The following is a 56,071-nucleotide window of genomic DNA, read 5'->3' on the forward strand; positions in this document are numbered from 1 at the left end:
CGATCCTGGAGCCGGTGCGCGACGACGTCTGAGCCGGGGCTTCGGTTCGGAGCGTTCGGTGGGTTGGCCCGGTCGGTTGTGTCTGTGGGCGCGACCGGGTCGGTGCTTGGGGGGCGTCAGGGGGAGCGGAGTTCGCCCTGGGCGACCTCGATGTTCGTGTGGAGGTCCGTTGCGGCCTCCAGGTCCGATGCCGTCGAGAGGGTCAGGCAGGTCAGGAGGGCTGCCGCGATGGCGATGCCCGGGTTCGGCAGGGTGCGGGGCGTCGGGGTGGCGGGTGCCAGGAGGGCCGCCACGCGGCGGGGGACCGGGCCCGCCGTCGCGGCCAGGGCCAGGTCCGGGCGGCGTGCGGCGCCGCGGGCCGCGAGCGCCGCCCTGCCGATCGCCTGAGCCGTGAGGCGCCGGTCCCCGACGGCGTGCGCCGCGGCCTCGTCGGCGCAGCGCTCCAGCGCGTACGCGAGCGGCTCGCGCAGCGCGCCGAGGGCGGGGTGGCACAGGGCGGACAGCTCCGTCACCGCGGTGAACAGGTGATGGCGGCCCCGCAGATGGGCGCGCTCGTGCGCGAAGAGCGCCTCGCGTTCGGCGGCCGACAGGGCGCGCAGCATGCCCGCCGTCACCACGATCCGGCCCGGCCGGCCGGGCAGTGCGTACGCGTCGGGGAACTCGTCGGCCAGTACGAGGAGTTCGCCGTCGGCGCGGGCCCCCAGCCGCTTCGCCCGTCCCAGCTGGGTCCACCGCCGGCGCAGGCCCCGTACGAACAGGGCGGCGCAGAGCAGCAGGAGGGCCAGGGCGGCGACCGCGACCGCAACGACGGCGTCGGCCGAGCCCGTGGAGAGCGGGGTCAGGAGCCGGCCGAGTGCGGCGACGGCGGGCAGGTGGGTGGCGCCGGGCACGACGAGCAGCGTGAGCGCCGCGGTGCTGCCCGCCGCGAGGCCCGCGGCCGTGACGGCCAGCAGCCAGGCGGCCTGCCGCGGGGGCAGGCAGGAGACGAGGCGCCGGCCCGCGGGCCCGGCCAGGAACGGCACGAGCAGCGGCAGCCACACCATGACGATCACCGGTCGCCGCCTTCGAGGAGGGAGCGCAGGGTCCGCTCGTCCTCGTCGCTGAGCTGCGAGACGAAGCGGGACAGGACGGCGCCGCGGTCCTCGTTGCGCTCGAGCTCCGAGTGCATGCGGCGGGCGGTCAGGCCCGAGGCGTCCTCGGCCGGGAGGTAGGCGTAGCCGCGGCCGGAGCGGGTGCGGGTGACGGTGCCCTTCTCGTACAGGCGGGACAGGATCGTCGTCACGGTCGTCCGGGCGTGCGAGGTGCCCAGGGCCTCCTGCACCTGCCCGGGGGTGAGCGGGCCGCCGGCCGCCCACAGGGCCGCGAGCACGCTCGCCTCCAGCCCGCCGGAGGGGAGCCGTTCGGCGTTCGGGTCACCCATGGGAACGCTCCTCCGCACGTCATCGTCTACAGTGTGTAGACCGTCTACAGGACTGTAGTCGATCGGGTCGTCCCGCCCACTTGCACGATGGGAGCAGTACATGATGGCCCCCTCCGGCCCCGCGGCCGTGACCGCCCTGGACGGGCCGTCCGTCGACGGTCCCCTGTACACCCGCATCACTGCTCTCGCCGGGCGCGCCCCGGGCTGGCTGGACGCGCTGGTGTCGGGCTGGTCCACGTACGGCCTTGCGCTCTTCGGGCTGCTCATGGCGGCGGCCTGGTGGCGGGCGCGGCCCCGCCCCGGCCGGCCCGGGCGGACGGCCATGGCGCTGGCCGCGCCCGCCGTCGTCGTGACGGCCTTCCTCGCGGACACCCTGCTCAAGTCGCTGATCCGGGAACAGCGGCCCTGCCGGACCCTGCACGCCCTCACCCTGGAGGCCTGCCCGCCGCCGGGCGACTGGTCCTTCCCCAGCAACCACGCCGCCATCGCGGCCGCGGCGGCCACGGCGCTGTGGCTCACCGACCGGCGTCTGGGCGCGCTCGCCGGCCCGGCCGCGCTGCTGATGGCGTTCTCCCGGGTGTGGGTCGGTGCCCACTACCCCCACGACGTCGTGCTCGGCGTCCTGGTCGGCGCCGCGGTCGCCTGGCCCCTGACCCTGCTGGCCCGGCGCGGCGCACCCGTCGTGGAGAGGCTGCGCGGTACGCGGCTCGGGCCGCTGGTCGCGCCGCGCTGACGGCGGAGCCGGTGTGCGCCGTCAGCCGTTGGAGTTGAGGAAGCCGATCGCGACGGCGCCCCACCAGCACGCCTGCGACACGGCGGCGGTGGCCCCGCCCCAGGCCAGCATCCCGCGGCCGACCGGCCCCGTGGCGTCCGCGAGCCTGCGGCCCAGCAGCCCGGCCTGGAGGCCGTTGAGGGTCAGCGCGAGGACGAGCGCCAGCTTGGTCAGCGTCAGTTTCGAGCCGAGGTCGGGGTGCAGCATCATCCCGCTCGCGACGAGTCCGCCGAGGCCGGCCCAGATCGGCACGTGCAGCCGGGAGGCGGCGCCGAGCACTTCTTCGAGCGAGCACCGCCGGGTGGCCCACAGGACGCCGTAGTAGTCGGCGGACAGGACGGCGCCGAAGCCCAGGACGAGGGACGCGAGGTGGACGAAGAGCGCCGCCGTGTGCAGCGAGGCGTCCGTGCGGACGTGGGCGGAGAGCCAGAGGGCGGCCGTCAGGGCGAGCGCCGCGAAGAGACCCGCCGCGGCCACGGTCCACCAGGAGTCGTACAGGCGGACGGGCCGCGCGGCCGGGGTGTGGCCGGGCGACGGGGCGGCGACTGGGGCCGGGGCGACGGACGACAGCATGGGAGGGCTCCGGGGACGACGAGGACGGGGCCGCACCTGTGGCCCCAAAAGCAAGGTAAGGCTCACCTAAAAGTCGCCATCGGTCAATGTGCGCCCGGAGCGCGAGACGCGAGCTCAGACGGGCAGGCCCCGCGGTTCCTTGATCCTTTTCATGATGATCTGCGAGTTGACCTCCGTGACCCCGGAGAGCGCGGTCAGCTTCTCGATCCACAGGCGCTCGTACGCGCGCAGGTCCGCGACGGCGATCCGCAGCAGGCAGCCGGGGCTGCCGAAGAGCCGGTACGCCTCGATGACGTCGGGAATGTCGTGCAGGGCCGCCTCGAAGGCCTCTACGGCGTCGCGGTCGCGGCGCACCTCGACCGAGACCAGCACCTCGAAGCCGCGGTCGACCGCCTCGGGTGCGATCACCGCACGGTAGCCCTGGATCACCCCCTCCTCTTCGAGCTGGCGCACCCTGCGCATGCAGGGGGACGGGGTCAAGCCGACACGCTGGGCCAGCTCCTGGTTGCTGAGGCGGCCGTCGGCCTGGAGCTCGCGCAAGATTTCACGGTCAATGGCGTCCATGACGCAATTATCGCGTAGCGATTGTGAACAGGCAGGCTGAAAGTGGCAATCCCATTGCGCGGGGATCTCACTATCATTGCTCGCTACGGCATTTCTGAACGTCTGTACGAGGTATCACCCGTACGTGAGAAGGGGTGGTCATGGGACGGATCGTCGTCATCAGCACGGGCGGCACGATAGCCAGCCGCTGGCAGGGCTCCGGCTTCGCGGCCGACGCCGACGGGCGCGAGGTCATGGCCACCGCGCCGCTGCCCGAGGACATCACCGTCGAGGTGGTGGACCTGTTCAGCGTGAACAGCCCCCGGCTCACCACGGCCCACCAGCTCACCCTGCTGCGGACCGTGCACGAGGTGCTCGCCGATCCGGACGTCGACGGCGTCGTCGTCACGCACGGCACCGACACCCTGGAGGAGTCGGCCTTCCTCGTCGACCTGCACCACCACGACCCGCGCACCGTCGTCTTCACCGGCGCGCAGCGCCCCATGGGCACCGCCGACGGGGACGGCCCGGCCAACCTGTACGACGCCCTCCTCACCGCCGCGAACACCCGCGGGCTCGGCGTGCTGATCTCCTTCGCCGGACGGGTGCACGCGGCCCGCGGCACGGTCAAGACCCAGGCGGTGGCGCTGGACGCGTTCGCCGACCCCTCGAAGGAGCTGCTCGGGAAGATCGGCTTCGGCAAGGTGACCATGCTGCGCACCCCGCTGCGTCCCGAGCCGCTGCCGCTGCCCGCGATGCCCGAACTGCCGCCGCGCGTCGACATGGTGATGCACCACGCCGACGGCGACCCGGTGCTCCTGAACGCCGCGGTCGCCGCCGGGGCGCGGGGCATCGTCCTGATCGGCACCGGGGCGGGCAACGCCACGCCGGAGATCGTGGCCGCGGTCAAGGAGGCCATCGGGCGGGGCGTGCTGGTCGCCCTGACCACGCGGGTCCCGGCCGGCCCGGTCACCGAGATCTACACGCACGGCGGGGCCGTGGACCTGGTCGCAGCGGGCGCCGTCCCGACGGGCACGCTCCGCGCCGGCCAGGCCCGCATCGCGGTCCTCTCGGCCCTGCTGGCCGCCGCGGACCCGGCGGAGCAGGCCCGCGTCCTGGCCCGCGCGCTGGGCACCCAGGACGCGGCTCTGGTCCAGGCCTGACCCAGCGGCGGACCCACCCCCCGGGTCCCGCCCCCGGCGCCGGGACGCGCACGAGGCCGCACCCGTGGGTGCGGCCTCGTGCGTGAGGTCGGTGAGGTCAGTTGGAGAACGCCGCCAGGATGCGGTCCGCCGCCGAGGTGGGGGTGATGGTGCCCGCGCGGACCGCGGACTCCAGGGAGGGGGCCAGGTCCCGGACCGACGGGTCGGCGCGCAGCCGCTCCAGCAGCTCCTCGCGGACCATCGACCACGTCCACTCCACCTGCTGCTCGGCGCGCTTCGCGGCCAGCCGGCCGCCCGCGTCCAGCAGCGTGCGGTGCTGTTCGAGGCGGTTCCACACCTCGTCCAGGCCCGCCGACTCCCGTGCGCTGCAGGTGAGTACGGGCGGCGTCCACGCCGCATCGGCGGGGTGCATCAGCCGCAGCGCCCCCGACAGCTCCCGCGCCGCCGCCCTCGCGTCGCGCTCGTGCGGGCCGTCCGCCTTGTTCACCGCCAGGACGTCCGCCAGCTCCAGGACGCCCTTCTTGATGCCCTGCAGCTGATCCCCCGTACGGGCCAGCGAGAGGAGGAGGAAGGAGTCGACCATGCCGGCCACCGTCGTCTCCGACTGGCCCACGCCGACCGTCTCGACGAGGACCACGTCGTAGCCCGCCGCCTCCATGACGATCATCGACTCCCGGGTGGCCTTGGCGACCCCGCCCAGCGTCCCCGCCGAGGGGGACGGCCGGACGAAGGCCGAGGGATCGACCGCCAGGCGTTCCATCCGGGTCTTGTCACCCAGGATCGAGCCGCCCGTACGCGTCGAGGACGGGTCCACGGCCAGGACCGCGACCCGGTGGCCCAGTCCGGTCAGCATCGTCCCGAACGCGTCGATGAACGTGGACTTCCCCACGCCCGGCACACCGCTGATCCCGATCCGCCGGGCCCGCCCCGCATGCGGCAGCAGCTCCGTCAACAGGCCCTGGGCGAGCGCCCGGTGAGCGGGCAGGGTGGACTCGACGAGCGTGATCGCGCGCGCGATGAACGCGCGCTTCCCGTCGAGCACTCCCTTCGCGTAGGCCTCGATGTCGATCTTCGGAGGCATCGGCCGCGCCTACAGCTCGTGGCCCAGATCCGCGGCCAGCCGCGTCACCAGGTCGTGGGCCGCGTCCGGGATCACCGTGCCGGGCGGGAACACCGCCGCAGCGCCCATCTCCAGCAGCGTCGGCACGTCGGCCGGCGGGATCACCCCGCCCACCACGATCATGATGTCCTCGCGCCCCTCCTCCGCCAGCTGCTCGCGCAGCGCCGGTACGAGGGTCAGGTGGCCGGCCGCCAGCGACGACACGCCCACCACGTGGACGTCCGCCTCGACGGCCTGGCGGGCCACCTCCGCCGGGGTCTGGAACAGCGGGCCGACGTCCACGTCGAAGCCCAGGTCTGCGAAGGCGGTCGCGATCACCTTCTGGCCGCGGTCGTGGCCGTCCTGGCCCATCTTGGCGACCAGAACGCGCGGACGGCGGCCCTCCGCCTCCTCGAACCGGTCGACCAGCGCACGGGTGCGCTCCACGTTCGGGGACTCGCCTGCCTCGGTGCGGTACACACCCGAGATCGTACGGATCTGGCTCGCGTGCCGCCCGTACACCTTCTCCAGTGCGTCCGAGATCTCACCCACGGTCGCCTTGGCCCGCGCCGCGTCCACCGCCAGCGCGAGGAGGTTGCCCTCCAGGCCCTGGCCCGCGCCGCGCTCCGCCGCGTTCGTCAGCGCCCGCAGCGCGTCCTGCGTGAGCGCCTCGTCGCGCTCCTCGCGCAGTCGCCGCAGCTTCTCGATCTGCTGGGCGCGCACCGAGGAGTTGTCGACCTTGAGGACGTCGATCTGCTCGTCGTTCTCCACGCGGTACTTGTTCACGCCGATCACCGGCTGGCGCCCCGAGTCGATCCGCGCCTGCGTACGGGCGGCGGCCTCCTCCACGCGCAGCTTCGGAATGCCGGCGTCGATGGCCTGCGCCATGCCGCCGGCCGCCTCGACCTCCTGGATGTGCTGCCAGGCCCGGCGCGCCAGGTCGTACGTCAGCTTCTCGACGTACGCGCTGCCGCCCCACGGGTCGATCGACCGGCAGGTCCCCGACTCCTGCTGGAGCAGCAGCTGGGTGTTGCGGGCGATGCGCGCCGAGAAGTCCGTCGGCAGCGCGAGCGCCTCGTCGAGGGCGTTGGTGTGCAGCGACTGCGTGTGTCCCTGGGTCGCCGCCATCGCCTCGATGCACGTACGCGTCACGTTGTTGAAGACGTCCTGCGCGGTCAGCGACCAGCCGGAGGTCTGCGAATGCGTGCGCAGGGAAAGCGACTTGGCGTTCTGCGGGTCGAACTGCTTGACGAGCCGCGCCCACAGCAGCCGGGCGGCGCGCAGCTTCGCCACCTCCATGAAGAAGTTCATGCCGATGGCCCAGAAGAACGACAGGCGCGGCGCGAACGCGTCCACGTTCAGCCCCACGGCCTGCCCCGCGCGCAGGTACTCCACGCCGTCGGCGAGGGTGTACGCGAGCTCCAGGTCGGCCGTGGCCCCGGCTTCCTGGATGTGGTAGCCCGAGATCGAGATGGAGTTGTACCGCGGCATCTTCTGCGAGGTGAACGAGAAGATGTCCGAGATGATCCGCATCGAGGGCTTCGGCGGATAGATGTAGGTGTTGCGGACCATGAACTCCTTGAGGATGTCGTTCTGGATGGTCCCGGCGAGCTTGTCGGGGGAGACGCCCTGCTCCTCCGCCGCCACGATGTAGAGGGCGAGGACCGGCAGCACCGCGCCGTTCATCGTCATCGACACCGTCATCTTGTCCAGCGGAATGCCGTCGAACAGCTGCCGCATGTCGTAGATCGAGTCGATCGCCACGCCCGCCATGCCGACGTCGCCCGTGACGCGCGGGTGGTCGCTGTCGTAACCGCGGTGCGTGGGCAGGTCGAAGGCGATCGACAGGCCCTTCTGCCCGGCCGCGAGATTGCGGCGGTAGAAGGCGTTCGACTCCTCGGCCGTGGAGAAGCCCGCGTACTGGCGGATCGTCCAGGGCTGGTTGACGTACATCGTCGGGTACGGGCCGCGCAGGTACGGGGCCACGCCCGGGTACGTCCGCAGGAAGTCCAGGCCCTCCAGGTCGCGGCCCGTGTACAGCGGCTTCACGCCGATGCCCTCGGGCGTCTCCCACAGCAGGTCCCCGGCGGCTGTCCCGGTGGACTCCTTCACCGCCGCGCGCCACTGGTCCTCGGACCCGGCCGCGGAGGTGCTGCCGCCCAGCGCGAGGGCGGAGAAATCGGGGATCGCGGTGCCGTCGCTCAAGACGCCACTCCCATCCGGTCGAGTACGGAGGACAGCACGGCGACCGCGTCGCAGCCGGCGAAGACGTACTCGTCCACGGCGCCGGCCGACGTGCCGGGCTTGCCCGCGAGGAACACCGTGGTCGCGCCGGCCGCGCGCAGGGCCGCGGCCACCGCCTCGGCCTGCTCCTCGTACAGCGCGTCGCTGGAGCACAGCACGGCCATGCCGTCCGCGCCGCTCGCGGCGTAGGCCTCGGCGGCCGTCGCCGCATTCACCGACACCGGGTCGTGGACCGGCTCGACGCCGCCCGCCTGGAACAGGTTCGCGGTGAACGTGGCGCGCGCGGTGTGCGCCGCCGCCGGGCCCAGCGCGGCGAGGAAGATCCGCGGTCGGCTGCCGGTCGCGGCCAGGTGCGCGTCGCTGCGGGCGCGCAGCGCCTCGTACGCCTCGTCGCGCCGTACGCGGGGCAGCCCGCCGGAGGGTCCCGCGGGGGCGGGCTCGCGCTCCACGGGCCTCTCCGACAGCAGCGGGAACTCGCTGACGCCCGTGATGGGTTCGCGGCGCCTGGCGAGCTGCTTGGAGCGCTCGGCCCAGGTCGCGGCGAGGCGTTCGGCGACCAGACCGGAGCGCAGGGCGGCGGCGAGGCCGCCCGCCTTCTCGACAGTCTGGAAGAACTCCCAGGCGGCGTGCGCGAGTTCGTCGGTGAGCCGCTCGACGTAGTACGAGCCGCCGGCCGGGTCGATCACGCGGGCCAGGTGCGACTCCTCCAGCAGGATGGTGGAGGTGTTGCGGGCGATGCGGCGGGCGAAGGCGTCGGGCAGCCCCAGCTCGTGGTCGAACGGCAGCACGGTGACCGAGTCGGCGCCGCCGACGCCCGCCGCCATGGAGGCGACGGTGGTGCGGAGCATGTTCACCCACGGGTCGCGGCGGGTCATCATCACCGGCGAGGTGACGGCGTGCTGGCGCTGCGCGCCGGCGTCCGGAGCCCCGCAGGCCTGCGCGATCCGGGCCCACAGACGGCGCGCGGCGCGGAACTTCGCGATGGTGAGGAACTGGTCGGCGGTCGCGGCGTAGCGGAACTCCAGCTGGCCGAGGGCGGCTTCGACGCCGAGGCCACCGTCACCGTCGCCGTTCGCTTCGGTGAGGGCGCGGAGGTAGGCGACGCCCGTGGCCAGCGACAGGCCGAGCTCCTCGGCGGCCGATCCGCCGGCCTCGTGGTACGGCAGCGCGTCGACGGAGAGGGCGCGGACACCGGGCCAGTGCGCGGCCGCCTCGCGGGCGAGCCCGACGGCGTCGGCCAGGTCCAGGACTTCACCCGTACGGGCCTCGTGGCCCAGCGGGTCGGCGCCGAGGCTCGCCCGCGCGGCCTCCGGGGCCACCCCGCGCTCGGCGTACAGGCGCAGCAGGGCACGGGCGGCGTCGGCGTACGCCGCTCCGGCGTCCAGGGAGACGGGTGCCAGGTCGAGGTAGACGCCGTCGAGGGCGCGCGGGAGCGCGTCGACCGGGAGCCCGCCGGGGCCGCCCAGGGACAGCCAGAGGGAGGTGACCCCGTTCTCCAGGTCGGTCAGCACGGCTTCGTTGACCCGTACGGGGTCGCTGCCGAGGTGCCGCTGACGCACGTCCCAGCCGGCGGCCGCACCACCGGCGGCGCTGCCCCCTCGTACGAACGGCGCGAACCCGGGGAACCCGATGTCGTCGGGCGTTTCGGGCGCGGTGTACAGAGGGCGGGTGGTGAGCCCGTCCTGGAGCTTCGTGGACAACGCGTCTTCTGCGGCTTCGCCGGATACGTCCTTGCCGGACTTGCGTAGAACGCCCTCTACCAGGCGCTGCCACTGCTCATGCGTCGCGTCAGGGAACTCGGCGGCCAAGGAGAGCCCGTCATCAGGCAGGACCGTCATGGCTCGAATGCTAGGGGGGTCACCTTGTGAACGACTATAACCACCGGATGTGATCTCCCCCTCTCATGTGAGAGGGGATCCCCCACGAAAGAGCGCATTGCGTACGGCGGCCTCCGGCCCGGGCACATGTCCGGGCGGGGCGACACCCCTGCGCACCCCCTGATCCGGCGGCGGGCGGCACGCGGCGGCACGCGACGGACGGCGGTGTCGACGGGCGCGTGGCGGTCGCATTGCAGAGGTATGAAATCCAGCCACGGTTTTCAGCCGTTCGGAGGCGTCCCGGGGCGCGTGTCGTGGCCGTCGAGTTACCAGGTCAGGGCCGGTGCGGCAGGCCGGACCCGGGCCGCGGGCGGAGCCCCCTCCGGCGCGCCGGGCGGGGCTTGACCCGTGCCGGAGCCGCTGACAGGCTCCGAGCCATGTCCGCGTTCGAGCTTTCCGCCCCGCGGCTCCACACCCCCGGCTCCTGTACCGCGCCGGGTTCGTGTCCGGGCCGCTGTCCGGCCCCGCGCCGCGCCTGACCGCCGCCGCCCCGGCCAGGAACCGCTGACCGTTCGGCCCGCCGCCGAACCGGTCACCGGTCACCCGCCCCGGGACCGCCCCGGCCCTCAGCCGCCCCTGCCCTCTCGCCGTTGACCCCGCCCCACCCGGCCCAGGCCCACCGGCCCGGCCAGGAGCGGCTCACCGGCCCACCGGCCCACCGGCCAGGCCCCGGACCACCGTCCTCCGGCCTGTCCGGCCCGTCCGGCCCCGTTCCCTCCGCCGTCGTCCGGCTCCGTCCCCTCGGCTGCCGTGAGGCCCGTCCGGTGGGCCTGCGGCCTGACTGGCCAGGGCCCACCGGTCCTCGGCCACCCCGCCATCCGGTCAGGGGCCGAGCGGCCGATGCCGCCGCAGCCACCTGCCTCCGGCCGGCCGGTCACCCGTAACCGGCCGATCCGGCCCGGGCCGGATCACCCGTAACCGGCCGGCCCGGGCAGGGCCCCGTACGCCCGTTCCTTCCGCTCCACCCGGCAATCCGAAGGAGTCTTCATGAGCACCGTCGCCCGTACCCAGCAGACCGTCGTCACCCGGATCGGCGGCCGGATCGGCGCCGAGATCGAGGGAGTGCAGCTCGGCGCCGAGCTTCCCGAGGAGGTCGTCGGGGAGATCAGGGCCGCGCTCCTCGCCCACAAGGTCGTCTTCTTCCGCGACCAGGGCCACCTCGACGAGGCCTCCCACGAGGCCTTCGCCCACCTGCTCGGGACGCCCGTCGCCCACCCCACCGTGCCCTCCGCCGACGGCCGTTACGCCCTCGGCATCGACTCCCACCACGGCGCCCGCGCCAACCAGTGGCACACCGACGTCACCTTCGTCCCCGCGTACCCCGCCTTCTCCATCCTCCGCGCCGTCACCATCCCCCCGTACGGCGGCAACACCCTCTGGGCCAACACCGCCACCGCCTACGCCCACCTCCCCGCCCCGCTGCGCGCCCTCGCCGACAGCCTGCGCGCCCTGCACTCCAACGAGTACGACTACGCCGCCCTCAAGCCCGACGCCCTCTCCGAGGCCCTCGCCCAGTACCGCGAGGTGTTCACCTCCACCGCGTTCCTCACCGAGCACCCCGTCGTGCGCGTCCACCCGGAGACCGGCGAACGCACCCTGCTCCTCGGCAACTTCGTCCAGCGGATCAAGGGCCTCACGGGCCGGGACTCGCGCGCCCTCCTCGACCTCTTCCAGGCGCACATCGAGAGCCCCGAGAACACCGTCCGCTGGCAGTGGCGGGCCGGTGACGTCGCGATCTGGGACAACCGGGCCACCCAGCACTACGGCGTCGACGACTCGGACGCGCACGAGCGGACCCTGCGCCGCGTGACGGTGGACGGCGACGTGCCCGTCGGCCCGGACGGCGTCCCGTCCCGGCTGATCACCCCGGAAACCGTCCCCGACCCGTCGTTCGGCATCCCGTCCGGTGCCTCCGCCGGCTCCTGACCACTGACCCCTGATCCCTGTCCCCTGCGACCCCAGCCGCCCCGCCTCACCCGCCCCGTCCGCCACTTTGGCCAAGGAGGCCCCGTGCCCACCCTGCTCGCCCTCTCCGGCAGCCCCTCCCCGCACTCCCGTACCGCCGTCGTCGCCGACCACGTGCTGCGCCGCCTCGCCCACGCCGGGTTCGACACCGCCCACCTCGCCGTCCGTGAGCTGCCCGCCGCCGATCTCCTGTCCGCCCGCCGCGGCGAGCCGGAGATCCGCCGGGCCCTCGAAGCCGTCGCCGCGGCCGACGGGATCATCGTCGCGACCCCGGTCTACAAGGCCGCGTACACCGGGCTGCTCAAGGCGTTCCTCGATCTGCTCCCGCAGGACGGGCTGGCCGGCAAAACGGTCCTGCCGATCGCCACCGGCGGCAGCCTCGCCCACGTCCTGACCCTCGACTACGCCCTGCGCCCGGTGCTCGCCGCCCTCGGCGCCCGGCACGTCACCGCCGGACGGTTCGTCCTGGACTCCTCCGTCGAGCGCGGATCCGGCCCCGACCGGCTGCGGCCCGAGGCGGAACTCGACCTCTTCCAGGCCGTCGACGAGTTCGCCGAGGCCCTGCACCACGGGGCCGTCCCTGCCGCCACCACCTCCGCCACCCCCTCCGCTGCCTCTCCCACCACCTCCTCGCCCGCCCCCTCCTCCGCCCTCGCCACCACCGCCCCGTAACAGCGGCCCCGGCCCACCCACCGCATCCCGGACAAGGAACCCCATGCCCGCAGCCCTCGCCTCCACCTCCACCTCCCGACGCCAGTTCCTGGCCCTGCTCGGCATCTCGGCGGCCGCGGTGAGCTGCGGCACGGCCACCGCCACCGGCGGCTCCGGCGGGTCCGGCAAGCAGGTCACGACCCTGAAGTACCAGGGCGCGGTCGGCGCGGTCACGCTCCCCGAGCTGGCCGCCGACCTCGGATACCTCGGCGGCCTCACCCTCGACTGGGTCGGCAACACCATCAGCGGTCCGCAGGACATCCAGTCCGCCGCCACGGGCCAGACCCACTTCGGCGGCGCCTTCAACGGTGCGATCGTCAAGCTGGCCGCGAGCAAGGCCCAGATCCAGGCCGTCGTCTCCTACTACGGCTCCGACAAGGACACCTACCTCGGCTACTACGTCCTGGAGGACAGCCCGATCCGGTCCGCCCGCGACCTCATCGGCAAGAAGGTCGGCATGAACACCCTGGGCGCCCATGCCCAGGCCCTGCTCGACATCTACCTGGAGCGGGACGGTTTCTCCAAGGCGGACGCGGGCAAGGTCGAGCCCCTCGTCGTCCCGCCCGTCAACACCGAACAGGCCCTGCGGCAGAAGCAGATCGAGGTCGGCGTGCTCAGCGGCGTCCTGCGCGACAAGGCCCTGGCGTCCGGCGGGATACGCCCGCTGTTCAAGGACTTCGAGCTGCTGGGCGCGTTCAGCGCCGGCTCGTACGTGATGACCCGGCGCTTCATCAAGGAGAACCCCGACACCGTCCGGACCTTCACCACCGGCGTGGCCAAGGCCATCGAGTGGTCCCGCACCACCCCGCGCGAGGAGGTCATCGCCCGGATGACGGAGATCATCAAGAAGCGCGGCCGCAACGAGGACACCTCGACCCTCCAGTACTGGCGCTCGTACGGGGTCGCCGAGCCCGGCGGCCGGATCGCCGACAAGGAGTTCCAGCTCTGGCTCGACTGGCTCGGCGGGCGCGGCGAGATCAAGAAGGGGCAGCTGAAGCCCGGCGATCTCTACACCAACGAGTTCAACGGATACGGAAAGGGCTGAGCGGCCGCCATGGCGAAGATCGTGTTCGACTCCGTGACGAAGACCTTCCCGACGAAGGACCGGACCGAGGAGTTCACCGCACTCGACGGCATCGACCTGGAGATCGAGTCGGGCGAGTTCCTGGTGGTCGTCGGCCCCAGCGGCTGCGGCAAGTCCACCCTCCTCGACCTTCTCGGCGGCCTCACCCGGCCCACGTCGGGCCGGATCCTGCTCGACGGCACCCCCGTCACCGGGCCCGGCCTGGACCGCGGCATCGTCTTCCAGCAGTACGCGCTGCTGCCCTGGCGGTCCGCGCTCGGCAACGTCGAGTTCGGGCTGGAGGCGACGGGCGTCCCGCGAAGGGAACGGGCGGACCGGGCGCGGGAGTTCCTGGACCTCGTCGGCCTCTCCGGCTTCGAGGACCGCCACCCGCACGAGCTGTCCGGCGGAATGCGGCAGCGGGTCGCCATCGCCCGCTCGCTGGCGTACGACCCGGACGTGCTGCTGATGGACGAGCCGTTCGCCGCGCTCGACGCCCAGACCCGGGAGTCGCTCCAGGACGAACTGCGCCGGATCTGGCAGCGCACCGGCAAGACCGTCGTGTTCATCACGCACGGCATCGAGGAGGCCGTGTACCTCGGGCAGCGGGTGGCCGTCATCACCTCCCGCCCGGGCCGGGTCAAGGAGGTGGTCCCGGTCTCCCTGGGCGCCCGGGGGACCGGCGCCGGCCTGGGCGCCGGCGCCCAGGGCGAGGACCTGCGCTCCAGCCCGGAGTTCGCCCGCTACCGCCATGAGATCTGGACGCTCCTCCACGACGAGGTGGCGCGCGCCCAGCAGTTGGAGAAGGAGGAGACCCCGGCATGAGCACCCACACCACCCCGGCCCGGGCGGACGCCGCCCCGGTCCAGGCCGCCGCTGCCGCCGCCGATCAGACCGGCGCGGCCACCACACCGGCCGACGCGGTGACCGGGTCCGCCGGCACCGCCCGCGGGGCGGCCACCGCTCCCGCGGCGCCCGTGCGGGCCTCCGCTCCCGCGGCGGAGCCGGCCCTGGAGCCCGCACCGGGTGCGGACGGCGACGAGCCCGCCCGGGCCGCGGACCCCGCCGGGGCCGAGCGGGTCCCCGCCCCGGGAGCCCGGCCGGGGGTCCCCGGACGGCGCCCCGCCAGGGGCGCGGCCCTCGGGCGGTGGCTGCGGGCCGCGGCGCTGCGGTCCGCCGCGCTCCTCGCCCTCATCGCCCTGTGGGAGACCGCGCCCCGGCTCGGCCTCGTCGACGCCACGTTCCTCCCACCGGCCAGCGAGGTCGCCAAGGCCTGGTGGGGACTGCTGCTCGACGGCCAGCTCGGCGAGCACACCCGCGCCAGCCTCGTCCGCTCCTTCGGCGGCTTCGGCATCGCCGTCGTCGTCGCCGTGCCGCTCGGCCTGCTCATCGGCTGGTACCGGCCCGTCGCGGCGCTGCTGGGCCCGCTGCTGGAGGTGTTCCGCAACACGGCGGCCCTCGCGCTGCTGCCGGTCTTCGTGCTGCTGCTCGGGATCGGTGAGACCTCGAAGGTGTCCATCGTCGTCTACGCCTGCGTCTGGCCGATCCTGCTGAACACCATCAGCGCCGTCGGAAACGCCGACCCGACCCTGGTCAAGCTGGCCAGGTCCATGGACCTGTCCACGCCGCGGCTCTTCCAGAAGGTGATCCTGCCCTCGTCCGTACCGGCCATCTTCACCGGCATCCGGCTGGCCGGCGCCGTTTCGATCCTGGTCCTCGTCGCCGCCGAGATGATCGGCGCCAAGGCGGGCCTCGGCTACCTCATCAACGCCTCGCAGTTCAACTTCGCGATCCCCGAGATGTACGCGGGCATCGTCACCATCTCCGCCATCGGGGTGGCCTTCAACCAGCTCCTGGTCACGATCGAACGCCGCCTCAGCGTGTGGCGCGTCCCCGCGTGAGACCCGCGTGACGCCCGCGTCGGCACCCGCCGTGACCCCCGTCTGAAGCCCTGCCCGATCCACGCCCGACGTACCGGGGCCCGCAGCCCCTCCGTCCCTCCGATCCGAGGAACACCGCCATGACCGCACCCCGGACCCTCCACCTCAACGCCTTCCTGATGAACGCCGGCCACCACGACGCCGCCTGGCGCCACCCCGGCAGCAGCCCCGAACGCGTCACCGACCTGCGGTACTTCCAGGAACTGGCCCGCACCGCCGAGCGGGGGCGGCTCGACTCGATCTTCTTCGCCGACGGGCTCGCCCTCTGGGGCAAGGCCCGCTACAACGCCCTCGGCGGGTTCGAGCCGCTCACCCTGCTGTCCGCCATCGCGGCCGTGACCGAGCACATCGGGCTCATCGCCACCGTCTCCACCACCTTCAACGAGCCGTTCCACCTCGCCCGCAAGTTCGCCTCCCTCGACCACATCAGCAACGGCCGCGCCGGCTGGAACATCGTCACCTCCGGCACCGTCGACGAGGCCCGCAACTTCGGCCAGGACGAGCACCTGGAGCACAGCCTCCGCTACGACCGCGCCCGCGAGTTCCTCGACGTCGCCACCAAGCTCTGGGACAGCTGGGAGGACGACGCGATCGTCCTCGACAAGGAGCGCGGCATCTACGCCGACACCGACAAGCTCCACCCCGCCGCCCACCGCGGCGAGTACTTCGGCGTCGCCGGACCGCTGAACGTGCCCCGCTCCCCGCAGGGCCACCCGCTCCTGGTGCAGGCCGGCTCCTCCGAGGACGGCAAGGAGTTCGCCGCCCAGTACGCCGAGGCCGTCTTCACCGCCCAGCAGACCCTCGCCGACGGGCAGACCTTCTACAAGGACCTCAAGGCGCGCCTGGCGAAGTACGGCCGGGCCGAGTCAGACCTGCTCGTCCTGCCGGGCATCGCCCCCGTCATCGGCTCCACCGAGGCCGAGGCGAAGGCCCTGGAGCAGCAGCTCACCGACCTCCAGGTGCCGGAGTACGGCCTCGCCCAGCTCTCCGGCATGCTCGGCACCGACCTCACGGGCCTGCCGCTCGACGGCCCGCTGCCCGAGCTCCCCGAGGAGCGGGACATCAACGGCAACAAGAGCCGCTTCACCCTCGTGGCCGAACTGGCGCGCCGCGACGGTCTCACCCTGCGCGAGCTCATCGCCCGCCTCGGCGCGGGCCGCGGCCACCGCGTGTTCGCCGGTACGCCCGAGCAGATCGCCGACCAGCTGGAGGTGTGGTTCACGCAGGGCGCCGCCGACGGCTTCAACATCATGGCGCCCGTGCTGCCCACCGGGCTCACCGCGTTCGTCGACCACGTCGTGCCGATCCTCCAGCGGCGCGGCCTGTTCCGCACCGAGTACACGGGGGCGACGCTGCGCGAGAACTACGGCCTCCCGCGCCCGGCGAACCGGTACGCCGCCACCGCCAGCGCTGTGTCCGCCGTCGCCGGCTGAGCCCGAGGGCCGCCGGAGTCACACGCTCCGGCGGCCCCGGCGTGCTCAGAGCGTCAGGACGATCTTGCCGCGGGTGCGGCCGGCCGCGCTGAGCTCCCAGGCCTTCGCGGCCTCGGCGAGCGGCAGCGCGTGTTCCACGTTGACGGTGAGGCGGCCCGCGTCGGCGAGTTCGGCGAGGAACGTCAGGTCGGCGGTGTCCGGGCGCACCCACAGCTGGTGCGCGCCCTTGGCGGCGGCCTCGTAGTCCGCGATGGAGACCACCCGGCTGCGCTCCTTGACGAGCGACTGGAGGATCTCGACGGCGCCGTCACCGAAGAAGTCCAGGCCCGCGTCGATGCCTTCGGGGGCGAGCGCGCGGATGCGGTCCGCCATGCCCTCCCCGTAGAGGACGGGCTCGGCGCCGAGCGAGCGCAGGTAGTCATGGTTGTGCGCGCCGGCCGTGCCGATCACGCGCAGGCCGAGGGCGACGGCGATCTGCACGCCGAAGGAGCCGGTGCCGCCGGCCGCGGAGTGGATGACGACGGTCTCGCCGGCCTTGAGGCCGACGCGGGTCAGAGACTGGTACGCGGTGAGGCCGGCCAGCGGGAGGCCGGCGGCCTGCTCGAAGCTGAGCCCGCGAGGCTTGCGGGCCAGGGTCCGCACGGGCGCCGAGACCAGTTCGGCGTACGTGCCGAGCTCGACCCACTCCTTGCGGACGTATCCGTAGACCTCGTCGCCGACGGCGTGGTCGAAGGTGTCGGGGCCGACGGCCTCGACGACTCCGGCGACGTCCCAGCCGGGTATGACGGGGTGGCGGACTTCGAGGATCGGGTCGAGGTATCCGGCGGCGAGCTTCCAGTCCACCGGGTTGACGCCGGCGGCCTTGACCCGGACCAGCACCTCGCCGGGGCCGACCTTGGGCTGCGGTACGTCAACGAGCTGGAGGTCCGCGGGAGTTCCGTATGCGCTGTACGTGATGGCCTTCATGATCGTCCCCAACGGGGACGTGGCCGGGCCTATTCCCTCAGGCCGGCAGGCTGTTGCGGTGCGAGCGCCGCCGGGCCGCGCTGAACAGGGCCTGGATCTGGACCCCGGACTGTTCGACGTCGTCGAGCGGGGAGGGGAAGGGCAGGCGTACGTCGCGGTGGCCGCGCGCCAGTTCCAGGCGCAGGGTGATCCCGTACCGGTCCATGGCCAGCGGCAGGACGCGGACGACGGGCTCGGCGGGCAGGGGCCGCACCAGGCGCAGCAGCAGGGTGACGAGTTCGGCGTGGTCGTCGACGAGGTGCGTGAGCATGCCGGACTCGTACGACGCCAGCGGGTCCGGGCAGGCCGCGTCGAGCTCTTCGAGGCCGATGTGCGAGCGGCCCTCCGCGGTCTCCAGGACGGCCCGGCCGAATTCCATGCAGGTGGAGTCGGCGCCCTCGTCCGAGTAGGGCGTGAGCAGACGGCCCTTGATCGTGACGCGGGCGCGCACGCGGTCCCGTACCGGGGTGGGGGCGATGTCGGTGAACTCCAGCCGGATCGAGGGCCGGGGCTCGCGGTCCCCGCCGGGTCCGGCGGGGTGCAGGTGCAGGCGGCCCATCGGGTCGCCCCCGTCGAGGTGGCGGACCTCGCTGCTCAGCCCGTCGGTGACCACGGTCATCGAGTGCGCGGCGGCCAGGACGGACCGGAGCCGCTCGGCGTCGGTGGGCCGGCCGGCGGCCGGGGTGGCGGGGGCGGCACCGGGCATGCGCATGCGGATCTCTCCATCGTCCTGGGCAAGTGACTTAGGTATGCCTAACCTAACCTACTCTCTTCCGTGGGTGTACCCCCTGTCGCTCGTGTCGTTGTTGGGCTGAACGGGTGAAACGCGAGAGGATGGGGGGATGCACATGAAGCGCACGGCCGAGGCGGCCCGGTGAGCAGGTACGACGTCACGGACGAACAGTGGGAGGGGCTCGCGCAGGTGGTCCCCCTGCGCAGTCGCAACGAGTGGCCCTCCCGGGTGGACCACCGCACGATCCCCACGGCGCCGGGAGCGGTCGCGGCGGAACAGCGGCGCTTCGTCGTGATCCGGGTCCAGGTCTTCGCCGACGCCCGGGAGGTGGCCGAGTACCTGATCGCGCAGATCCCGGTGCTGCTCGACCTCACCGGCGCGGACACCGAAGTGGCCAAGCGGATCCTCGACTTCAGCAGCGGCGTGGTCTTCGGGCTGGGCAGCGGGATGCACCGGGTCGACCGGAACGTCTTCCTGCTGGCGCCCGTCGGGACCGAGGTCGAGGGGATCGCGGCCGCGGCCGTCCCCCGATCGTAGGAAGGTCGCGTCGGCGGAACGGTTCGCCGTGCCCAGCGGGGGTCCGGCGGCCCGTACCGTCCGGCGCATGGACGCCACCCTGAACCCGCCGGGGGCCACGGCCCCCGCGCCCACCGGCTTAGCCGCTCCCGCCGACGCTCCCACCGCCGCAGCCGCAGCCGCAGCCGCCGCCGCTCCCGCCGACGCGGCCGCCCCTGTCGGCCCCGCCCTCGCGCCGTCACCCGCCGGGAGCGCGGTGCAGCACCGGCCCGTCGTGAGCGAGCTGCGGCTCTCCGCCTTCGGGGTGCACCGGGGCGCCGTCTTCGGGTTCGGACCCGTGACGCTCCTCACCGGGCCCAGCGGCAGCGGCAAGTCCCAGGTGCTGGCCGGCTACGAGGCGCTGGCCGGGCTCGGGGGCGGGGCCACCCTGGAGCAGGCGTTCCCCGATCCGCGGGGCCGGATCCCCGACCGGGCCCTGCCCGACGGTCAGGGGCGGCGCGGATTCCGCATCGGCTGCACCGTCGACGGCCCCGCCGGACCCGTCCGCCTCGACCTCGCGGTACAGGCCGAGCCCACGCTGCGCATCGTCGGTGAACGGCTCTCCGTGGACGGGCGGATCCTGCTCGCCACCGCCCTGCGCGACCCGGGCCGACGATCCGTGCAGGCCTCCTGGCTGACCGGCGGCGCCGTCGGCGTCACCCGGGCCCCGCTCCCCGACGACCGGCTCGGCACCGCCCTGCTCCCGCTGCGCGTGGCCGGCTCCACGGCCGGGCAGCGACAGGTCCTGGCGGCAGCCGAACAGGTGGTGGTGGCGCTGCGTTCGGCGTTCCCCTGCGACCCGCACCCCGAGCGGATGCGCGCACCCGTCCCGCCCGGCGAGGGTAGGCTGCTGGGCGACTGCTCCAACCTGGCGGACGTCCTGCGCCGGACCCGTCACGAGTGCGGCACCCGCCACGCGCTGCTGGCCGCGGCGGCGCGGGCCGGCTGCGCGGGCCCGGTGCAGGGGCTGGAGGTACGGGCCCCCGCCCAGGGTCCGGTCACCGCGGTGCTGGACCGCGGCCCCGCCGCGGCCGCCACCGAACTCGGGCGGCTCGGCTCGGGCGAGCTCCGCTTCCTCGCGCTGGCGCTGGTCCTGCTGACCGGCCCGGGGGTGCTCGCCATGGACCCGGCCGCCGAGCTGCTCTCGGCCCGGCAGGCGCTGACCGTCCTCGCCGACGGCTTCGACCGCGGCCTGGACGGCCGGCAGAGCGCCGAACTGCTGCGGCTGGCCCTGCTGTCCTGCGGCCGCGGCCATGTCCGCCTGGCGGCGGCGGTGGGCCGGGAGACGGCGGAGGCCGCCCGTGCGACCCCGGGGGTCACGGTGGTAGACCTGACCGCATGAGCGATACGCGGGACACGGAGCCCTCTCCGGCGGGTCAGGAACGGCTTCACCGACTCCAGCGGCGGCTGGCCGAGTTCGCCGCCGCGCGTGGCTGGGAGCCGTACCACACGCCCAAGAACCTGGCCGTGGCGCTGAGTGTGGAGGCGTCCGAACTGGTCGAAATCTTCCAGTGGCTGACGCCGGAACAGTCGGCGAAGGTCATGGAGGAGCCGGAAACCGCCCACCGCGTGGCCGATGAGGTGGCCGACGTACTGGCGTATCTGCTGCAATTCTGTGAGGTTCTCGGGGTGGATGTGCTGGATGCGCTCGCCGCGAAGATCGAGAGGAACGAGCTCCGCTTCCCGGTGACCGGGCCTCCGGCATCGAATTGTCACTCTTCGGAGTGATGGCGTCGTCCACAACCATGTCTGTGTCCATAGATTTCCGAATACCCCTGGCTTTACTGGCCCATTGCCTTCACTCTGGGTAGTGGGAGAACGGCGGATGTCGTGCGGACGGGGGACGGCATATGGATGCGGTACGGCTCATCGCGGCCGGCCGGCACGCGCTGGCGCAGAGCGGGGCGGCGATGGACATCGTGGGCGAGGCCTGGCAGGCCCAGGCGCTCACACAGGGGATAGGGAGCTGGCTGGCGGTCACCGGGCCGCCGGAGCTCAGATCGGAGGCACGGGGACTGGGTGAAGCGGGGGGCAGAGGCTGCGGGGTGCTCGACACAGCGGCCCTGAGCGGTGAGGGCAGTGCGCCCGACCTCCCGCCGAGAGCCGCACAGCTGACCGGGGTGGCGGATGTCCGCCAGGCCCTGCTCGGACTGCAGGCGCTGCTCGGTGAGGTGGGGATAGCCCTGGTCGGGGTGGCCTGCGCGACGGACGACGAGGGCCTGTACTGGCAGTGCATCGAGTCCATCGACGCGGCCGACGAGTCGAGTGACCGGGTCCGGGGCGTCCTGCGCCGGCTGACGGTCCGCGAGAGGGGGTCCGCCTCCGGCGTGGCCTGAGGGCGTGGCCTGAGGGCGTGACCCGGGGGAGTGGCCCGGGGGAGCGACCCGACGGCGGGCCGGCCGCAAGGGCGGGGCCGCGAAGGCCTGGTCCGAGGGTCCCGTCGCGCGCGGGCGGGGCCCGCACGTTTTCAGGACGACCGGGGGGACGGGCGCTCCTGCCCAGGGGGCAGGCTGCCCGGGTCCAGGGGCGTGCCGGGGGCGCGGTCCGTGGAGGACTGGAGGTCGGCGTCGAGCTGCGACAAGTCGGCGTCCAGTGCCGCCATCAGCTCTTCCATCTGCTGGAGCAGGCCCTTCGGCGCGCCGCCCCGGGCGGCCGCCGCGGGCTCCTGACGTGCTTGGTCGTGTGCTGCCTGTCCGGTCTGTCCGGTGTGCTCGGGCACGGACTCGTGGGACATGGCGGCCTCCTCGGCCCTGGCCCTTCCGAGGCGGAAGGGGGCGGTGGACGCACCTCGGCGAAAGGCCGCCGGCGCGCGGGCCGGGCGGTCCGGCTCCGTCCGGGCCAACGATCCCCATCGGGGCCGGTCACTGGCCGGGCGCGGGCGGCCCGTCCGGTTGACGCGGATTCACCCTGCCGGGGCGGGAGGGGCAGGATGGAGTCATGGATCTCCGTATTTTCACCGAGCCCCAGCAGGGCGCGAGCTACGACACCCTCCTGACCGTCGCCAAGGCCACCGAGGACCTGGGCTTCGACGCGTTCTTCCGGTCCGACCACTACCTGAAGATGGGCTCGGCGGACGGCCTGCCCGGCCCCACCGACGCGTGGATCACCCTCGCGGGCCTGGCCCGGGAGACGCGGCGGATCCGGCTCGGCACGCTGATGACGGCCGGCACCTTCCGGCTGCCCGGCGTGCTCGCCATCCAGGTGGCCCAGGTCGACCAGATGTCCGGCGGGCGGGTCGAACTCGGCCTGGGCGCCGGCTGGTTCGAGGAGGAGCACAAGGCGTACGGCATCCCCTTCCCGGCGGAGCGGATGGCGCGGCTGGAAGAGCAGCTGGCCATCGTCACCGGCCTGTGGGCGACCGAGCCCGGCGCCACGTTCGACTACGCGGGCACCCACTACCAGTTGGAGAAGTCCCCGGCGCTGCCCAAGCCGGCCCAGGCCAAGGTCCCCGTGCTCATCGGCGGCCACGGCGCGAAGCGGACCCCGCGCCTGGCCGCCCGGTACGCGGACGAGTTCAACATGCCGTTCGCGTCGGTCGCGGACAGCGAGCGGCAGTTCGGCCGGGTGCGCCGGGCCGCCGAGGAGGCCGGGCGCGGGGCCGACGAGCTCGTCTACTCCAACGCCCTCGTCGTGTGCGTCGGCAGGGACGACGCCGAGGTGGCCCGCCGCGCCGCGGCCATCGGCCGCGAGGTGGACGAGCTCAAGGCCAACGGCCTGGCCGGCTCCCCGGCCGAGGTCGTGGAGAAGATCGGTGCCTACGCGGCCGTCGGCAGCTCCCGCGTCTACCTCCAGCTGCTCGACCTCGACGACCTGGACCACCTGGAGCTGATCTCGGCCCAGGTGCTGTCCCAGCTCGGCTGAGGGAGGCGAAGCAGTCGTGCCCCGCGCGTCCGGACCGCTCGCCGAAGCCCTGGCCCGCAGGACCGTGCTCCTGGACGGCGGGCTGAGCAACCAGCTCGCCGACCAGGGCTGCGACCTGTCCGGCGGCCTCTGGTCGGGCCGGGTGCTCGCCGAGCGGCCGGACCAGGTGGCGGCCGCCCACACCGCGTACGCGCGGGCCGGTGCCGAGGTGCTGATCACCGCTAGCTACCAGGTCGGGTACGAGGCCTTCGCCGCCCGGGGCCACGGCCGCGCCGCGACCACCGCCCTGCTGCGGCGCAGCGTGGAGCTGGCCGCCCGGGCTGCCGAGGTCGCCGACCACGAGGTCTGGGTCGCGGCCTCGGTCGGCCCGTACGGGGCGGTGCTCGCGGACGGCTCCGAGTACCGGGGGCGGTACGGGCTGGGCGTGCGCGAGCTCGCGGACTTCCACCGCCCCCGCATCGAGGCCCTGCTCGCGGCGGACCCCGACGTCCTGGCCCTGGAGACCGTCCCGGACGCCGCCGAGGCCGAAGCCCTCCTCGGCGTCCTCGCCGGGACCGGCGCCCGCGCCTGGCTGAGCTACACCGTGGCCGGCGGCCGCACCCGCGCCGGCCAGAACCTCCCCGAGGCCTTCGCCGTCGCCGCGGCCCCGGAGATCATCGCCGTCGGCGTCAACTGCTGCGACCCGGCGGACGTGCTGCCCGCCCTGGAGGCGGCGGCCTCCGTCACCGACAAGCCGCTCCTGGCCTACCCCAACGACGGCTCCGTCTGGGAAGCGGCCACCGGCACCTGGCACGCCCCGGTGGATCCGGCCCCCTGGCCCACGGGCGCCTGGACCGCCGCCGGGGCCCGCCTGATCGGTGGCTGCTGCCGCATCGGCCCGGCCCGCATCGCGGAACTGGCCACCGGCCGATAGCCGAGCCCCGACCCTGAGCCCCCAGCCCCCAGCCCCCAGCCCCCAGCCCCGAGCCCCGCGCCCCCGGCCCCGCGCCCGGGCCCCCGGCCCCCGCCCCGCGCCTCGGGCCCCGCCCCGAACCGCCCGGCCCTGGGCCCGACCCCGGGCCGAACCCCGGCTCCGCCCCCGCCCGGCCCGCGGGCCGGACAGCGGCCCGGCCCGCGGGGCGCCGGAGTCCTTTTACAGGCCCCTGCGGTCCCAGCGTTCGCCGAGCACCCCGCCGCCCGACGCGACCAGCGCGGTCATCTCCTTCTCGACGGCCGCGAGTTCGACGGGCCGGTCCATCACGGCCAGCTGTTCGCTGTAGTGGACCAGTGCGGTCAGGAGCAGCTGGGTCCGGTCGGGCTCCAGGTCGCACATCCGGCGTGCGGCGGCCACGGACTCGGTGCGCAGCGCGAGCGCTATCTCGGGCCGGTGGGCGAACTCCCACTGGCTGTACTGGAACAACGCGACCGCGAGTAGCGGCAGATAGGCCAACGGACTCACCCGGACCAGAACGCGGTAGGCGGCGACCTGCTGCCCCACCGGCAGCGTCCCCGATCCGAGGAGCGCCACCCGGGCTCGCAGCACAGCGTCGTGATTGATGTTCTCCGTGGGATTCATGAGAGAGATTCTGAAAGCCGCACGGGGGGCCAAACAAGGGCAATCGGCTGTGCTCTCGGTCCTACGAAAACCGCCTCTGACCTGTCATGATGGATACGTCTTCACCTCCGCGCCCGGATTCCGGCGGCCGGCTCGCCGCCACAGCGCCCGCGAGCCCGCCCGGGTGGACAAAACCCGTTGGTCCGACCGTGGGCGCCCGCACATACTCGAGCGCATGTTCCTGACGATCACCACCACCGGCACCGTCGCGGACCCGGCGACTGACCTGGGCTTTCTGCTGCACAAGCACCCCGGAAGGGCGCAGGCGTTCGCCACCTCCCACGGCAGCGCCCACGTGTTCTACCCCGAGGCCACGGCCGAACGCTGCACGGCGGCGCTGCTGCTGGAGGTGGACCCCGTCGCACTCGTGCGGCGCGGCCAGGGCAAGGGGCGCGGCGGAGCACCCGACGCCGCACTCGCGCAGTACGTCAACGACCGCCCGTACGCGGCCTCCTCGCTGCTCGTTGTCGCCCTGGGCAAGGTCTTCCGCAGCGCCCTGGCCGGTCAGTGCGCCGCCCGCCCCGAGCTGCCGGAGCAGGCCCGTCCGTTGCGGATCGAGATCCCGGCGCTGCCCGCACGCGGCGGTGCGGCGCTGGTGGACCGGCTGTTCGGGCCGCTCGGCTGGGACCTCGTACGGGCCGAACCGCTGCCGCTCGACGAGCAGTTCCCCGAGTGGGGGGACTCCCGGTACGTACGGCTCGTCCTGGAGGGCGAGCTGCGGCTCGCCGACGCCCTGCGCCAGCTCTACGTCCTGCTGCCCGTCCTCGACGACGCCAAGCACTACTGGGTCGCCCCCGACGAGGTCGACAAGCTGCTGCGTGCCGGCGACGGCTGGCTGGCCGCACACCCCGACAACGGCCTCATCACCTCCCGTTACCTCGCCCGCCACAAGCGGCTCACCCGGGACGCCCTCGACCGCCTGGAGCTGGTCCGCCTCGCCGAGGCCGACGGCAGCGAGGTCGAGGAGATCGACAACGCGGTCGACGAGGACAGCGACACCGAGGAGCGGCCCGTACCCCTCGCGGTGCAGCGCCGCGAGGCGATCCTCACCGCGCTGCGCGCCGCCGGCGCGGCCCGTGTGCTCGACCTCGGCTGTGGGCAGGGCCAGCTGGTCCAGGCCCTCCTCAAGGACGTGGCGTTCACCGAGATCGTCGGTGTTGACGTGTCGATGCGGGCTCTCGGCACGGCCGCCAGGCGGCTGCGGACGGAGCGGATGGGGGAGCGGCAGAGCAGCCGCGTGCAGCTGCTCCAGGGGTCGCTCGCGTACACCGACAAGCGGCTGGCCGGCTACGACGCGGCCGTGCTCAGCGAGGTCATCGAGCACCTGGACCTGCCGCGGCTGCCCGCCCTGGAGTACGCCGTGTTCGGCGCGGCCCGCCCCCGCACGGTCCTCGTCACCACACCCAACGTGGAGTACAACGTCCGCTGGGAGACCCTGCCCGCCGGGCACGTCCGGCACGGGGACCACCGCTTCGAATGGACCCGCACCGAGTTCCGTGCCTGGGCCGCGAAGGTGGCCGGACGGCACGGGTACGCCGTGGAGTTCACCGCGGTCGGCGACGACGACCCGGAGGTCGGGCCGCCGACGCAGATGGCCGTCTTCACTCAGATCACCGCGGACACCGCCACCGCCGCCACCACCGACACCCCGAAGGAGGGCGAGGCAGCATGACCAGCACCACCACCAGCACCACCAGTACGACCAGCACCACCACCGAAGGCAGGCGACGCGTACTTCCCGTCACCGACCTGTCCCTCGTCGTCCTGATCGGGGCCACCGGATCCGGGAAGTCCACCTTTGCCCGCCGGCACTTCAAGCCCACCGAGGTCCTCTCCTCCGACTACTGCCGGGGCCTGGTCGCCGACGACGAGAACGACCAGAGCGCCAGCAAGGCCGCCTTCGAGGTCCTCCACCACATCGCCGGCAAGCGGCTGGAGGCCGGCCGTCTCACCGTCGTCGACGCGACCAGCGTGCAGCCCGAGGCCCGTCGGCAGCTGGTGCAGCTCGCCCGTCAGTACGACGTCCTGCCCATCGCCATCGTCCTCGACCTGCCCGAGGAGGTGTGCGCCGAACGCAACGCCGCCCGCCCCGACCGGGCCGGACTGCCCCGCGCCGTCATCCAGCGGCACCGCCGCGACCTGCGCCGGTCGCTGCGCGGACTGGAGCGCGAGGGCTTCCGCAAGGTCCACGTGCTGCGCTCGGCCGAGGAGGCGGACAACGCGGAGGTGGTGCTGGAGAAGCGGTACAACGACCTCACCCACCTCACGGGCCCCTTCGACATCATCGGCGACATCCACGGCTGCTCCTCCGAGCTGGAGACCCTGCTCGGCAAGCTCGGCTACGAGGACGGCGTCCACCCCGAGGGCCGTACCGCCGTCTTCGTCGGCGACCTCGTCGACCGCGGGCCCGACAGCCCCGGCGTACTGCGCCGGGTCATGGGCATGGTGGGCTCCGGCAACGCCCTGTGCGTGCCCGGGAACCACGAGAACAAGCTCGGCCGCCACCTCAAGGGGTCCAAGGTCCAGCGGACCCACGGGCTCGCCGAGACCATCGAGCAGCTGGAGCGCGAGCCGGAGGAGTTCGTCCGCGAGGTGCGGGAGTTCATCCGCGGCCTCGTCAGCCACTACGTCCTCGACGGCGGCAGGCTGGTGGTCTGCCATGCCGGCCTGCCCGAGAAGTACCACGGGCGCACCTCCGGCCGGGTCCGCTCGCACGCCCTGTACGGGGAGACCACCGGCGAGACCGACGAGTTCGGCCTGCCCGTGCGCTACCCGTGGGCCGAGGACTACCGCGGCAAGGCGGCCGTGGTCTACGGCCACACCCCGGTCCCGGACACGGCCTGGATCAACAACACCATCTGCCTGGACACCGGCGCCGTCTTCGGCGGGAGGATGACCGCCCTGCGCTGGCCGGAGCGCGAACTGGTCGACGTACCGGCCGAGAAGGTCTGGTACGAGCCGCTCAAGCCGCTCGCCGCCGAGGCGCCGGGCGGACACGAGGGGCGGCCGCTCGACCTGGACGACGTCCAGGGGCGCCGGATCGTCGAGACGCGGCACCTGGGCAACGTCACGGTGCGCGAGGAGAACGCGGCGGCGGCCCTGGAGGTCATGAGCCGCTTCGCGGCGGACCCGCGGCTCGTCCCGTACCTGCCGCCGACCATGGCGCCCACGGCCACCTCGCACGAAGAGGGCTACCTGGAGCACCCGGCCGAGGCGTTCGCCCAGTACCGCAAGGACGGCATCGCCCAGGTCGTCTGCGAGGAGAAGCACATGGGCTCCCGCGCCACCGTCCTGGTCTGCAAGGACGCCGACGCGGCCCGGGCGCGCTTCGGAGTCGACGGGCCGACCGGCTCCGTCTACACCCGTACCGGACGGCCGTTCTTCCACGACCCCGACGTCACCGAGGAGGTGCTCGCCCGGCTGCGCGGGGCCGTCACCGACGCCGGCCTGTGGGACGAACTGGGCACCGACTGGCTGCTGCTGGACGGCGAGCTGCTGCCCTGGTCGCTGAAGTCCACCGGCCTGCTGCGCAACCAGTACGCCGCCGTCGGCGCGGCCTCCCGCGCCGTCTTCCCGGACGCCCTGGCCGCGCTGGCCGAGGCCGCCGGACGCGGCGTCGACACCGGCGACCTGCTCGCCCGCCAGCGGGACCGGGCCGCCGACGCCGAACGCTTCACCGACGCCTACCGGCGCTACTGCTGGACCACCGACGGGCTGGACGGCGTACGGTTCGCGCCGTTCCAGCTCCTGGCGGCGGCCGGGCGCTCGCTGGCCCGCGTACCGCACGACGAGCAGCTGTTCTGGCTGGACCGGCTGGTCGCGGCCGACGAGGCCGCCGGCACCGGGCTGCTGCGGCGCACCGCCCGGATCCTGGTGGACACCGCCGACGAGGACTCCGTGCGGGCCGGTACCGACTGGTGGCTGGAGCTGACGGCCGCCGGCGGCGAGGGCATGGTCGTCAAACCGCTCCAGGCGTACGCCCGGGACGGGAAGGGCCGCCTGGTGCAGCCCGGCGTCAAGGTGCGCGGCCGCGAGTACCTGCGGATCATCTACGGCCCCGAGTACACGCGACCGGAGCAGTTGGAGAGGCTGCGGCAGCGGTTCCTGGGGCACAAGCGCTCCCTGGCCCTGCGCGAGTACGCGCTCGGGCTGGAGGCCCTGGACCGGCTGGCGGGCGAGGAGCCGCTGTGGCGGGTGCACGAGGCGGTCTTCGCGGTGCTCGCCCTCGAATCGGAGCCCGTCGACCCCCGGCTGTGAGGCGGGGCCGGGCGTGCGGCGCCGCAACGACGTAAAGGGGGAGCCCCTGTGCGGCCCCGAATTAGGTCGTTCGGGGGAACTTTCCCGGGGAACGCCGGGAAAACCACCGGCGGGATCGTTCATCCAGGGCAGCGGAATGTCCGCGACCCTGGAAGGACGGAACGTCACTTATGAAGATGACCGCGCGCGGAAGCATTGCGGCACTCATGACCTGTATGGCTGCGGCCGGCGCGGCCACCCCGGCCGTGGCCGACGCGGTGCCGGTGGGTGTCCCCCTGGAGGCCGTGAAGACCACGCTGGGCGTGGACACCCCGCGCGTCGCCACCGCGGTTCCGGTACCGGTCGTCGGCGCTCCGGAGGCCCCCCGGTTCCACAAGGGCGATCTGCTCCCCAACCCGGTCCTCCCGGTCGTGCCGATCACCACCGAGCTCGGCAGCACCCTCGTCGGCGCGCCGGTGCCCAACCTGCTCGGCGACCCCAAGACCGACGGCGAGGGCACGCTGGAGGCCCCGGCCACCGATCTGCTCACCCGCACCCCCGGAGCGGTCGTCGGCGCACCGCTGACGACGCCGAACGGGGCGAACCACGGCATCCCGGACCTTGCCACGCCCAAGCTCGGCCTGACCGCTCCGGAGCTGATCGGGGCCCCGTCGGCGCTCCTCGGTCTGCGCTGACACCGCCGGGGACGCGGGGGCCGCCGGGGCTGCCGGTCGTGCCGGGCCTCCTGAGCGAACGCCACGTCAAAAAGCCGTCCGGTCTGCGAACGTGTATGCCATGGGATTCCATGTCGACTCCGAGACCGGGCGGCTCCGCCGCGTCATCCTCCACCGGCCGGACCTGGAGCTGAAGCGGCTCACACCGAGCAACAAGGACGCACTGCTCTTCGACGACGTGCTGTGGGTGCGCCGGGCCCGGCAGGAGCACGACGGCTTCGCCGACGTCCTGCGCGACCGCGGTGTGGAGGTCCACCTCTTCGGCGACCTGCTCACGGAGGCCCTGGAGATCCCCGAGGCCCGACACCTCGTCCTGAACCGGGTGTTCGACGAGAAGGAGTACGGACCGCTCGCCACCGACCACCTGCGGGCGGTCTTCGACGGCCTCCCGGCGACCGGGCTGGCCGAGGCGCTCGTCGGCGGGATGACCAAGCGGGAGTACCTGGAGCGGCACGCCGAGCCGGTCTCGGTGCGCTTCCACGCCATGGAGCTGGACGACTTCCTGCTGGGGCCGCTGCCCAACCACCTGTTCACCCGGGACACCTCCGCCTGGATCTACGACGGGGTGTCCATCAACGCGATGCGCTGGCCGGCCCGGCAGCGCGAGACGGTGCACTTCGAGGCGATCTACAAGCACCACCCGCTGTTCACCGCCTCGGGGGCCTTCCACTACTGGTCGCAGGGGCAGGCGGACTACCCCTCGACCATCGAGGGCGGGGACGTGCTCGTCATCGGCAACGGCGCGGTGCTGATCGGGATGAGCGAGCGCACCACGCCGCAGGCGGTGGAGATGCTCGCCCGGGGCCTGTTCGCCGCCGGGTCGGCGAAGACGATCGTGGCGCTGGACATGCCGAAGCGGCGGGCCTTCATGCACCTGGACACCGTGATGACGATGGTGGACGCGGACACGTTCACCCAGTACGCGGGTCTCGGCATGCTGCGCTCCTACACGATCGAGCCGGGCGAGGGCCTCCAGGAGCTGAAGGTGACCGACCACCCGCCGGAGCACATGCACCGGGCGATCGCGGCGGCGCTGGGGCTGGACTCGATCCGGGTGCTGACCGCCACGCAGGACGTGCACGCGGCGGAGCGCGAGCAGTGGGACGACGGCTGCAACGTGCTGGCCGTCGAGCCCGGGGTGGTGGTGGCGTACGAGCGGAACGTGACGACCAACACACACCTGCGCAAGGAGGGCATCGAGGTCATCGAGATCCCGGGCAGTGAGCTGGGGCGTGGCCGGGGCGGCCCGCGGTGCATGAGCTGCCCGGTCGAGCGGGACCCGGCCTGACCTGGAGGGAGCTGGAGGACGGCAACCGAGGGGGCTGTATATCAATACGTGGGATCGTATAGAGTTCCAATATCCCCTGCCAGTACGACCCTGGAGCGCCCCCATGGCCACCGACCTCGCCGGCCGCAGTTTCCTCAAGGAGCTCGACTTTTCAGCCGCCGAGTTCCGCGGCCTGATCGAGCTCGCCGCCGAACTGAAGGCCGCCAAGAGGGCCGGGGTCGAACAGCGTCGCCTCCAGGGCCGGAACATCGCCCTCATCTTCGAGAAGACCTCGACGCGCACCCGCTGCGCGTTCGAGGTGGCCGCCGCCGACCAGGGTGCCCACACCACCTACCTGGACCCCGCCGGCTCCCAGATCGGCCACAAGGAGTCGGTCAAGGACACGGCGCGCGTGCTGGGCCGGATGTTCGACGGCATCGAGTACCGCGGGGACAGCCAGGAGGCCGTCGAGGCGCTCGCCGAGCACTCCGGGGTGCCGGTGTTCAACGGCCTCACCGACGACTGGCACCCGACCCAGATGCTGGCCGACGTGCTCACCATGACCGAGCACTGCACCAAGCCCCTGGACCGGATCGCCTTCGCCTACCTCGGCGACGCGCGCTTCAACATGGGCAACTCCTACCTGGTGACCGGCGCGCTGCTCGGCATGGACGTGCGCATCGTCGCGCCGAAGGCCTACTGGCCGGCCGAGTCCGTGGTGTCCAGGGCGCGCGAGCTCGCGGCCGCCGGCGGGGCCCGGATCACGCTGACCGAGGACGTCGCCGAGGGCGTGACCCAGGCGGACTTCGTCGCCACCGACGTGTGGGTCTCCATGGGCGAGCCCAAGGAGGTCTGGGACGAGCGGATCGCCGCCCTGGCCCCGTACGCCGTCACGATGGACGTGCTGCGCGCGACCGGCAACCCGGACGTGAAGTTCCTGCACTGCCTGCCCGCCTTCCACGACCTTGGCACCAAGGTCGGCCGCGAGATCCATGAGCGGCACGGTCTGGACTCGCTGGAGGTGACGGACGAGGTGTTCGAATCCGCGCACTCGGTCGTCTTCGACGAGGCCGAGAACCGGCTGCACACCATCAAGGCCGTGCTCGTCGCCACGCTGGCCGGGCAGGCCCAGGACCCGTCCGCATAGTCATGCGGGCCGCCCCGGGCTGGCGGTCCGGATCACCCGTGTGTCGCGTTTCTGTGACGGTAGTCAGGATCCGGTGATACCTTCGGTGGTGTGAGCCCCTTCATCGGTTCCACAGCAGCGACCGAACGGTGGCGCCACCTGCGGGTGACCCGGCAGGACGGCGTGGCCACCGTCACCCTCGACCGCCCCGAGAAACTCAACGCCCTCACCTTCGGTGCCTACGCCGACCTGCGCGACCTGCTCGCCGAACTCTCCCGGGAGCGGTCCGTGCGCGCCCTCGTGCTCGGCGGCGAGGGGCGAGGCTTCTGCTCCGGCGGGGACGTCGACAAGATCATCGGCGCCACCCTCGCCATGGACACCGCCCAGCTCCTCGACTTCAACCGGATGACCGGCCAGGTCGTCCGGGCCGTCCGCGAGGCCCCCTTCCCGGTGATCGCCGCCGTGCACGGGGTCGCCGCCGGGGCCGGCGCGGTCCTCGCGCTCGCCGCCGACTTCCGGATCGCCGACCCCACCGCCCGCTTCGCGTTCCTCTTCACCCGCGTCGGCCTCTCCGGCGGGGACATGGGCGCCGCGTACCTGTTGCCCCGCGTCGTCGGCCTCGGGCACGCCACCCGCCTGCTGATGCTCGGAGAGCCCGTACGCGCCCCGGAGGCCGAGCGCATCGGCCTGCTCAGCGAGGTCACCGAGGAGGGCAAGGCCGGTGTGCGGGCCGCCGAACTCGCCGCCCACCTCGCGGCCGGCCCGGCCCTCGCCCACGCACAGACCAAGGCGCTGCTGACCGCCGAGCTCGACATGCCGCTGGCCGCGTCCGTCGAGCTCGACGCCAGCACCCAGGCCCTGCTGATGAACGGCCGGGACTACGCCGAGTTCCACGCCGCCTTCACCGCGAAGCGGCCCCCGGAGTGGGAGGGCAGGTAGCGCCATGGCCGCGGGCACCATGCCGGCCGGCAGCGCCCGGCCCGCCCTGCGGGTCGCCGTCGTCGGCGGCGGGCCGGGCGGGCTGTACGCCGCCGCACTGCTGGCCCGCCAGGGCCACACCGTCGAGGTCTGGGAACGCAATGCCCCCGAGGACACCTTCGGTTTCGGAGTGGTGCTCTCCGACGAGACCCTCGGCGGGATCGAACGGGCCGACACCGTCGTCTACGCCGCCCTCGGAGCGGAGTTCGTCCGCTGGGACGACATCGACATCGTGCACCGGGGCCGGCTGCTGACCTCCGGCGGCCACGGCTTCGCCGCCCTCGGCCGCCGCAGACTGCTGGAGATCCTCCACGAACGCTGCGCCGGACTCGGGGTCACGCTCCGCTTCCGCACCGGGGCGCCGGCCGCGGCGGTCCTGGCGGCCTCGTACGACCTGGTCGTCGCGGCCGACGGAGTGCACAGCGCGACCCGGCAGAGCGGCGCCGCGCACTTCCGCCCGACGCTGACCGGCGGGCAGTGCCGGTACATCTGGCTCGCCGCCGACTTCGCCTTCGACGCCTTCCGCTTCGAGATCGCGGAGACCGAGCACGGTGTCATGCAGCTGCACGCCTACCCGTACTCCGCCTACGGCTCCACCGTGATCGTCGAGATGCACGAGCGGGTGTGGCGGGCCGCCGGCCTCGACCTGTGCGACGAGGCCGAGTCGGCCGCCCGCTGCGCCAAGATCTTCGGCGAGGCCCTGCGCGGCCGTCCGCTGCACGGCAACCGGTCGGCGTGGACGGAGTTCCGCACGGTCGTCAACGAGCGGTGGTCGCACGGCAACGTCGTCCTGCTCGGCGACGCGGCCCACACCGCGCACTTCTCCATCGGCTCCGGCACCAAGCTGGCGGTGGAGGACGCCCTGGCGCTCGCCGAGGCCGTGGCCGCGGAGCCGGACGTGCCCGCCGCCCTGGCCGCGTACGAGAGCGCGCGGAAGCCGGCGGTCGCCTCGACCCAGCGGGCCGCCGCCGCCAGCATGCGCTGGTTCGAGGAACTCGCCGGGTACGTGGACCAGCCCGCTCGGCAGTTCGCCTTCAACCTGCTCACCCGCAGCCGCCGCGTCACCCACGACAACCTGCGGCTGCGCGACGAGCGGTTCACCCGGGCCGTGGAACGGGACTTCGGCTGCCCGGACGAGCACACCCCGCCCATGTTCACCCCGCTGAAGCTGCGCGGGCTGACCCTGCGCAACCGCGTCGTCGTCTCCCCGATGGACATGTACTCGGCGCAGGACGGCGACGGGACGCCGGGGGACTTCCACCTCGTGCACCTGGGCGCGCGGGCCCTCGGCGGAGCCGCCCTGGTCATGACCGAGATGGTCTGCGTGTCCCCCGAGGGCCGGATCACCCCCGGCTGCACCGGCCTGTACACGGCCGAGCAAGCCGCCGCCTGGACCCGCATCGCGGACTTCGTGCACGCCTGCGCCCCCGGCACCGCAATCGGCGTCCAGCTCGGCCACTCGGGCCGCAAGGGCTCGACGCGGCTCATGTGGGAGGGCATGGACGACCCCCTCCCGGAGGGCAACTGGCCGGTGGCGGCCGCCTCCGCACTGCCCTACCGGCCCGGCGTTTCGGCCGTCCCGCGGGCCATGACCACCGAGGACCTCGCGTCGGTCCGCTCCGATTTCGCGGCCGCCGCCGTCCGGGCCGCGGACTGCGGGTTCGACCTGCTGGAACTGCACTGCGCCCACGGCTACCTGCTGTCCGGGTTCCTGTCCCCGCTGACCAACCACCGCACCGACGCCTACGGGGGCCCGCTGGAGAACCGGCTCCGGTTCCCGCTGGAGGTCTTCGACGCGGTCCGCGCCGTCTGGCCCGACGACCGCCCGATGACCGTCCGCATCTCCGCCACCGACTGGGCCCCGGGCGGGACCTCCGCACAGGACGCGGTGGACATCGCGGCCGCGTTCGCCGCCCACGGGGCCGACGCCATCGACGTGTCGACCGGCCAGGTCGTGGCGGACGAGGCCCCCGAGTACGGGCGCTCGTACCAGACCCCGTACGCCGACCGGATCCGGGGCGCCGTCGGCGTCCCGGTCATCGCCGTCGGCGCCATCTCCTCCTGGGACGACGTGAACTCCCTGCTGCTGGCGGGCCGCGCCGACCTCTGCGCGGTGGGCCGCCCCCACCTGTACGACCCGCACTGGACCCTGCACGCGGCCGCCGACCAGTCCTACGAGGGCCCGGCCGCACCCTGGCCCGCGCCCTACCGCGCCGGCAGCCGCAAACCCCCGACCGGGCGCGGCTGAGTCGTCGGCACCATCCGGCCGCCCCCGGGCACCGGGCACCCGTGTCACCGGCACGGCCGCGGACGCGGCCGGTCCGGCCACCGTCGGCCGCGCCGCCGCACGACGTTCGTCCCCGGCGTCCCCAGGGGGCGGGGTCAGGGGTCCGGGGGCCCCTCCGGCCCGTCCGGCGTGCTCATACGGCGGCCAGTGCGACGCGGTCCTCGACCGGGGTGTAGCCCAGGCGCCGGTAGAGGGCGTTGCTCGTCGGATTGGCCAGGTCCGTGAAGAGCAGCACCTCCGAGGCGCCGGCCGCGTACGCCGCCTCGCTCACCGCGTGCGTGACGCCGGCGGCGTACCCGCGGCCGCGGAGCTCCGGCGGGGTGTAGACCGGGCCGACACGGGAGACCGAGCCGATCACGCGGAAGAACCCGGCCATCGACACCGGTGTCCCGGCGTCCTCCCAGAGCAGCACGCCCCCGTACGAGAGCCGGTCGCGCAGGAACGCCTCGGAGGGGCCGCCCGGCTCCCCGGTCTCCCGCTTGAACGCCCCGGCCCAGTCCAGCAGCAGCGGGAGGTCTGCCGTTGTCGCGGTCCGGGCCCGCCCGGCCGGGGCGGGGTGCGGGGCGAGGAGGCCGGCGAGCCGGTGCAGCCGGAGCTCCTCGGTGACCTCGCTCGGCCGGCCCCAGGCCGTGGCCAGCACTTGTGCGTCGTGGCGGCGGGCGTTCAGCGCGTCGACCCCGGTGAGCAGCGGCTCGGTGGCGAGGGCGGCCCCCAGCGCGTGGACGGCCTCCTGCGGCAGAGCGCCGACCAGCAGCGGATACGGCGGGGTGCGCAGCAGGGCGCCGGTGACGCCGCCGTCGGTGGCCGTCCACCAGCCGAAGAGCGGATCGGCGGACCCGTAGGAGCCGGGGCCGGTCCGCTCCAGCGCGTCGGTCACGGTCAGCAGGGTGGTGTTGGTGACGGGCTCGCGGGCCACGGCCGGGCCCGCGGCGGCCAGATAGGCCGTCAGGTCATGGGTGAAGGTCCAGGTCATGGCTCATGATGGCGCCACGCCGCCCGCCCGTGCACACGGGTTTCACGAGGGCAGCCAGGCCGGCCACCACGGCGGCACGTTGTCGGTCCCGCACAACCCCGAATCCCCGGGGTACCCGTCCAGGGTGCCCCTGACCGCGAAGTACCAGACCACCACCGCGGCCAGCGCGGCCAGGATCGCCGCCGCGCGCACCGGCAGCGGCAGGCGGCGCGTGAGCAGGGCGAGGACCAGCGCGAGGGCCGCGCAGCCCGGCACCAGGAACAGCATCTCGAAGTTCAGCTCGAACTTCCCGCCGGCCTCCCAGCCGGCGTCGCAGTACGCGCGGGCGTGGGCGGCGAGCCGCGAGGCCGAGCAGCCCGCCACGGCGCCCGTCAGCGCCGCCCCGGCCAGCTGGAGCCGCGCGGCCCGCCGTCCGGGCGGCGCCACGGGCGGCTGGTACCAGGTCACCGGCTGGGGCGGGGTCTGCGGCGGGTGCGAAGCCCGCCGCGGGGTCGGGAGCGGTGGCGGCGGAGGAAGATCACGTCGGGTCACAACCCCTGGCGACGCGCCCTCAGTCGGCTACGGTTCCAGGAACTGCGCACCGACGTCCCGCAGCCGGACGTGCAGTTCGGCGAAGACGGCCGCCGCCCGGTCGCCCGGCCAGTCCGCGGGCAGCAGTTCGCGCGGCAGCCCCGGGTCCGCGTACGGCAGACGCCGCCAGGTGTCCAGGGCGAGCAGGTAGCCGCGGTAGGCCTCCTCGGGGGTCGGCGCCGGGCCCGACTGCAGGGCCCGCAGCGCCGGCTCGTGCAGGTCCAGGAACTCCTCGTGCTGCTTGGCCAGCGAGGTCAGGTCCCACCACCGGGCGACCGCCTCGGCGGTGGGGGCGAAGCCGAGGTGGCCGCCGCGGAACAGCTCCACGTACGGCGTCAGGTGCAGCCGGTCCAGGGTGTGCCCGGTCTCCTCGTACAGGTGGGCGGGGGCGATCCACACCCCCGGTGCCACTGCGCCGAAGCCCAGCCGGGCGAGCCGCGAGCGCAGCAGGTGCCGCTTGTGCCGCTCCTGCTCCGGGACGGAGAACACCGCCAGCAGCCATTCGCCGGCCGGGTGCGCGTCGCGGTCGCCGTAGATCCGCCGGTCGCCGTCGTCCAGCAGCTGCTGCGCCTCCGCGGAGAGCTCGTACCCCGCCGAGCCGTCCGCGGCGCGCGCGGGCAGCAGGAAGCCGCGCCGCTTCAGCCGGGACACCGACGAGCGGACCGACGGGGCGTCCACGCCGGCCGCGCCCAGCAGGCGGACCAGCGCCGACACCGGGACCGGGCCCGCGAAGGCCCGCCCGTAGGCGCCGTAGAACGTGACGATCAGGGATCGCGGGGTGTGCTGCTCGGCCACGGGATCACTCTAGATCGCGCAGCCGGAACCGCTGCAGTTTTCCGGTCGCGGTGCGCGGCAGCGCGGGGACGAAGACGAAGGCGCGGGGGCACTTGTGCGGGGCCAGTTCCGCCTGCATGAACGTGCGCAGGGCCTCCTCCGTCAGGGTGGCGCCCGCCCGCAGGACGGTGTAGGCGACCACGATCTGCCCGCGTCGCTCGTCCGGGCGGCCCACCACCGCGGCCTCCACCACGTCCGGGTGGCGGATCAGGGCTTCCTCCACCTCCGGGCCCGCGATGTTGTGGCCCGCGGAGACGATCATGTCGTCGGCCCGGGCGACGTAGCGGAAATAGCCCTCCGGATCGCGGACGTAGGTGTCCCCGGTCAGGTTCCAGCCGTCCCGTACGTACTCCTCCTGCCGCGGGTCCGCCAGGTACCGGCAGCCCACCGGGCCGCGCACGGCCAGCAGCCCCGGCTCGTTGTCCGCGACCGGTCGCCCCGAGCCGTCCACCACCCGCGCCTGCCAGCCCGGCACCACGCGGCCGGTCGTCCCCGGGCGGATGTCCTCGTCGGCCGCGGAGATGAAGATGTGCAGCAGTTCGGTGGCGCCGATGCCGTTGATGATCCGCAGTCCGGTGCGCTCGTACCAGGCCTGCCAGGTGGCCGCCGGGAGGTTCTCGCCCGCCGAGACGCAGCGGCGCAGCGCCGACAGGTCGTGGGCGCCCACGTCGTACGGGCCCAGGGCGTCCAGCATCGACCGGTACGCGGTGGGGGCGGTGAACAGCACCGTGACCCGGTGTTCGGCCAGCGCGGGCAGCAGCCGGCGCGGCACCGCCTGGTCGAGCAGGAGCGCGGAGGCGCCGGCCCGCAGCGGGAAGACGACCAGGCCGCCGAGGCCGAAGGTGAAGCCGAGCGGCGGACTGCCGGCGAAGACGTCGTCGGGGCGGGGGCGCAGGACGCTGCGGGAGAAGGTGTCGGCGACGGACAGCAGGTCGCGGTGGAAGTGCATGCAGCCCTTGGGGCGGCCGGTGGTGCCCGAGGTGAAGGCGATCAGGGCCACGTCGTCGGCGGAGGTCTCGACGGCGCGGAACGGCGCCCGGTGCCGGTCGGCCAGCCGCAGCAGGTCGTCCGGTGCCCCGCCGCCGTACGTGGTGATCCGCAGGCCGGGCACCTCGGCCCTGGCCAGGTCGTCCAGCGCGTCCACGTGGCACAGCGCGTGCTGCACCCGGGCCATCGCGCAGACCGTGGCCAGCTCCTGCGCCCGCTGCTGGGCGAGGACGGTCACGGCCACCGCGCCCGCCTTCATCACCGCCAGCCAGCACGCGGCGAGCCAGGGACCGGTGGGGCCGCGCAGCAGCACCCGGTTGCCCGGCACCACTGCGAGGTCCTCCGCGAGGACGTGGGCGAGGCGGTCCACCCGGTCGCGCAGCCCGCCGTACGACCACACCTCGCCCGCGCCGCTGCGGAAGGCGGGGCGGTCGGGCCCGTACCGGTCGATGGTGGCGTCGAGCAGCTCGGTGCCGCAGTTGAGCCGGTCGGGGTAGGCCAGCTCGGGGAGCTCGAACAGCAGCCGCGGCCAGGCGTGCGGCGGCGGCAGGTGGTCGCGCGCGAAGGTGTCGGCGTGGGCGGAAGGCTTGAGCTCCAAGGCGGGTTCGCCCCCTTGCAACGGCAGCGGCCCCCGGGCGGGGACCGAAGTGGCGGAGCAGGCCGTGCACGTGCAGGACGAGCGTATCGTGATGGTGACGGCAGTCAACAGGACGCGATAGAAGCGGGGATGTTCGGATGACCGGATTCGCGCTCGGGGCGGAACAAGAGGAGTGGTGCGGGCAACTGCGCGCGCTGGCGGCGGACCGGCTGCGGCCGCTCGCGGAGAAGGGCGAGCCCGGCCGGGTCAACCGTCCGCTGCTCGCGGCGCTGGGCGAGCTCGGCCTGCTGGAGCGGGTCTTCACCTCGGGGGCGCTGGAGCTGTGCCTGCTGCGCGAGTCCCTCGCGTACGGGTGCACGGAAGCGGAGACGGCCCTCGCGCTCCAGGGCCTGGGGGCGCATCCGGTGCTCAGCCGGGGCACGCCGGAGCAGCGGGAGCGCTGGCTTGCGCGGGTGCGGGCCGGGCGGGCGGTGGCGGCCTTCGCGCTGAGCGAGCCGGGCGCGGGCTCGGACGCGGCGGCGCTGGCCCTGGAGGCCGTCCGGGACGGGGACGGCTGGCGGCTCGACGGTGAGAAGTGCTGGATCTCCAACGCCCCCGAGGCGGACTTCTACACCGTGTTCGCCCGGACGGGCGAGGGGCCGGCGGCCAGGGGGGTCACCGCCTTCCTGGTCCCGGCCGAGCGCCCCGGCCTGTCGGGCGAGCCGCTGGACATGCTCTCCCCGCACCCGATCGGCAGGCTGGCCTTCGACGGGGTCCCGGTCGGCCCGCAGGACCTGCTCGGCGAGCCCGGCCGGGGGTTCCGGGTCGCGATGGACACCCTGAACCGGTTCCGGCCCAGCGTGGGCGCCTTCGCCGTCGGCATGGCCCGGGCCGCGCTGGACGCGACCCTGGCGTACACGGCGGCACGCCGGGCGTTCGGCGGGGTGCTCGGGGACCTCCAGGCGGTGGGCCACCGGGTGGCCGAGATGGCCACCCGCACCGAGGCGGCCCGGCTGCTGGTCTACGCGGCGGCGGGTGCGTACGACGCCGGCGCCCCGGACGTCCCGCGCCGCTCCGCGATGGCGAAGCTGCTGGCGACGGAGACCGCCCAGTACGTGGTGGACCACGCGGTCCAGTTGCACGGGGCCGTCGCCCTCCAGCGCGGCCACCTGCTGGAGCACCTGTACCGGGAGGTCCGGGCGCCGCGGATCTACGAGGGGGCGAGCGAGGTCCAGCGCACCATCATCGCGAAGGAGCTCTACCGGTGAGTCTGGAGCGGATCAATCCGGCGGAGCTCTCCCCGCCGACGGGTTTCTCCCACGCGGTGGCCGCGAGCGGCTCCCGGCTGGTGTTCCTGGCGGGGCAGACCGCGCTCGACCCCGCCGGAAAGGTGGTCGGGGACACGCTGCCCGAGCAGTTCGAACGTGCGCTGGCCAATCTCCTGGCCGCCCTCGCCGCGTCCGGGGGAGCCCCCTCGGACCTGGCCAGGGTGACCGTCTACACGGTCGACGTGGAGGCGTACCGCGTCCACTCAGCCGAACTCGGCCGTATCTGGCGCCGGCTGGCGGGCCGCGACTACCCGGCCATGGCGGTCATCGGGGTCGTCCGGCTCTGGGACGGGCCCGCGCTGGTCGAACTGGACGGTATCGCCGTACTCGGAACGGCCCAGGTCGAGTTACCGGACCGCTGACCAGGTGCTTTTGACAGCGGAGCAGAGAGGAGTGAGGGTGGAAATGACCTTTTTATAAGGAATGTCTCAATCCTCGGAGGTGCATGGTCATGCGCCGTGTGATCACCGCGACGGTCGTGGCAGGTGCCGCGGGCCTCGCGCTCGGCCTGATGCCTGTCGGCGGGGCGTTCGCCGCAGGTCTCCCCCAGACCCCGCAGCACAACACCGGATGGTGCTCCGACGACTGGCGCGGCGGCAACGACTGGCGGGACTGCTGCGACTCCTCCCGCTGGCACAACTGGAACGACCGGCCCAGCTGGTGCTGGGACAACGACTCCGGGCACAACGGCCGGCACGACAACGCCAACTGGAACGGCAACTGGAACGACGGCCGTTGGAACGGGAACCGGTCCGACCATGACAACCGCAACGACAACAACTGGGGCGGCGGCCACGACAGCGGCTGGAACGACAACGGATCCGGCCACGACAACGGCGGTGGCGGCGATGGCGGCGGCCACGGCGGCGACGGCGGTGGCGGTGGCGGCGGCCACGACAACGGCGGCGGCGGTGGCGGCGATGGCGGCGGCCACGGCGGCGACGGCGGCGGTGGCGGCGGCGGTGGCGGTGGCCACGGCGGCGACGGCGGTGGTGGCGGCGGTGGCGGCCACTAGCCCCCCGTCCGCAGCGAGTTGATCCGGTAAGGCCCGGACCCCACGGGCCCGGGCCTTACCGTGACCCGGCCGGTCAGGGTGTGATCGCCCCCAGTGGGGAGCACTCCTGTTCCTTCTGGCTGGGAATCGCCCCGCAGATCGTGATGGTCTGCCATGTCTCTTCCGGCGTCACGGCCAGCATCCGCGTGTACGTGTCGTGTTCCATCCGGATCGCGGCCTCGTCGGACGAGCTGCGCCTGTCCTTGATCATGACGGTGTCCCCGATGTTGCCGTTCTCGATCCGCCCCCACACCGCCTGGCAGGCCTCGCTGTAACGCAGCTGGATGCTCATGCCGCGCAGGAAGGTCTGGCGCACCGTCACCGCGTCCCACTGGCAGTCCTCCGCCTGGGGTTCACGGCGCAGGCAGGTGTCGCTCTTGCAGCCGACCCTGACCGGTCCGGTCGGGCGGGTCTGAGCGGGCGGGGCGGCGGGCGAGCCCGTCGCCCCGGCGGTACCGCCCTTGGCGGTGCCCCCGCCGGCCGGCTGGATGAGGAACGCCGTCAGCACACTGCCCAGCAGGGCGCCCGCCAGGACGCCGGCCGCGGTGCGCAGGATCCGGGACCAGGCGAACCGCCCTGCCGCAGGAGCCTGTTCGGGGGCCGGCGCGCCCGGTGCAGCCGGCGCGGCCGTCGGGGAGGCCGAGGGGCCGGGCGCCGGCTCCGGATCCTGCGGGGTCCGGACCGCGGGCTCCTCGGCCGGCGCCTCCTCGCGTACGGCGGCCAGTTCGAGCAGGACGAGGAGGGGCTCGGGATCCGCCCCGGACGCAGCCGCGAACTCCTCGACCGCGATACGGGTCGGCACCTGCTTGCCGTTGAGGAAGCGCTCCCAGGAAGAGCGGCTGTAGTGCGTCTTGTCCGCCAGGCGGTTGTAGCTCAGCTGTGACGCGTCCTTGATCCGTCGCATCTCGGCGAAGAGGTCGCCTCTCGGAACGTCGCCGCCGCCGGCCGACCCAGATCCACCTGCCATCAGGCGGGTCCCCCATTTCGTGCTCATACCGTCCCCCGGCCACAGGCCGCGGGGAACAGTATCAGCCACGAAGTGGCGTGCTCATGACTCTGACCCCCGGGGGTGAACTCCCCGGAGGTCGAGGTCAATACAGGTTCTCGCCCTGTCTGCGGGCGTGGGTCTCAGCCGAGCAGGCGGCTCCAGGTGCGTGCGTCCACGACGCCGTCCTGCGGCAGCGCCCGGGCACCCTGGAACGCCGACACCCGGGCCGCGGTACCGGGCCCGAACGCCCCGTCCGCCGTTGTCGGGAAACCGAGGGCCGACAGCCGGCTCTGGACCGCCTTCACGGCCTCCCCGGTCGCGCCCTGCGCCACCGGCGCGCACAGCTGGTTCCAGGTCTGGTTTCCCGCCACCCCGTCGATGCCGGCCCCGATCCGGGTCTGGAACGCGCGCAGCGCTCCCTCGGTCGCCGGCCCGAAGGAGCCGTCCGGGGTGATCGCCGCCCCGCGCTGCACCAGCAGGCACTGGAGCACGCGGACGCGCTCGTTCACGTCGCCTGTACGCAGCACCGGCCACCCCGGAGCCGTCGCGTCGCCGCCGATCCGGGCCGCCACGTCCGCACGCAGCTTCGGCAGCAGGCCGTAGAGGCGGTCGCCGGGGCACTGGGTGTTGTTGAAGTCCCGGTGCCCGTAGATCTGGTAGGGCCGGATCCCGTACTGGAGGCAGATGCGGGTGCACAGGTCGACGAGCGTCGCGTACTGCTCGGCGCGGGGCTCTTCGGCGGTGTACGTGCCCTCGTTCTCGATGCCGATGGCCACCGTGTCCTGGCCGGTGCAGTGCGCGGCCTCGACGGTCTGCGCGCCGGTGTCCAGCGCCGCCAGGCTCCCGTGCCGGCCCTCGGTGACGAACGCGCCCCGGCTGATGGTGAAGTGCTGCCCGGTGTCGATCCAGCCCTCCGTGTCCATCTGGTACGTCTGCATCGCGCGGGCCAGCGCGAAGGCGCGGTCCTGCCCGTACTCGGTCACGTTGTCGGTCGCCGTGTGGTGCACGATGATCTTCTGCGGCCGGGCCGTCAGCACCGTCACGGGACTCTTCGGCGCCCGCGCGCCCCATGCCTCGCAGCCGGACACCGGCGGACCGCCGGCGGCCCACACCCGTCCCGCGGCCGAGCCCAGCGCGGTCAGTGCCGCCCCCAGGGACAGCGCGCCGGCCAGCAGGGTGCGTCGGCGCAGCAGAAGTCGTGCCGTCGGCGTGGTCATGTGCATCCGTTCGGGAAGTCCCGGACGAACGCTAGGAATCGAGGGACGCCGGGACAAGCCCGGAGGCCGTCCCGCCGTCCCGTGGCGTCCCACGGGACCGTGGGACGCCACGGGACGGCCGCTCGGGACTTCCCGGAGACGGCCGGGACGCCGGGACGCGGCCGGATCCGGCTTAGTGTTCGGGCTGTCCGGCGACGTCCGGTCGCGGGGCGGGCGAGGGGCCCGCCGGTCGCGCATCCACCTCCACGGGGGTGGGGCGGATGCTCAGCCGGCCAGCAGGTTCCCCATCCACTCCTCGATCCCCGCCACCGTGCGGGGCAGGGCGCCCGACATCAGTCGGGCGCCCGTCGCCGTGATGACCAGGTCGTCCTCGATGCGGACGCCGATGCCCCGCAGCTCGGGCGGCAGGGTCTCGTCGTCCGGCTGGAGGTAGAGACCGGGCTCGACCGTCAGGACCTGCCCCTCCTCCAGGACCCCGTCCAGGTAGGTCTGCGCGCGCGCCTTCGCGCAGTCGTGGACGTCCAGGCCCAGCATGTGCCCGCTGCTGCACAGCGTGTACCGCCGGTGCAGATCGCCGCGCGCGTCCTTCAGGACGCCCCACTCCGCCAGGCCCTCCGCGATCACCCGCATCCCGGCCCGGTGGAAGTCCCGGAAGCTCGCGCCCGGCCGCAGCGCGGCCATGCCCGCGTCCTGCGCCGCCAGCACCAGTTCGTACACCTGCCGCTGGACGGGGGAGAAGCGCCCCGACAGGGGGAGGGTGCGGGTGATGTCCGCCGTGTAGAGGCTGTCGGTCTCCACGCCCGCGTCCAGCAGCAGCAGATCGCCGCGGTCGAGCGGGCCGTCGTTGCGGATCCAGTGCAGGACGCACGCGTGCGCGCCCGACGCCGCGATGGTGTCGTACCCGGTGCCGTTGCCCTCCGCCCGGGCGCGCAGGCCGAACACCCCCTCGATCCAGCGCTCGCCGCGCGGGTGCGCCAGGGCGCGCGGCAGCGACCGTACGACGTCCTCGAACCCCGCGGTCGTGTGGTCGACCGCGAGCTGGAGCTGGCCGACCTCCCAGGCGTCCTTGACCAGCCGCAACTCGGACAGGACGGCCGCCAGTTCCGCGTCGGTGGCGGCGTTGCGGCCCGTCGGCGAGCCGAGGGCGTCCAGGTGTGCGCAGCGCAGGCCGGTCAGGCGCTCCGCCTCGGCCAGGTCGGGGCGGCGGCCGACCCAGAACTCCCCGTACCGGCGGTCCCGGTAGAACTCCTCGTTGCCGTCCGCGCGCGGGGAGCGGGGGCGCAGGTACAGCACGGGCTCGTGACCGTGCGGGCCCGAGGGCTCCAGCACCAGGACGTGCCCCACCTGGTCCTCACCCGTCAGCCCGGTCAGCCAGGCGTACGCGCTGTGCGGGCGGAAGCGGTGGTCGCAGTCGTTGGAGCGGACCTTGAGCTCACCGGCCGGGATGATCAGCCGCTCGCCCGGGAAGCGCGCCGAGAGCCGGGCGCGCCGGGCCGGGGTGAGCGCGTACGCGGGGACCCGCGCGGCGTCGGGGAGGGGGGACGGCGCCCAGTCGGCCGCCATGAAACGGGACAACTCCGGTGACACCGGCAGGTCGTGGCTGCCGATGTTGAGGCGGGGGGCGGGGCCCGTGGCGGGGGAGTGGGGATCGGTCATGAGGGCTCCCTCGAGAAAGATGCGAACTGGTGGGCGCACAGGTCTTGTCAGTGCAATTTCACATTACTATGTTACAGCTCACATCGCGGCACGTTAATCCCCGTCAAACGCCGCGTGACGCAGGGCAGTTCACGCACCACTTCCCCCACCTCCTCTTCCAGCCAGGAGCCCTTGGTGTCCCAGCACAGAGCTGTGCGTACGTCCCTCCTCTCCGCCGCCGTCGCGGTGACGCTGCTCGCCTCCGCCGGCCAGGCCGTGTCCCAGACCGCCGACCGGGCCCCCGCGGCCGCATCCGCCCGGGGCGCCGTGCCCGGCACCTTCACCTCCGGTGCGCCCGGCGCGAATCCGTTCGACGAGGTCGACCACCTCGCCGCGCCCCGGCAGGCCAAGCCGGCGACGGCCCAGGCTCCCGGCGGCGTGGCCGCCGACGGACGCGTCCCCGGAGCGGCGCCCACCGCGGCCCCCGCCGCACGCCTGACCGAACGCGCCGAGAAGAGCCGCGAGGCCGGCGCGCAGGCCGCGCCCACCGCGCGGAGCGTCGCCGCAGGCGTCCCCTGTACCCTCGACGGGATCACGGGCCTCAGCCCCGAGCAGTTCGCCGACTTCCTGGCCGACCCCGCCGTCACGGCCGACGGCTGTCTGCGCGGGCTGGTCTGGACCTGGGACGCCCGGCTGGCGCCCGTCATGTCGGACGCGCACGTCCAGGCCGTCTCCCGCCGGATATCCGGCCTGGCCGCCGCCCACGACGGCCGGGGCTCCTCCCACCTGGAGGAGATGTTCACCTTCCTGCACGCGGCCGTCTACCACGACTTCTCGCGCTCCGAGATCGACCTCACCGACGCCGCGACCGCCGACGCCATGAGCCGGGCCGTCACCGACTTCGGCAACGCCGCACGCACCTTCGACGCCACCGCCTCCAACGCCCGGACGCTGCGCGAGGCCCTCTACGCCACCGGCCCCGGCATGCGCCAGACCCAGCTCGGGCTGATCAGGAAGGTCCTGGCCACGCTGGACGCCTCGCACCCCGCGACCAGCGGGGACGCGAACTGGGGCGGTGCGGCCCTCGCCGCCCTCACCGTCAACTACCTCGGCGTGTACCCGGGCAACCAGGACGCCGCCTTCCACGCCGCGGCGAAGGCCGACCCCTCCTACCGCGCCGCCTTCAAGGCCTTCTCCGGGTACACCCACCTCAAGGGCACCGCGAACCAGTGGGTGGTCCGCGACGCGCTGGGCGAGTACGGCCGCTTCGGTCAGATCGAGGGCCTCCAGGACCAGATCGCCGCCGACCTCGGCTCCCTCCTGGAGCCGGTCAAGACCTCGTGGGGCACGGGCAGCGAACCCTGGGCGAAGGTCGTCTCCTGGCTGAACACCTACAACGCGTGCAAGCAGTACGGGGTGTGCAAAGAGGACATCGAGAAGATGCTCTTCCCCAACACCTACAGCTACGACAACGGCGCCATCAAGGTCCGCACGGCCCTCGACCGGGCCACCGTCGACCAGCTGTACTACGCGAGCAAGCAGGTCAAGACGCAGTTCCACCGGGTCATCGGGACCGACCAGCCGCTGGCCGGCGACCCCAACACCACGCTGAACATCGTGCTGTACGCCTCCCGCGCCGACTACGTCACCTACCAGACGATGCTGTACGGCTACGGCACCCAGAACGGCGGCATGTACATCGAGAACGGCGCCACCTTCTACACCTACCAGCGGCGCGTCCCCCAGGACTCCTCCCTCACCCTCGAGGAGCTCTTCCGGCACGAGTACACGCACTACCTCAACGGCCGCTTCGCCGTCCCCGGGTTCTTCGGCGAGGGCCCCTGGTACGAGGGCGACCGCACCACCGCCATGGACGAGGGCACCGCCGAGTTCTTCGACGGCGCCACCCGCGACAACGGCATCGCCGTCCGCAAGTCCCTGGTCAAGGGCGTCATCAACGACACCGCCGGCGGCGGCCCGCGCATGTCGGTCGAGCAGCTGCTGAACGCCACGTACGAGGGCGACGGCTTCCGCTTCTACAACTACGCGGGCACCTTCTTCGAGTTCCTGTGGACCGAGAAGCCCTCGCTGCTGCGCGAGATGTACACCCACCTGCGCAACAACGACGTCGCGGCGTACGACTCCTGGCGCCACCGGATGGGCGCGGACACCTACCTCCAGCGCGACTACGACCGCTTCCTCGACGCGCAGATCGCCAAGGTCGACCAGCTCTACGTGCCGAACACGGTCTTCACGGCCAACGACAAGCTGCGTGACGCGGCGCTCGCGAACGTGAAGTCCTCCTTCGCGGCGGCCACGTACAACACCCCGGACTGCGTGGAGAACGGCGACCCGGGCAAGCGCCGGTTCACCTGCACGGGCCGGATCACCGCGAACCTGAAGAACTGGCGCAGCGACGACCAGAACTTCAAGGACATGTCGGAGACGGTCGACTACTTCATCCTCGACCGGGCGGGCGCGGCCTCGAACAACCTGGCCGACATGAACTGCTCCTTCGGCCCCGTGGAGATCTGGAGCGATCACAGGGCGGGGACGTCGGGTTACAGCTGCGAGGGCCCGCTGCGCAGCTGATCCCGCGGCCGGGCCGGTCCCTTCCGAACGGGGGGAGGGACCGGCCCCGCGGGGCCGGCCGGACCTGCCTCGGAGTGCCTAGGCACCGACTAAAGAATGTGACATATTACTGCCGTGCCCAACAGACATTCACTGGACGTCGTGATCATCGGCGCCGGCGTCGTCGGCGCCGCGATCGCGTACTACGCGGCCCGCTCCGGACTCTCCGTGGCCGTCGTCGACCGCGGCCCCGTCGCGGGCGGCACGACGGGAGCCGGTGAGGGCAACCTGCTCGTCTCCGACAAGGAGGCGGGCCCGGAGCTCGACCTGGCCCTGCTGTCGGCCGGCCTGTGGCGCGAACTCGCCGCCGTCCTCCCGCAGGAGATCGAGTACGAGGCCAAGGGCGGGCTCGTCGTCGCCCCGGACGAGGCTTCGCTCAAGGCGCTGCGCGATTTCGCCGAGGGCCAGCGCGCAGCCGGGGTCGAAGCCGTCGAGGCGGGGGCCGACGACCTGCGCACCCTGGAGCCCCACCTGGCCCCGGGGCCGGCGGGCGGATTCCTCTACCCGCAGGACTCCCAGGTCCAGCCGGCCCAGGCCGCGGCCAGGCTGCTGGCCGCGTCGGGGGCGCGGGCGTACCTCGGCGAGGAGGTGACCGCGGTCCTCCGGTCGCCCGGCGGGTCGGGTGCCGTGCGCGGGGTGCGGACCCCGCGCCGCGAACTGCACGCACCCGCGGTGGTGAACGCGGCCGGCACCTGGGGCGGCCGCATCGCGGAACTGGCCGGGGTGTCCCTTCCGGTGCTCCCGCGCCGCGGGTTCGTACTGGTGACGGAACCGCTGCCGAGGGTGGTCCGGCACAAGGTCTACGCCGCCGACTACATCGCGGACGTCGCCAGTGGATCGGCGGCCCTCCAGTCCTCGGCGGTGGTCGAGGGCACCCCGTCGGGGCCGGTGCTGATCGGGGCGACTCGGGAGCGGGTCGGCTTCGACCGCTCGCTGTCGGTGGAGGCCCTGCGGCGCCTCGCGGTGCAGGCGGCCGCGCTCTTCCCCGTCCTGCGGGACGTGCGCGTGCTGCGGACCTACCACGGTTTCCGGCCGTACCTCCCCGACCACCTCCCGGCGATCGGCCCGGACCCCCGGGTCCCGGGACTGCTGCACGCCTGCGGCCACGAGGGCGCGGGCATCGGTCTGGCGCCCGCCACGGGCCTGCTGATCACCGCTGCCCTGACGGGCACGCCAACGCCCCTGCCGCTCCACCCGTTCCGCCCGGACCGCTTCCCGGAGCCCACCCCGTGACCGCCCCGGACCCCGGTCCTCGCGCGCCGCACGGGCCGACACGCTCCCCCGCGAAGGAGAACCACCGATGAGCCGGACCCCGCGCACCCTCGTCGGCGGCGCGCCCACCGCCACGTACGTGCTGCGCTTCGACGGGCGGGAGCTCACCGCCCAGGCGGGGCAGAGCATCGCCGCCGTGCTGTGGGGCGCCGGGATCCTCGCCTGGCGGACCACCCGTGAAGGCGGCGCCCCCCGCGGGGCGTTCTGCGGGATCGGCAGCTGCTACGACTGCCTCGTCACCGTCAACGGCCGCCCCAACCAGCGCGCCTGCCTCGTCCCCGCCCGCCCCGGGGACCGCGTCACCACCCAGGAGGGAACCGGTCATGCCGAGCTCGGCGTCTGACGCAGCCCCGGCCGACCTCGCGGTCGTCGGCGCGGGCCCCGCCGGGCTCGCCGCCGCCGTCACGGCCGCCGGGTTCGGCCTGCGTGTCGTCCTCCTGGATGCGGGGGAGCGCCCCGGCGGCCAGTACTACCGCCACCCCGCGCCGGGGCTCGGGGCCGCCCGGCCCGAAGCCCTGCACCACGGGTGGGCCGCCTTCGCCTCGCGCGAAGCCGCCCTGCGCGCCCACGTGGCGGCCGGCCGGATCACCTACCTCCCGGGGCACCACGTCTGGACCGTGGTCCCGCACGCAGCCGCCGGCGGCGGCAGGGCCTGGACCCTGCACGCGGTCGCCGGCCCCGAGGAGACCGCGGCGGCCCTGCACGCACGGGCCGTGCTCCTCGCCACCGGCTCCTACGAGCGGCAACTGCCCTTCCCCGGCTGGACCCTGCCCGGTGTCGTCGGGGCCGGCGGGGCGCAGGCCATGCTCAAGAGCGGGCTCGTACTGCCGGGCCGGCGGGTCGTCGTCGCCGGGAGCGGGCCGCTGCTGCTCGCCGTCGCCGGGTCCCTCGCGGCCGCCGGGGCCCGGGTGCCGGCCGTCGTCGAGGCCGCCGCGTACACCGGCTACGCCGGCCACGTCCCGGCCCTGCTGCGCAACCCCGGCAAGCTCGCCGAGGCCGCCACGTACGGCAGCGCCCTGCTGCACCGGCACGTCCGGCTGCTCACCCGGCACGCCGTGACCGAGGCCCACGGCACCGACCGGGTCGAGGCCGTCACGGTGGCCCGGATCGACCGCAACTGGCGGCCCGTGCCGGGCACGGCCCGCCGGATCCCCTGCGACGCCGTCGCCGTCGGCCACGGGCTCGTGCCCCAGCTGGAGCCGGCGACCGGTCTGGGCTGCGCCACGCGCCGGGCCGCCGACGGCACCGTCGCGCTGGTGCTGGACGACGCACAGCAGACCTCCGTCCCCGGGATCTGGTCCGCGGGCGAGACCGGCGGCATCGGCGGCGCCGGACTGGCCCTGATCGAGGGTGAGATCGCCGCCCACGGCATCGCCGGCCGACCCGCGCCCGCCGCCCTGGTCCGGCGCCGCGCCCGGCTGCGCGCCTTCGCCGACGCGATGGGCGCCGCCCACCGCCCGGGCGAGGGCTGGACCGGCTGGCTCCGCGACGACACCGACGTGTGCCGGTGCGAGGAGGTGCCGGCCGGCCGGATCCGCGAGGCCGTCGCCGACCTGGGCGCCCGGGACGCCCGTACCGTCAAGCTCCTCACCCGCAGCGGCATGGGATGGTGCCAGGGCCGCATGTGCGGCCCCGCCGTCGCCGCCCTCGCCGGGGAGGGCACGGCGTCCGCGGGCGGGGCACCCGACCGGCGGCCGCTGTCCTGCCCGGTCCCGCTGCGCCACCTCGCCGAACTGCCCCCGGCGGAGGGCTGATCCGCCGGTCCGGCCCCTTGTGGCCACCTCACACCCACTAGTAAAATGTCACACATCACTCTAGGGAGCTCTCTCATGACGCACGCGCACACCCCCGCGCCCACCCCGCCCCGCACCCGCCCCTGGCACGGCATCATGGTCGCCACCGCCCTGCCCCTGCGCGAGGACCTCAGCGTCGACTTCGACGCCTACGCCGACCACGTGGCCTGGCTGATCGCCAACGGCTGCGACGGCGTGGTCCCCAACGGCTCCCTCGGTGAGTACCAGACCCTCACCGACGAGGAGCGCGCCCGCGTCGTGCGCACCGCCGTCGAGGCGGCCGGTGACGGCTCGCGCGTCATGCCCGGCGTCGCCGCCTACGGCAGCGCCGAGGCCCGCCGCTGGGCCGACCAGGCCGCCGAGGCCGGGGCCGGCTCCGTACTCCTGCTGCCCCCCAACGCCTTCCGGGCCGACGAGCCGACCGTACGGGCGCACTACGCCGAGGTCGCCCGCGCCGGGCTCCCCGTCGTCGCCTACAACAACCCCATCGACACCAAGGTGGACCTGACGCCCGACCTGCTCGCCCGCCTGCACGGCGACGGCAGCATCGTCGCCGTCAAGGAGTTCAGCGGGGACGTCCGCCGCGCCTACGAGATCGCCGAACTCGCCCCGGGCCTCGACCTCCTCATCGGCGCCGACGACGTCCTGCTCGAACTGGCCCTCGCCGGCGCGGTCGGCTGGATCGCCGGCTACCCCAACGCCCTGCCGCGCTCCTGCGCCGAGCTCTACCGCGCCGCCGTCGCCGGCGACGTCGCCACCGCGCTGCCGCTGTACAAGTCCCTGCACTCGCTGCTGCGCTGGGACTCCAAGACCGAGTTCGTCCAGGCCATCAAGCTCTCCATGGACCTCGCGGGACGCCCCGGCGGCGCCACCCGCCCGCCCCGCTTCCCCCTCACCGGGGAGACCGAGGCGGCCGTCCGCGCCGCCACCGAGAAGGCGCTCGCCGAGGGCCTCAACTAACCAGCCGGGGGACCCCCATGCGCACGCGCCACATCTACCACGCGGTGGACTCGCACACCGAGGGCATGCCGACCCGGGTGATCACCGGAGGCGTCGGGGTGGTCCCCGGCGCCACCATGGCCGAGAAGCGGCTCCACTTCATGGAGCACACGGACCACGTCCGCACCCTGCTCATGTACGAGCCGCGCGGCCACTCCGCCATGAGCGGGGCGATCCTCCAGCCCCCCACCCGGCCCGACGCCGACTTCGGCGTGCTGTACATCGAGGTGTCCGGCCTGCTCCCCATGTGCGGGCACGGGACCATCGGGGTGGCCACCGTCCTCGTCGAGACGGGCATGGTGGAGGTCGTCGAGCCGGTCACCACCGTCCGGCTCGACACCCCGGCCGGGCTGGTGAGCGTCGACGTCCGGGTCGAGGACGGGGCGGCCACCGCCGTGACCCTCACCAACGTCCCCTCCTTCTGCGTCGGGCTCGGCCTGAAGGCCGAGGTCCCCGGCTACGGCACGGTCGCCTACGACCTCGCCTACGGCGGGAACTTCTACGCCTTCGTCGAACTCGACGCCCTCGGGCTCCCCTTCGACCGGGCCCGCAAGGACGACCTCCTGGCCGCCGGACTCGCCGTCATGGACGCGGTCAACGCCTCCGGCGACCGACCCGTCCACCCCGAGAACCCGTCCATCGCCGGGGTCAAGCACGTCTACCTCGCCGCCCCCGGCTCCGACGCCCGCCGCTCCCGGCACGCCATGGCCATCCACCCCGGCTGGTTCGACCGCTCGCCGTGCGGTACGGGCACCAGCGCGCGCATGGCCCAGCTGCACGCCCGCGGTCTCCTGGAGCTCGGCGCGGACTTCGTCAACGAGTCCTTCATCGGCACCGCGTTCACCGGCCGGCTGGTCGGCGAGACCACGGTGGGCGGGCTCCCGGCCGTCGTCCCCACCGTCACCGGGCGGGCCTGGATCACCGGCACCGCCCAGTACTTCCTCGACCCGTCCGACCCCTTCCCCGGAGGGTTCCTCCTGTGACCGCCGCAGCCGTACGCACCGTCGACTACCACACGGCCGGGGAGCCCTTCCGGATCGTCGACGTCGCCGCCGCCGGCCTGCCGCCCGTGCCCGGGGACACCGTCGCCGAGCGCTGCGCCACCGCCATCGGCCCCGGGGGCTCCGGGACGGCCCCGCGCCGCAGCCCGCTGGACGACGTACGGCGGCTCCTCGTGCAGGAGCCGCGCGGGCACGCCGGCATGTACGGCGGGTTCGTCGTGCCCCCGGACGACGACGGCGCCCACTTCGGCGTGCTGTTCTGGCACAAGGACGGCTACTCCACCGCCTGCGGCCACGGCACGATGGCGCTCGGCGCCTGGGCCGTCGCCGCCGGCCGGGTCGCCGCGCCCGACGACGGGGACGCCCAGGTCCGGATCGACGTGCCGTCCGGCCGGGTCACCGCGACCGTGCACCGCAGCGGGGGCCGCACCACCGGCGTCACCTTCCGCAACGTCCCGGCCCGGGTCAGCGCCCGCAAGGTGCCCGTGGCGACCACCCTCGGCATGGCCGAGGTCGACCTCGCGCACGCCGGCGCCTGCTACGCGTCCGTCGCCGCCCGCGACCTCGGCCTGGAGGTCTCCCGGGCCGCACTGCCCGAACTCGTCCGCGCCGGCCAGGAGATCAGGGCCGCGCTGGCCTCGCACCCCGGGACGTGGCACCCCGGCGGGCCGTTGCTCTCCGGCGTCTACGGGGTGGTCCTCCACGAGGAGCTGCCCGACACGCCCTTCGGGCCGCACCAGCGCAACGTCACCGTGTTCGCGGACGGGCAGATCGACCGCTCGCCCTGCGGCTCCGGCACCTCGGCCCGGCTGGCGCTGCTCGTCGAGGACGGGCGGCTCGGGGCGGGCGAGGACCTGCTCCACGAGTCGGTGGTGGGCACGGTCTTCACGGGCCGGGCCCTGCCGGGGCCCTCCCCGGACGGGCTCGTCACGGAGGTCACCGGCACGGCGTACCGCACCGGCGAGCACACCTTCGTACGCGACCCGCAGGACGCCCTCGGCGCCGGTTTCCTCCTGTGATCGCGCAGTTCACGGCGGAGGAGACCGCCGCCCTGCTCACCCCGGCCGAGGCCGCCGACGCGCTGGCCGACGCACTGCGGGCCGGGCTGGACCCGGAGAGCTGCCCGCAGCGCACCGCCTTGGCGGTCCCGGGCGGCGAGCTGCTGCTGATGCCGGCCGCGACGCAGGAGTACGCCGGGGTGAAAATCGCCGGGGTCGCGCCCGGCAACGCGGCCCTCGGCCTGCCCCGGATCACCGGCTCCTACCTGCTGCTGGACGGGCCCACGCTGCGCCCGCTGGCCCTGTTCGACGGGGCGGCGCTGACCGCGCTGCGCACCCCGGCGGTCTCGGCGCTCGCCCTGCGGTACCTGGCCCCGGCGGGCCGGGCCCTGCGGCTGGTGCTCTTCGGGGCCGGCCCGCAGGCGTACGGGCACCTCGAAGCGGTCCGGGCCGTACGGGGGTTGGCCGGGGCCGTGGTCGTGGCCCGCACTCCCGCGGCCGGGGAGCGGCTGGCCGCGCACGCCCGCGCCCTGGGGGTCCCGGCCCGTACGGGCAGCCCGGCCGACGTGGCGGACGCCGACCTGGTGCTCTGCTGCACCACGGCCCGCCAGCCCCTCTTCGACGGGCGGCTGGTGGCGCCGGGCGCGACGGTCGTGGCCGTGGGCTCGCACGAGCCGGACGCCCGGGAGACCGACACGGCCCTGGTGCGGCGGGCGGCGGTGTACGTGGAGTCGCGGGCGGCGGCGCTGCGCGAGGCGGGGGACCTGCTGGTGCCGGAGGCGGAGGGGGCCATCGGGCCCGGTCATATCAGCGGCACCCTGGCCGACCTGGTGGCGGGCCGGATGCCGGCGGCCGCGGCGGCGGGTTGTCCACAGCTCTTCAAGAGCGTGGGCATGGCCTGGGAGGATCTCGCTGTGGCGGTGGCGATGTATCGCGCCGCGGGAGGCACCACCGCTCGGGGAATAAGCGCAACGTGACATTGTACGCTGTTCCTCTGCACTCGGTGGTGCACGGCCGGTTCGGAGGAAAAGCAATGGGTGACCTGAAGCAGCACAGTCTCATCAAGGCCCAGGAACGGCTCCGCGACCAGGTCGGCCACGCCCTCCGAGCAGCCCTGATAGCGGGAGAACTGCGCCCCGGCAGCGTCTACTCGGCGCCCGGCCTGGCCGCCGAACTCGGGGTCTCCGCCACGCCGGTCCGCGAGGCGATGCTCGATCTGGCCCGCGAGGGCCTGGTGGAACCAGTCCGGAACAAGGGCTTCAGGATCACCGAGGTCAGCGAACGCGACCTGGACCAGTACACCGAACTGCGCACGATGATCGAGGTGCCGACCATCGGCCGGATCACGAAGATCGCCACGACCGGGCAGCTGGAGGCCCTGCGGCCCATCGCGGAGGAGATCGTCACCAGCGCGCGCGAGCACAACCTGATCGGCTACCTGGAGGCGGACCGCCGCTTCCACCTTTCCCTGCTCGCCCTGGCCGGCAACGACCGGCTGGTCGAAACGGTCGGGGACCTGCGCAAGCGCTCGCGCCTGTACGGACTGACGGGCCTGGACGAGGCCGGGAAGCTGGTCTCCTCCGCCGAGGAGCACATCGAGCTGCTGGACCTGATGATCGCGGGCGACGCGGAGGCGGCGGAGGCCTGCATGGTCCGCCACCTGGGCCATGTCCGCTCCCTGTGGGCCCAGGGCCGCGACGAGCCGGTCGGCCGCACCCCGGGAGGCCTCGGCTCAAGCCTCTAGGGGCCTCCCCTTGCGCCGGGGTGTCGTCTTCCGGATCGGCCGGGGATGAGCTGGAGCAGCCGTCCGTCCGATCGCCCACGCGATCGAGCACCCGGACCTCCTCGCGGGCATCGCCGCCCTCATGGGAGAGGTCGGCGCGCCCGTGCTCGGCGCCGTGCGCGCCCCGCTCCGGCTGGCCGGTGACGAGCGCCGCCGCGGGTGGAGCCGCGAAGGCGTACGCGCGCGCGACGCCGGAGCGGGCAGGCCGCGCGTCCCACCGGCTTCCGAGCGGGGGCTCGCGCGGTGGCGGCC

52 protein-coding genes (1 of these 52 running past the window's edge) are annotated in these 56,071 nt (G+C 73.9%); 34 read left to right on the forward strand and 18 right to left on the reverse strand.

Annotation, left to right across the window (positions count from 1 at the left end):
- Positions 1-32, forward strand: the 3' portion of a protein-coding gene (locus ACIPK4_RS29745; RefSeq protein WP_402318167.1) for a DUF6177 family protein. The gene continues 397 nt to the left of window position 1, outside the view; only the last 32 of its 429 coding nucleotides appear in the window; its start codon lies off the left edge, out of view; the stop codon is at positions 30-32.
- An 84-nt stretch (positions 33-116) separates the two neighbouring features.
- Here the strand turns inward: ACIPK4_RS29745 and ACIPK4_RS29750 are convergent, their stop codons facing one another.
- A complete protein-coding gene (locus tag ACIPK4_RS29750) occupies positions 117-1,043 on the reverse strand; it encodes a M56 family metallopeptidase (protein ID WP_402318559.1) in 927 nt (308 codons plus the stop codon).
- 5 nt (positions 1,044-1,048) lie between these two features.
- Positions 1,049-1,420: a BlaI/MecI/CopY family transcriptional regulator gene (locus ACIPK4_RS29755; RefSeq protein ID WP_402318170.1), complete on the reverse strand. Its 372-nt coding sequence runs from the start codon at positions 1,418-1,420 to the stop codon at positions 1,049-1,051.
- A gap of 100 nt (positions 1,421-1,520) precedes the next feature.
- Between ACIPK4_RS29755 and ACIPK4_RS29760 the strand changes: the two genes are divergently transcribed.
- Positions 1,521-2,153, forward strand: coding sequence for a phosphatase PAP2 family protein (locus ACIPK4_RS29760; protein ID WP_402318172.1), 633 nt, complete (start codon positions 1,521-1,523; stop codon positions 2,151-2,153).
- 21 nt (positions 2,154-2,174) lie between these two features.
- On the opposite strand, the gene ACIPK4_RS29765 is transcribed toward ACIPK4_RS29760, so the two are convergent.
- Positions 2,175-2,765: a hypothetical protein gene (locus tag ACIPK4_RS29765; protein WP_402318175.1), complete on the reverse strand. Its 591-nt coding sequence runs from the start codon at positions 2,763-2,765 to the stop codon at positions 2,175-2,177.
- Between the two features lie 114 nt (positions 2,766-2,879).
- Positions 2,880-3,329 carry an Lrp/AsnC family transcriptional regulator gene (locus ACIPK4_RS29770; RefSeq protein ID WP_054227468.1) on the reverse strand — a complete coding sequence of 150 codons (450 nt, stop codon included), beginning with the start codon at positions 3,327-3,329 and terminating at the stop codon, positions 2,880-2,882.
- Between the two features lie 140 nt (positions 3,330-3,469).
- Between ACIPK4_RS29770 and ACIPK4_RS29775 the strand changes: the two genes are divergently transcribed.
- Positions 3,470-4,471, forward strand: coding sequence for an asparaginase (locus ACIPK4_RS29775; RefSeq protein ID WP_402318178.1), 1,002 nt, complete (start codon positions 3,470-3,472; stop codon positions 4,469-4,471).
- 97 nt (positions 4,472-4,568) lie between these two features.
- On the opposite strand, the gene meaB is transcribed toward ACIPK4_RS29775, so the two are convergent.
- Genes meaB through ACIPK4_RS29790 form a run of 3 tightly spaced genes read right to left on the reverse strand, consistent with a single transcriptional unit; the run spans position 4,569 to position 9,652 of the window.
- Entirely contained in the window at positions 4,569-5,552 is a 984-nt protein-coding gene (meaB, locus tag ACIPK4_RS29780) for a methylmalonyl Co-A mutase-associated GTPase MeaB (RefSeq protein ID WP_402318179.1), read from the reverse strand.
- A gap of 9 nt (positions 5,553-5,561) precedes the next feature.
- Positions 5,562-7,775, reverse strand: a complete 2,214-nt coding sequence (gene scpA, locus ACIPK4_RS29785) for a methylmalonyl-CoA mutase (protein ID WP_402318182.1) — start codon at positions 7,773-7,775, stop codon at positions 5,562-5,564.
- Complete coding sequence (locus ACIPK4_RS29790) at positions 7,772-9,652, reverse strand: methylmalonyl-CoA mutase family protein (protein ID WP_402318185.1); 1,881 nt, start codon at positions 9,650-9,652, stop codon at positions 7,772-7,774. Before ACIPK4_RS29790 ends, scpA begins: the two co-directional genes overlap by 4 nt.
- Before the next feature lie 1,026 nt (positions 9,653-10,678).
- Here ACIPK4_RS29790 and ACIPK4_RS29795 point away from each other — a divergent pair.
- The 6 genes from ACIPK4_RS29795 to ACIPK4_RS29820 all read left to right on the forward strand — a co-directional run bounded on the left by ACIPK4_RS29795 (position 10,679) and on the right by ACIPK4_RS29820 (position 16,803).
- Positions 10,679-11,617 carry a TauD/TfdA dioxygenase family protein gene (locus tag ACIPK4_RS29795; RefSeq protein ID WP_402318188.1) on the forward strand — a complete coding sequence of 313 codons (939 nt, stop codon included), beginning with the start codon at positions 10,679-10,681 and terminating at the stop codon, positions 11,615-11,617.
- Between the two features lie 84 nt (positions 11,618-11,701).
- Positions 11,702-12,328, forward strand: a complete 627-nt coding sequence (gene ssuE, locus ACIPK4_RS29800; protein WP_402318191.1) for an NADPH-dependent FMN reductase — start codon at positions 11,702-11,704, stop codon at positions 12,326-12,328.
- A 43-nt stretch (positions 12,329-12,371) separates the two neighbouring features.
- Positions 12,372-13,412 (forward strand): ABC transporter substrate-binding protein, encoded by a 1,041-nt coding sequence (locus ACIPK4_RS29805; protein WP_402318194.1) that lies wholly within the window; start codon positions 12,372-12,374, stop codon positions 13,410-13,412.
- A 9-nt stretch (positions 13,413-13,421) separates the two neighbouring features.
- Positions 13,422-14,255 (forward strand): ABC transporter ATP-binding protein, encoded by an 834-nt coding sequence (locus ACIPK4_RS29810; protein ID WP_402318197.1) that lies wholly within the window; start codon positions 13,422-13,424, stop codon positions 14,253-14,255.
- Positions 14,252-15,331, forward strand: a complete 1,080-nt coding sequence (locus ACIPK4_RS29815) for an ABC transporter permease subunit (protein WP_402318199.1) — start codon at positions 14,252-14,254, stop codon at positions 15,329-15,331. The genes ACIPK4_RS29810 and ACIPK4_RS29815 overlap by 4 nt, the downstream gene beginning before the upstream one ends.
- A 119-nt stretch (positions 15,332-15,450) precedes the next feature.
- The gene (locus ACIPK4_RS29820) at positions 15,451-16,803 is read left to right on the forward strand and encodes an LLM class flavin-dependent oxidoreductase (protein WP_402318202.1); all 1,353 of its coding nucleotides are present in this window, start codon (positions 15,451-15,453) and stop codon (positions 16,801-16,803) included.
- Positions 16,804-16,848: 45 nt separating this feature from the next.
- Here ACIPK4_RS29820 and ACIPK4_RS29825 read toward each other — a convergent pair whose 3' ends face one another.
- Both ACIPK4_RS29825 and ACIPK4_RS29830 read right to left on the reverse strand, forming a co-directional pair.
- Positions 16,849-17,769, reverse strand: a complete 921-nt coding sequence (locus ACIPK4_RS29825; protein WP_402318204.1) for an NADP-dependent oxidoreductase — start codon at positions 17,767-17,769, stop codon at positions 16,849-16,851.
- A 37-nt stretch (positions 17,770-17,806) separates the two neighbouring features.
- Entirely contained in the window at positions 17,807-18,520 is a 714-nt protein-coding gene (locus tag ACIPK4_RS29830; RefSeq protein WP_402318206.1) for a DUF2470 domain-containing protein, read from the reverse strand.
- Between the two features lie 162 nt (positions 18,521-18,682).
- Between ACIPK4_RS29830 and ACIPK4_RS29835 the strand changes: the two genes are divergently transcribed.
- From ACIPK4_RS29835 to ACIPK4_RS29850, 4 genes are all read left to right on the forward strand, one after another.
- Entirely contained in the window at positions 18,683-19,078 is a 396-nt protein-coding gene (locus tag ACIPK4_RS29835) for a cell division protein SepF (protein ID WP_054223200.1), read from the forward strand.
- Between the two features lie 67 nt (positions 19,079-19,145).
- Entirely contained in the window at positions 19,146-20,438 is a 1,293-nt protein-coding gene (locus ACIPK4_RS29840) for an ATP-binding protein (RefSeq protein WP_402318209.1), read from the forward strand.
- Positions 20,435-20,824, forward strand: a complete 390-nt coding sequence (locus ACIPK4_RS29845; protein WP_402318212.1) for a nucleotide pyrophosphohydrolase — start codon at positions 20,435-20,437, stop codon at positions 20,822-20,824. Before ACIPK4_RS29840 ends, ACIPK4_RS29845 begins: the two co-directional genes overlap by 4 nt.
- Before the next feature lie 122 nt (positions 20,825-20,946).
- Complete coding sequence (locus tag ACIPK4_RS29850; protein ID WP_402318215.1) at positions 20,947-21,432, forward strand: DUF6099 family protein; 486 nt, start codon at positions 20,947-20,949, stop codon at positions 21,430-21,432.
- A 131-nt stretch (positions 21,433-21,563) separates the two neighbouring features.
- On the opposite strand, the gene ACIPK4_RS29855 is transcribed toward ACIPK4_RS29850, so the two are convergent.
- Positions 21,564-21,830, reverse strand: coding sequence for a hypothetical protein (locus tag ACIPK4_RS29855; protein ID WP_402318218.1), 267 nt, complete (start codon positions 21,828-21,830; stop codon positions 21,564-21,566).
- A 203-nt stretch (positions 21,831-22,033) separates the two neighbouring features.
- Between ACIPK4_RS29855 and ACIPK4_RS29860 the strand changes: the two genes are divergently transcribed.
- Positions 22,034-22,957 carry an LLM class F420-dependent oxidoreductase gene (locus ACIPK4_RS29860; RefSeq protein ID WP_402318220.1) on the forward strand — a complete coding sequence of 308 codons (924 nt, stop codon included), beginning with the start codon at positions 22,034-22,036 and terminating at the stop codon, positions 22,955-22,957.
- A gap of 16 nt (positions 22,958-22,973) precedes the next feature.
- A complete protein-coding gene (gene mmuM / locus ACIPK4_RS29865) occupies positions 22,974-23,870 on the forward strand; it encodes a homocysteine S-methyltransferase (protein ID WP_402318223.1) in 897 nt (298 codons plus the stop codon).
- Between the two features lie 219 nt (positions 23,871-24,089).
- Here mmuM and ACIPK4_RS29870 read toward each other — a convergent pair whose 3' ends face one another.
- The gene (locus ACIPK4_RS29870; protein ID WP_402318225.1) at positions 24,090-24,512 is read right to left on the reverse strand and encodes a hypothetical protein; all 423 of its coding nucleotides are present in this window, start codon (positions 24,510-24,512) and stop codon (positions 24,090-24,092) included.
- Positions 24,513-24,726: 214 nt separating this feature from the next.
- Here ACIPK4_RS29870 and ACIPK4_RS29875 point away from each other — a divergent pair, with 214 nt between their 5' ends.
- The 7 genes from ACIPK4_RS29875 (at position 24,727) to ACIPK4_RS29905 (ending at position 35,140) form a co-directional block, all read left to right on the forward strand.
- The gene (locus tag ACIPK4_RS29875; protein ID WP_402318228.1) at positions 24,727-26,223 is read left to right on the forward strand and encodes a 3' terminal RNA ribose 2'-O-methyltransferase Hen1; all 1,497 of its coding nucleotides are present in this window, start codon (positions 24,727-24,729) and stop codon (positions 26,221-26,223) included.
- Positions 26,220-28,808 carry a polynucleotide kinase-phosphatase gene (locus tag ACIPK4_RS29880; RefSeq protein WP_402318231.1) on the forward strand — a complete coding sequence of 863 codons (2,589 nt, stop codon included), beginning with the start codon at positions 26,220-26,222 and terminating at the stop codon, positions 28,806-28,808. The genes ACIPK4_RS29875 and ACIPK4_RS29880 overlap by 4 nt, the downstream gene beginning before the upstream one ends.
- 206 nt (positions 28,809-29,014) lie before the next feature.
- Positions 29,015-29,482 carry a hypothetical protein gene (locus ACIPK4_RS29885; protein ID WP_402318234.1) on the forward strand — a complete coding sequence of 156 codons (468 nt, stop codon included), beginning with the start codon at positions 29,015-29,017 and terminating at the stop codon, positions 29,480-29,482.
- Positions 29,483-29,582: 100 nt separating this feature from the next.
- The gene (locus ACIPK4_RS29890) at positions 29,583-30,809 is read left to right on the forward strand and encodes an arginine deiminase (RefSeq protein ID WP_054226008.1); all 1,227 of its coding nucleotides are present in this window, start codon (positions 29,583-29,585) and stop codon (positions 30,807-30,809) included.
- Between the two features lie 103 nt (positions 30,810-30,912).
- Positions 30,913-31,935 carry an ornithine carbamoyltransferase gene (gene argF, locus ACIPK4_RS29895; RefSeq protein WP_402318237.1) on the forward strand — a complete coding sequence of 341 codons (1,023 nt, stop codon included), beginning with the start codon at positions 30,913-30,915 and terminating at the stop codon, positions 31,933-31,935.
- A 90-nt stretch (positions 31,936-32,025) separates the two neighbouring features.
- Positions 32,026-32,853 (forward strand): enoyl-CoA hydratase family protein, encoded by an 828-nt coding sequence (locus tag ACIPK4_RS29900; protein ID WP_402318240.1) that lies wholly within the window; start codon positions 32,026-32,028, stop codon positions 32,851-32,853.
- Positions 32,854-32,857: 4 nt separating this feature from the next.
- Positions 32,858-35,140 (forward strand): bifunctional salicylyl-CoA 5-hydroxylase/oxidoreductase, encoded by a 2,283-nt coding sequence (locus ACIPK4_RS29905; protein ID WP_402318243.1) that lies wholly within the window; start codon positions 32,858-32,860, stop codon positions 35,138-35,140.
- A gap of 172 nt (positions 35,141-35,312) precedes the next feature.
- Here ACIPK4_RS29905 and ACIPK4_RS29910 read toward each other — a convergent pair whose 3' ends face one another.
- From ACIPK4_RS29910 to ACIPK4_RS29925, 4 genes are all read right to left on the reverse strand, one after another.
- Positions 35,313-36,152, reverse strand: a complete 840-nt coding sequence (locus tag ACIPK4_RS29910) for a GNAT family N-acetyltransferase (protein WP_402318245.1) — start codon at positions 36,150-36,152, stop codon at positions 35,313-35,315.
- A gap of 42 nt (positions 36,153-36,194) precedes the next feature.
- Positions 36,195-36,599, reverse strand: a complete 405-nt coding sequence (locus ACIPK4_RS29915; RefSeq protein ID WP_402318248.1) for a hypothetical protein — start codon at positions 36,597-36,599, stop codon at positions 36,195-36,197.
- Positions 36,600-36,710: 111 nt separating this feature from the next.
- Positions 36,711-37,517, reverse strand: a complete 807-nt coding sequence (locus ACIPK4_RS29920) for a PaaX family transcriptional regulator C-terminal domain-containing protein (protein ID WP_402318250.1) — start codon at positions 37,515-37,517, stop codon at positions 36,711-36,713.
- Positions 37,518-37,521: 4 nt separating this feature from the next.
- Positions 37,522-39,141 carry an AMP-binding protein gene (locus ACIPK4_RS29925; protein ID WP_402318252.1) on the reverse strand — a complete coding sequence of 540 codons (1,620 nt, stop codon included), beginning with the start codon at positions 39,139-39,141 and terminating at the stop codon, positions 37,522-37,524.
- Positions 39,142-39,278: 137 nt separating this feature from the next.
- Here ACIPK4_RS29925 and ACIPK4_RS29930 point away from each other — a divergent pair, with 137 nt between their 5' ends.
- The 3 genes from ACIPK4_RS29930 (at position 39,279) to ACIPK4_RS29940 (ending at position 41,463) form a co-directional block, all read left to right on the forward strand.
- Complete coding sequence (locus ACIPK4_RS29930; protein ID WP_402318255.1) at positions 39,279-40,388, forward strand: acyl-CoA dehydrogenase family protein; 1,110 nt, start codon at positions 39,279-39,281, stop codon at positions 40,386-40,388.
- Positions 40,385-40,810: a RidA family protein gene (locus tag ACIPK4_RS29935; protein WP_402318258.1), complete on the forward strand. Its 426-nt coding sequence runs from the start codon at positions 40,385-40,387 to the stop codon at positions 40,808-40,810. Before ACIPK4_RS29930 ends, ACIPK4_RS29935 begins: the two co-directional genes overlap by 4 nt.
- Positions 40,811-40,899: 89 nt before the next feature.
- Positions 40,900-41,463: a hypothetical protein gene (locus ACIPK4_RS29940; protein WP_402318261.1), complete on the forward strand. Its 564-nt coding sequence runs from the start codon at positions 40,900-40,902 to the stop codon at positions 41,461-41,463.
- 73 nt (positions 41,464-41,536) lie between these two features.
- Here ACIPK4_RS29940 and ACIPK4_RS29945 read toward each other — a convergent pair whose 3' ends face one another.
- From ACIPK4_RS29945 to ACIPK4_RS29955, 3 genes are all read right to left on the reverse strand, one after another.
- The gene (locus ACIPK4_RS29945; protein WP_402318264.1) at positions 41,537-42,469 is read right to left on the reverse strand and encodes a DUF2690 domain-containing protein; all 933 of its coding nucleotides are present in this window, start codon (positions 42,467-42,469) and stop codon (positions 41,537-41,539) included.
- 161 nt (positions 42,470-42,630) lie between these two features.
- Positions 42,631-43,707 carry an N-acetylmuramoyl-L-alanine amidase gene (locus tag ACIPK4_RS29950; RefSeq protein ID WP_402318267.1) on the reverse strand — a complete coding sequence of 359 codons (1,077 nt, stop codon included), beginning with the start codon at positions 43,705-43,707 and terminating at the stop codon, positions 42,631-42,633.
- Between the two features lie 264 nt (positions 43,708-43,971).
- Positions 43,972-45,363, reverse strand: a complete 1,392-nt coding sequence (locus ACIPK4_RS29955) for an aminopeptidase P family protein (protein ID WP_402318270.1) — start codon at positions 45,361-45,363, stop codon at positions 43,972-43,974.
- Between the two features lie 174 nt (positions 45,364-45,537).
- Between ACIPK4_RS29955 and ACIPK4_RS29960 the strand changes: the two genes are divergently transcribed.
- From ACIPK4_RS29960 to ACIPK4_RS30000, 9 genes are all read left to right on the forward strand, one after another.
- Entirely contained in the window at positions 45,538-47,934 is a 2,397-nt protein-coding gene (locus tag ACIPK4_RS29960; protein ID WP_402318273.1) for a collagenase, read from the forward strand.
- Between the two features lie 114 nt (positions 47,935-48,048).
- The gene (locus ACIPK4_RS29965; protein WP_402318275.1) at positions 48,049-49,206 is read left to right on the forward strand and encodes an NAD(P)/FAD-dependent oxidoreductase; all 1,158 of its coding nucleotides are present in this window, start codon (positions 48,049-48,051) and stop codon (positions 49,204-49,206) included.
- Positions 49,207-49,273: 67 nt separating this feature from the next.
- Positions 49,274-49,588, forward strand: a complete 315-nt coding sequence (locus tag ACIPK4_RS29970; protein ID WP_327279117.1) for a (2Fe-2S)-binding protein — start codon at positions 49,274-49,276, stop codon at positions 49,586-49,588.
- Complete coding sequence (locus ACIPK4_RS29975; protein ID WP_402318278.1) at positions 49,569-50,999, forward strand: NAD(P)/FAD-dependent oxidoreductase; 1,431 nt, start codon at positions 49,569-49,571, stop codon at positions 50,997-50,999. The genes ACIPK4_RS29970 and ACIPK4_RS29975 overlap by 20 nt, the downstream gene beginning before the upstream one ends.
- A 75-nt stretch (positions 51,000-51,074) precedes the next feature.
- Positions 51,075-51,998 (forward strand): dihydrodipicolinate synthase family protein, encoded by a 924-nt coding sequence (locus ACIPK4_RS29980; protein WP_402318281.1) that lies wholly within the window; start codon positions 51,075-51,077, stop codon positions 51,996-51,998.
- A gap of 17 nt (positions 51,999-52,015) precedes the next feature.
- Positions 52,016-53,020, forward strand: a complete 1,005-nt coding sequence (locus ACIPK4_RS29985; protein WP_402318284.1) for a proline racemase family protein — start codon at positions 52,016-52,018, stop codon at positions 53,018-53,020.
- Positions 53,017-54,057 carry a proline racemase family protein gene (locus tag ACIPK4_RS29990; protein ID WP_402318287.1) on the forward strand — a complete coding sequence of 347 codons (1,041 nt, stop codon included), beginning with the start codon at positions 53,017-53,019 and terminating at the stop codon, positions 54,055-54,057. The genes ACIPK4_RS29985 and ACIPK4_RS29990 overlap by 4 nt, the downstream gene beginning before the upstream one ends.
- Positions 54,054-55,013: an ornithine cyclodeaminase family protein gene (locus ACIPK4_RS29995; RefSeq protein ID WP_402318289.1), complete on the forward strand. Its 960-nt coding sequence runs from the start codon at positions 54,054-54,056 to the stop codon at positions 55,011-55,013. The genes ACIPK4_RS29990 and ACIPK4_RS29995 overlap by 4 nt, the downstream gene beginning before the upstream one ends.
- A gap of 56 nt (positions 55,014-55,069) precedes the next feature.
- Complete coding sequence (locus ACIPK4_RS30000; RefSeq protein ID WP_054225988.1) at positions 55,070-55,780, forward strand: GntR family transcriptional regulator; 711 nt, start codon at positions 55,070-55,072, stop codon at positions 55,778-55,780.
- The last annotated feature ends 291 nt before the right edge of the window (positions 55,781-56,071 follow it).

Origin of the sequence: Streptomyces sp. NPDC086989 (assembly GCF_044745505.1) — a bacterium.
Taxonomy (GTDB): Bacteria; Actinomycetota; Actinomycetes; order Streptomycetales; family Streptomycetaceae; genus Streptomyces.

Bases quoted from the DNA above. Each gene is read 5' to 3' on its own strand.
- ACIPK4_RS29930 (WP_402318255.1), top strand. From the start codon at position 39,279: ATGACCGGATTCGCGCTCGGGGCGGAACAAGAGGAGTGGTGCGGGCAA.
- ACIPK4_RS29985 (WP_402318284.1), top strand. From the start codon at position 52,016: ATGCGCACGCGCCACATCTACCACGCGGTGGACTCGCACACCGAGGGC.
- ACIPK4_RS29760 (WP_402318172.1), top strand. From the start codon at position 1,521: ATGATGGCCCCCTCCGGCCCCGCGGCCGTGACCGCCCTGGACGGGCCG.
- ACIPK4_RS29795 (WP_402318188.1), top strand. From the start codon at position 10,679: ATGAGCACCGTCGCCCGTACCCAGCAGACCGTCGTCACCCGGATCGGC.
- ACIPK4_RS29940 (WP_402318261.1), top strand. From the start codon at position 40,900: ATGCGCCGTGTGATCACCGCGACGGTCGTGGCAGGTGCCGCGGGCCTC.
- ACIPK4_RS29975 (WP_402318278.1), top strand. From the start codon at position 49,569: ATGCCGAGCTCGGCGTCTGACGCAGCCCCGGCCGACCTCGCGGTCGTC.
- ACIPK4_RS29955 (WP_402318270.1), bottom strand. From the start codon at position 45,363: ATGACCGATCCCCACTCCCCCGCCACGGGCCCCGCCCCCCGCCTCAAC.
- meaB (WP_402318179.1), bottom strand. From the start codon at position 5,552: ATGCCTCCGAAGATCGACATCGAGGCCTACGCGAAGGGAGTGCTCGAC.
- ACIPK4_RS29970 (WP_327279117.1), top strand. From the start codon at position 49,274: ATGAGCCGGACCCCGCGCACCCTCGTCGGCGGCGCGCCCACCGCCACG.
- ACIPK4_RS29805 (WP_402318194.1), top strand. From the start codon at position 12,372: ATGCCCGCAGCCCTCGCCTCCACCTCCACCTCCCGACGCCAGTTCCTG.
- ACIPK4_RS29825 (WP_402318204.1), bottom strand. From the start codon at position 17,769: ATGAAGGCCATCACGTACAGCGCATACGGAACTCCCGCGGACCTCCAG.
- ACIPK4_RS29910 (WP_402318245.1), bottom strand. From the start codon at position 36,152: ATGACCTGGACCTTCACCCATGACCTGACGGCCTATCTGGCCGCCGCG.
- ACIPK4_RS29945 (WP_402318264.1), bottom strand. From the start codon at position 42,469: ATGGCAGGTGGATCTGGGTCGGCCGGCGGCGGCGACGTTCCGAGAGGC.
- ACIPK4_RS29860 (WP_402318220.1), top strand. From the start codon at position 22,034: ATGGATCTCCGTATTTTCACCGAGCCCCAGCAGGGCGCGAGCTACGAC.
- ACIPK4_RS29890 (WP_054226008.1), top strand. From the start codon at position 29,583: ATGGGATTCCATGTCGACTCCGAGACCGGGCGGCTCCGCCGCGTCATC.
- ACIPK4_RS29840 (WP_402318209.1), top strand. From the start codon at position 19,146: ATGGACGCCACCCTGAACCCGCCGGGGGCCACGGCCCCCGCGCCCACC.
- ACIPK4_RS29775 (WP_402318178.1), top strand. From the start codon at position 3,470: ATGGGACGGATCGTCGTCATCAGCACGGGCGGCACGATAGCCAGCCGC.
- ACIPK4_RS29850 (WP_402318215.1), top strand. From the start codon at position 20,947: ATGGATGCGGTACGGCTCATCGCGGCCGGCCGGCACGCGCTGGCGCAG.
- ACIPK4_RS29855 (WP_402318218.1), bottom strand. From the start codon at position 21,830: ATGTCCCACGAGTCCGTGCCCGAGCACACCGGACAGACCGGACAGGCA.
- ACIPK4_RS29770 (WP_054227468.1), bottom strand. From the start codon at position 3,329: ATGGACGCCATTGACCGTGAAATCTTGCGCGAGCTCCAGGCCGACGGC.
- ACIPK4_RS29885 (WP_402318234.1), top strand. From the start codon at position 29,015: ATGACCTGTATGGCTGCGGCCGGCGCGGCCACCCCGGCCGTGGCCGAC.
- ACIPK4_RS29980 (WP_402318281.1), top strand. From the start codon at position 51,075: ATGACGCACGCGCACACCCCCGCGCCCACCCCGCCCCGCACCCGCCCC.
- ACIPK4_RS29820 (WP_402318202.1), top strand. From the start codon at position 15,451: ATGACCGCACCCCGGACCCTCCACCTCAACGCCTTCCTGATGAACGCC.
- ACIPK4_RS29880 (WP_402318231.1), top strand. From the start codon at position 26,220: ATGACCAGCACCACCACCAGCACCACCAGTACGACCAGCACCACCACC.
- ACIPK4_RS29870 (WP_402318225.1), bottom strand. From the start codon at position 24,512: ATGAATCCCACGGAGAACATCAATCACGACGCTGTGCTGCGAGCCCGG.
- ACIPK4_RS29810 (WP_402318197.1), top strand. From the start codon at position 13,422: ATGGCGAAGATCGTGTTCGACTCCGTGACGAAGACCTTCCCGACGAAG.
- ACIPK4_RS29905 (WP_402318243.1), top strand. From the start codon at position 32,858: ATGGCCGCGGGCACCATGCCGGCCGGCAGCGCCCGGCCCGCCCTGCGG.
- ACIPK4_RS30000 (WP_054225988.1), top strand. From the start codon at position 55,070: ATGGGTGACCTGAAGCAGCACAGTCTCATCAAGGCCCAGGAACGGCTC.
- ACIPK4_RS29845 (WP_402318212.1), top strand. From the start codon at position 20,435: ATGAGCGATACGCGGGACACGGAGCCCTCTCCGGCGGGTCAGGAACGG.
- ACIPK4_RS29790 (WP_402318185.1), bottom strand. From the start codon at position 9,652: ATGACGGTCCTGCCTGATGACGGGCTCTCCTTGGCCGCCGAGTTCCCT.
- ACIPK4_RS29750 (WP_402318559.1), bottom strand. From the start codon at position 1,043: ATGGTGTGGCTGCCGCTGCTCGTGCCGTTCCTGGCCGGGCCCGCGGGC.
- ACIPK4_RS29875 (WP_402318228.1), top strand. From the start codon at position 24,727: ATGTTCCTGACGATCACCACCACCGGCACCGTCGCGGACCCGGCGACT.
- ACIPK4_RS29765 (WP_402318175.1), bottom strand. From the start codon at position 2,765: ATGCTGTCGTCCGTCGCCCCGGCCCCAGTCGCCGCCCCGTCGCCCGGC.
- argF (WP_402318237.1), top strand. From the start codon at position 30,913: ATGGCCACCGACCTCGCCGGCCGCAGTTTCCTCAAGGAGCTCGACTTT.
- ACIPK4_RS29950 (WP_402318267.1), bottom strand. From the start codon at position 43,707: ATGACCACGCCGACGGCACGACTTCTGCTGCGCCGACGCACCCTGCTG.
- ACIPK4_RS29830 (WP_402318206.1), bottom strand. From the start codon at position 18,520: ATGCGCATGCCCGGTGCCGCCCCCGCCACCCCGGCCGCCGGCCGGCCC.
- ACIPK4_RS29815 (WP_402318199.1), top strand. From the start codon at position 14,252: ATGAGCACCCACACCACCCCGGCCCGGGCGGACGCCGCCCCGGTCCAG.
- ACIPK4_RS29755 (WP_402318170.1), bottom strand. From the start codon at position 1,420: ATGGGTGACCCGAACGCCGAACGGCTCCCCTCCGGCGGGCTGGAGGCG.